Annotated in this window: 37 protein-coding genes and 1 riboswitch (1 of these 38 running past the window's edge); of the genes, 9 read left to right on the top strand and 28 right to left on the bottom strand. The window is 38.4% G+C overall.

Annotation, left to right across the window (positions count from 1 at the left end):
- Nucleotides 1-186 precede the first annotated feature (186 nt).
- The 7 genes from ACRD7B_RS09630 (at nucleotide 187) to ACRD7B_RS09600 (ending at nucleotide 7,373) form a co-directional block, all read left to right on the top strand.
- A complete protein-coding gene (locus ACRD7B_RS09630) occupies nucleotides 187-783 on the top strand; it encodes a TetR/AcrR family transcriptional regulator (RefSeq protein ID WP_430824325.1) in 597 nt (198 codons plus the stop codon).
- A 61-nt stretch (nucleotides 784-844) separates the two neighbouring features.
- Nucleotides 845-1,414 carry a hypothetical protein gene (locus ACRD7B_RS09625; protein WP_430824324.1) on the top strand — a complete coding sequence of 190 codons (570 nt, stop codon included), beginning with the start codon at nucleotides 845-847 and terminating at the stop codon, nucleotides 1,412-1,414.
- Between the two features lie 60 nt (nucleotides 1,415-1,474).
- Nucleotides 1,475-2,896 (top strand): DUF1254 domain-containing protein, encoded by a 1,422-nt coding sequence (locus tag ACRD7B_RS09620; RefSeq protein ID WP_430824322.1) that lies wholly within the window; start codon nucleotides 1,475-1,477, stop codon nucleotides 2,894-2,896.
- 22 nt (nucleotides 2,897-2,918) lie between these two features.
- The gene (locus ACRD7B_RS09615; protein ID WP_430824321.1) at nucleotides 2,919-3,707 is read left to right on the top strand and encodes a sulfatase-like hydrolase/transferase; all 789 of its coding nucleotides are present in this window, start codon (nucleotides 2,919-2,921) and stop codon (nucleotides 3,705-3,707) included.
- Between the two features lie 38 nt (nucleotides 3,708-3,745).
- Nucleotides 3,746-5,317, top strand: a complete 1,572-nt coding sequence (locus tag ACRD7B_RS09610) for a sulfatase-like hydrolase/transferase (RefSeq protein ID WP_430824326.1) — start codon at nucleotides 3,746-3,748, stop codon at nucleotides 5,315-5,317.
- Between the two features lie 133 nt (nucleotides 5,318-5,450).
- Nucleotides 5,451-6,497 (top strand): DUF1214 domain-containing protein, encoded by a 1,047-nt coding sequence (locus ACRD7B_RS09605; RefSeq protein ID WP_430824320.1) that lies wholly within the window; start codon nucleotides 5,451-5,453, stop codon nucleotides 6,495-6,497.
- Nucleotides 6,498-6,560: 63 nt separating this feature from the next.
- Complete coding sequence (locus ACRD7B_RS09600) at nucleotides 6,561-7,373, top strand: hypothetical protein (protein ID WP_430824319.1); 813 nt, start codon at nucleotides 6,561-6,563, stop codon at nucleotides 7,371-7,373.
- 171 nt (nucleotides 7,374-7,544) lie between these two features.
- Here the strand turns inward: ACRD7B_RS09600 and ACRD7B_RS09595 are convergent, their stop codons facing one another.
- The 12 genes from ACRD7B_RS09595 to ACRD7B_RS09540 form a co-directional block, all read right to left on the bottom strand.
- Nucleotides 7,545-8,345 (bottom strand): CPBP family intramembrane glutamic endopeptidase, encoded by an 801-nt coding sequence (locus tag ACRD7B_RS09595; protein WP_430824317.1) that lies wholly within the window; start codon nucleotides 8,343-8,345, stop codon nucleotides 7,545-7,547.
- Nucleotides 8,346-8,508: 163 nt separating this feature from the next.
- On the bottom strand, nucleotides 8,509-9,315 hold the full coding sequence (locus ACRD7B_RS09590) for a LytR/AlgR family response regulator transcription factor (RefSeq protein WP_430824316.1): 807 nt from the start codon (nucleotides 9,313-9,315) through the stop codon (nucleotides 8,509-8,511).
- Nucleotides 9,316-9,749: 434 nt separating this feature from the next.
- On the bottom strand, nucleotides 9,750-11,222 hold the full coding sequence (locus ACRD7B_RS09585) for a glycoside hydrolase family 30 protein (RefSeq protein ID WP_430824314.1): 1,473 nt from the start codon (nucleotides 11,220-11,222) through the stop codon (nucleotides 9,750-9,752).
- Between the two features lie 191 nt (nucleotides 11,223-11,413).
- The gene (locus tag ACRD7B_RS09580) at nucleotides 11,414-12,868 is read right to left on the bottom strand and encodes a glycoside hydrolase family 30 protein (protein ID WP_430824313.1); all 1,455 of its coding nucleotides are present in this window, start codon (nucleotides 12,866-12,868) and stop codon (nucleotides 11,414-11,416) included.
- Between the two features lie 68 nt (nucleotides 12,869-12,936).
- The gene (locus tag ACRD7B_RS09575; RefSeq protein ID WP_430824312.1) at nucleotides 12,937-14,667 is read right to left on the bottom strand and encodes a SusE domain-containing protein; all 1,731 of its coding nucleotides are present in this window, start codon (nucleotides 14,665-14,667) and stop codon (nucleotides 12,937-12,939) included.
- A 29-nt stretch (nucleotides 14,668-14,696) separates the two neighbouring features.
- Nucleotides 14,697-16,193: a RagB/SusD family nutrient uptake outer membrane protein gene (locus ACRD7B_RS09570; protein WP_430824311.1), complete on the bottom strand. Its 1,497-nt coding sequence runs from the start codon at nucleotides 16,191-16,193 to the stop codon at nucleotides 14,697-14,699.
- A gap of 18 nt (nucleotides 16,194-16,211) precedes the next feature.
- Nucleotides 16,212-19,151: a SusC/RagA family TonB-linked outer membrane protein gene (locus ACRD7B_RS09565; RefSeq protein ID WP_430824310.1), complete on the bottom strand. Its 2,940-nt coding sequence runs from the start codon at nucleotides 19,149-19,151 to the stop codon at nucleotides 16,212-16,214.
- A 26-nt stretch (nucleotides 19,152-19,177) separates the two neighbouring features.
- Entirely contained in the window at nucleotides 19,178-19,852 is a 675-nt protein-coding gene (locus ACRD7B_RS09560; RefSeq protein WP_430824309.1) for a T9SS type A sorting domain-containing protein, read from the bottom strand.
- 277 nt (nucleotides 19,853-20,129) lie between these two features.
- The gene (gene susR, locus ACRD7B_RS09555; protein ID WP_430824308.1) at nucleotides 20,130-21,782 is read right to left on the bottom strand and encodes a SusR family glycan utilization regulator; all 1,653 of its coding nucleotides are present in this window, start codon (nucleotides 21,780-21,782) and stop codon (nucleotides 20,130-20,132) included.
- Nucleotides 21,783-21,854: 72 nt separating this feature from the next.
- On the bottom strand, nucleotides 21,855-22,307 hold the full coding sequence (locus ACRD7B_RS09550; RefSeq protein ID WP_430824307.1) for a GNAT family N-acetyltransferase: 453 nt from the start codon (nucleotides 22,305-22,307) through the stop codon (nucleotides 21,855-21,857).
- Nucleotides 22,308-22,309: 2 nt separating this feature from the next.
- On the bottom strand, nucleotides 22,310-23,071 hold the full coding sequence (locus ACRD7B_RS09545) for a DUF481 domain-containing protein (RefSeq protein WP_430824306.1): 762 nt from the start codon (nucleotides 23,069-23,071) through the stop codon (nucleotides 22,310-22,312).
- Nucleotides 23,072-23,320: 249 nt separating this feature from the next.
- Nucleotides 23,321-24,151, bottom strand: coding sequence for a hypothetical protein (locus ACRD7B_RS09540; protein WP_430824305.1), 831 nt, complete (start codon nucleotides 24,149-24,151; stop codon nucleotides 23,321-23,323).
- Nucleotides 24,152-24,388: 237 nt separating this feature from the next.
- On the opposite strand from ACRD7B_RS09540, the gene ACRD7B_RS09535 reads away from it, so the two are divergent.
- Nucleotides 24,389-24,919: a PH domain-containing protein gene (locus ACRD7B_RS09535; protein WP_430824304.1), complete on the top strand. Its 531-nt coding sequence runs from the start codon at nucleotides 24,389-24,391 to the stop codon at nucleotides 24,917-24,919.
- The gene (locus ACRD7B_RS09530; protein WP_430824303.1) at nucleotides 24,912-26,402 is read left to right on the top strand and encodes a PH domain-containing protein; all 1,491 of its coding nucleotides are present in this window, start codon (nucleotides 24,912-24,914) and stop codon (nucleotides 26,400-26,402) included. The genes ACRD7B_RS09535 and ACRD7B_RS09530 overlap by 8 nt, the downstream gene beginning before the upstream one ends.
- Nucleotides 26,403-26,651: 249 nt before the next feature.
- Here the strand turns inward: ACRD7B_RS09530 and cbiD are convergent, their stop codons facing one another.
- The 16 genes from cbiD to rpsA all read right to left on the bottom strand — a co-directional run.
- The gene (gene cbiD, locus ACRD7B_RS09525) at nucleotides 26,652-28,478 is read right to left on the bottom strand and encodes a cobalt-precorrin-5B (C(1))-methyltransferase CbiD (RefSeq protein ID WP_430824302.1); all 1,827 of its coding nucleotides are present in this window, start codon (nucleotides 28,476-28,478) and stop codon (nucleotides 26,652-26,654) included.
- Nucleotides 28,479-28,857: 379 nt separating this feature from the next.
- Entirely contained in the window at nucleotides 28,858-30,627 is a 1,770-nt protein-coding gene (cobM, locus tag ACRD7B_RS09520) for a precorrin-4 C(11)-methyltransferase (RefSeq protein ID WP_430824301.1), read from the bottom strand.
- Between the two features lie 3 nt (nucleotides 30,628-30,630).
- Nucleotides 30,631-31,812, bottom strand: coding sequence for a precorrin-6y C5,15-methyltransferase (decarboxylating) subunit CbiE (gene cbiE / locus ACRD7B_RS09515; RefSeq protein ID WP_430824300.1), 1,182 nt, complete (start codon nucleotides 31,810-31,812; stop codon nucleotides 30,631-30,633).
- 261 nt (nucleotides 31,813-32,073) lie between these two features.
- The gene (gene cobJ, locus ACRD7B_RS09510) at nucleotides 32,074-33,477 is read right to left on the bottom strand and encodes a precorrin-3B C(17)-methyltransferase (protein ID WP_430824299.1); all 1,404 of its coding nucleotides are present in this window, start codon (nucleotides 33,475-33,477) and stop codon (nucleotides 32,074-32,076) included.
- The gene (locus ACRD7B_RS09505; protein ID WP_430824298.1) at nucleotides 33,467-34,162 is read right to left on the bottom strand and encodes a precorrin-2 C(20)-methyltransferase; all 696 of its coding nucleotides are present in this window, start codon (nucleotides 34,160-34,162) and stop codon (nucleotides 33,467-33,469) included. The genes cobJ and ACRD7B_RS09505 overlap by 11 nt, the downstream gene beginning before the upstream one ends.
- A complete protein-coding gene (locus tag ACRD7B_RS09500; RefSeq protein WP_430824297.1) occupies nucleotides 34,141-35,472 on the bottom strand; it encodes a cobyrinic acid a,c-diamide synthase CobB in 1,332 nt (443 codons plus the stop codon). The genes ACRD7B_RS09505 and ACRD7B_RS09500 overlap by 22 nt, the downstream gene beginning before the upstream one ends.
- 292 nt (nucleotides 35,473-35,764) lie before the next feature.
- A complete protein-coding gene (locus ACRD7B_RS09495; RefSeq protein ID WP_430824296.1) occupies nucleotides 35,765-36,559 on the bottom strand; it encodes a nitrilase-related carbon-nitrogen hydrolase in 795 nt (264 codons plus the stop codon).
- A complete protein-coding gene (locus ACRD7B_RS09490; RefSeq protein ID WP_430824295.1) occupies nucleotides 36,560-37,615 on the bottom strand; it encodes an ABC transporter ATP-binding protein in 1,056 nt (351 codons plus the stop codon).
- Entirely contained in the window at nucleotides 37,616-38,683 is a 1,068-nt protein-coding gene (locus ACRD7B_RS09485; protein ID WP_430824294.1) for a FecCD family ABC transporter permease, read from the bottom strand.
- Nucleotides 38,676-39,803: an ABC transporter substrate-binding protein gene (locus ACRD7B_RS09480; RefSeq protein ID WP_430824293.1), complete on the bottom strand. Its 1,128-nt coding sequence runs from the start codon at nucleotides 39,801-39,803 to the stop codon at nucleotides 38,676-38,678. Before ACRD7B_RS09480 ends, ACRD7B_RS09485 begins: the two co-directional genes overlap by 8 nt.
- Nucleotides 39,800-41,251: a PepSY domain-containing protein gene (locus tag ACRD7B_RS09475; protein WP_430824292.1), complete on the bottom strand. Its 1,452-nt coding sequence runs from the start codon at nucleotides 41,249-41,251 to the stop codon at nucleotides 39,800-39,802. Before ACRD7B_RS09475 ends, ACRD7B_RS09480 begins: the two co-directional genes overlap by 4 nt.
- A gap of 19 nt (nucleotides 41,252-41,270) precedes the next feature.
- Entirely contained in the window at nucleotides 41,271-43,448 is a 2,178-nt protein-coding gene (locus ACRD7B_RS09470) for a TonB-dependent receptor (protein ID WP_430824291.1), read from the bottom strand.
- Nucleotides 43,449-43,525: 77 nt separating this feature from the next.
- Nucleotides 43,526-44,464: a sirohydrochlorin cobaltochelatase gene (locus ACRD7B_RS09465; protein ID WP_430824290.1), complete on the bottom strand. Its 939-nt coding sequence runs from the start codon at nucleotides 44,462-44,464 to the stop codon at nucleotides 43,526-43,528.
- Nucleotides 44,465-44,726: 262 nt separating this feature from the next.
- Nucleotides 44,727-44,919: riboswitch (cobalamin riboswitch) on the bottom strand.
- An 88-nt stretch (nucleotides 44,920-45,007) separates the two neighbouring features.
- On the bottom strand, nucleotides 45,008-45,925 hold the full coding sequence (locus ACRD7B_RS09460) for a ribonuclease Z (RefSeq protein ID WP_430824289.1): 918 nt from the start codon (nucleotides 45,923-45,925) through the stop codon (nucleotides 45,008-45,010).
- Between the two features lie 6 nt (nucleotides 45,926-45,931).
- Nucleotides 45,932-46,285: an STAS domain-containing protein gene (locus tag ACRD7B_RS09455; protein WP_430824288.1), complete on the bottom strand. Its 354-nt coding sequence runs from the start codon at nucleotides 46,283-46,285 to the stop codon at nucleotides 45,932-45,934.
- 15 nt (nucleotides 46,286-46,300) lie between these two features.
- Nucleotides 46,301-47,773: the 3' portion of a 30S ribosomal protein S1 gene (gene rpsA / locus ACRD7B_RS09450; RefSeq protein ID WP_430824287.1), read on the bottom strand. 405 nt of this gene lie beyond the right edge of the window; only the last 1,473 of its 1,878 coding nucleotides appear in the window; its start codon lies beyond the right edge, outside the window; it ends in the stop codon at nucleotides 46,301-46,303.

Genomic DNA, 47,773 nt, shown 5'->3' with positions numbered 1-47,773 from the left:
ACCATTCAGCCTTACTAAAAGAGCTTTTGAAAATTGGTTTTGAGAAAAAAGAAAAAAGTCTACTTTTAACATGTCCTAAAAAAGGGAAGTCGACAGTATCTTTCCTTTTGAGCGCATTATCATATTTATGTTTGAATGAGCTGTTTTATAGCTTTTATTTAAATATTAAACTGTTAACTTTACAATGTGTGTACACCCGAAACATATTCGATCTGGCTCGAAGCGGCTTATTGTTTATTTGCAGAAAAAGGACCAGAAAACTTCTCCATAAAAGAAGTTGCAAAAAAGTGTGGACTTCCGCGTACTAATTTTTATTACTATTTCGATAGTAAAGATGATTTATTGGATAAAATAATTGATCTGCATTTTCAAAGTACCGCCGAAATTTTTAATGTTGAGTTAAGTAAAAGCTTGAATGTTTTTATTCCAGACTTATACGAACAGATTTATGCGTTTAAATTAGGAATACAATTTGCTAAAAACTTATTTAAGCACCGTGATATTTCAAGATACAACGAAGCGCATATAAAGGGAGTAGCGCTTTCGGCTGATTTAATAATACCAAAATTTAAGGCGTATTTTAATATAAACTTACCGGATGATCAGGTGAAGCAGTTGTGGTTTACTTTAACCGACACCTGGTATTCGAGGTTAAGTTTTAACAATTACTCCGTTGACTACCTATGTGAACTATGCCATGAAATAATGGCTAGTATTTTACCATTAATTGAGTTGGCTAATAAAAAGGACAATAAACTTCGGTTTGTCGACACCCCTGTCTAAATAAAAAACGTTTCGTTTCTTCATCTTTGTTTATAAGGAAGAAGTCGAAATAAAACAAACGATGGTAAAAAAAAGACTGTTACTAGTTGTACTAAATTCTCTCATCTGCATCGTTGTATCTGCACAGAAATTCATTCCCCCCGCTGAAGGAAATGCTGTAGTATATATTGTGCGTACGTCCAGTTTTGGTTCGGCGCTAAACTTTAGGGTTTTCCATAACGAAAACTTTGTGGGTATTTTTAAGGGGAAAGGGTATATACGCTACGAATTGCCAGCTGGTGAACAGTTATTATGGTTTGTTTCAGAAAAGAAGAAGTTTTTAGCCTGCGAGCTAAAATCCGGAGGAACGTATATAATTTCATCGACACACTCACTGGGTGTGGTAAAAAATAATGTGGTAATAAACCCAATTTCTTCCGATAATTCGCAGTTTGAGAGCTGTAAAAATGTAATACTTAAAGGTAAAGAAATAACCACATCTGATAAGAAGAAAGCTTCTATTGAGAGTTCATTATCGAATAGTAATTTTATTGACACCACTCTTAAGCAATATCATGAAGAGCCAAAATTCGAAAAAAGGACGAAAGAAATCACTCCTGAAATGGCTATTCCATTAATTAAACTACAATAGAACTAATTATTGAGCTTATATATAGTATACATATTAAAAGAACACTAAAATACCAAATTCATGAAAATCAACTTAATTCTTACAGCCGTTATAGTAACAACATTATTCAGCTGTACACAAAAAACAAAAAACCTTACACCCGAAGAAGCCAAAGAAATTACTAAAGAAGCTTATGTGTATGGCTTCCCTCTGGTAGTAAATTACAAAACAATGTACAATTATACATTGAATGAAAAATCGCCTGAGTACAAAGCCGCATTCAACGAAAAAAGTTGTGAGGCACGTGTGTTTACCCCTGAAGATAAGGCTATAGTCACACCAAATTCGGACACCCCTTACTGCATGTTTTGGCTTGATATAAGAAATGAGCCCATCGTATTATCAGTTCCTGAAATGGAAGAAGGTCGATACTACAGTTTTCAATTGATTGATTTATACACCCATAATTTTGGCTATTTAGGAACATTATCAACGGGTAATAAAGCAGGGAAATTCTTAATAGCCCAAGAAGGTTGGAAAGGCGAAAGGCCAGACGGAATAACAGATATACTTTATAGTGAAACAGATTTGTTTTTTGTAGTAGTACGCACGCAATTAATAGATGCAAAAGACCTTCCAAATGTACAAGCAATTCAAGATGAATATCAAATTCAAGGATTAAGTAGTTTTTTGGGTGAAGAGCCTGTAAAATCAGAGAAAATAGAGAATTACATAGCATGGAGTGATGGCGATGAGTTTACGGCTGCATCTCTTAATTATATGAATTTTATGCTAAACCTAACCAATCCGGTTGCATCTGAAGTTAAATTGAGAAATAAATTTGCTAAGCTGGGTATTGGTACCGAAAAAGGATTTGATATTAACAGTTTTGATGAAGAAACTCAAAAGGCCATTGAAGAAGGTGTTAAGGAAGGCTTCAAAGAGATTACAGATTATACTACCAAAATAGCAGCAGATCCTTTAACAAGTACCAAAATTTTTGGAACCCGTGATTTTCTCACCAAAAGTGCAAAGGAGAATTACGATTCTGATAATTTTTATGCTATGCGTGCGGTGGCTGCTCTAAACGGTCTTTATGGAAATTCGGCACAAGAAGCAACTTATCCCACCTATTTAATGGAGGCACCGGGTATTCCTTACGATGCTTCGAAATACAATTACACATTAACATTTAAAAAAGATGAATTACCACCTGTAAAAGCATTTTGGTCGTTCAGTATGTACGATGGCATAACACAATTGTTTATTCACAATGAATTAGACCGATATTTATTGACATCAAATATGTTGGAAGACTTTGTTTATAATGATGATGGTTCCTTAACATTTTACATACAGAAAGATGCTCCGAAGGCTGCATTAAAGTCCAATTGGTTACCAGCTCCCGATGGTCCATTTTACTGTACAATGAGGCTTTATGGGCCTAAAGAAGAAGCTGTAAATGGCGAGTGGGTAAATCCACCATTGCTTAAGGTGCAATAGCTGAATCTAATAAATTATTATTATGAAAAAACAAACAAATATTTTAATAGCCTTCACAGTAATCATTGGGCTATTACTTAGTTCTTGTACTCAGGAACCGGCATCTAAGGATGCAAAGGAAATGGCTAAAAATGGGGAAGTCTTACCATTTCCAGAACCAACTTCGGCAAGTACCGCTGGAAAAACATTGGCAGATTCAAAACACCAGTGGCGTGTAGCAGAAAATCATTTACCTGCAGATGCTCCAAACATTGTCATTTTTATGACTGATGATGCTGGTTTTTCAAATCCTGAAGTATTTGGAGGACCTGTACATATGCCAACCATGGAGCGCCTGGCTAAATCCGGTATCAGCTACAACGCATTCCACACTACGGCTATGTGTTCTCCTACAAGAGCTTCTTTATTAACAGGACGAAACCATCACCGTGTGGGTGCCGGCCAGATCGCTGAGCTTGCTTCCGACTGGGATGGTTATGTAGGTAAGATACCAAAGTCCACAGCAACCTTTGCAACGGTGCTTAATGACTACGGATACAATTCTGCAGCATTTGGTAAGTGGCACAATACACCTGCTACAGACATTACAAAGCTCGGACCCTTCGACCGTTATCCAACAGGACTAGGGTTTGATCACTTTTATGGATTTTTGGCAGGAGAAACATCACAGTATGAACCTGCATTATTTGAAAACACCACCCCTATAGAAGTATCCCATAACCCCAAGTATCATTTAACTGAGGATTTGGCTCAAAAAGCTATTGAGTGGATTAGAACCAGTAAAACCCTTAACCCTGACAAACTTTCTTAGTCTACTTCACCCCAGGTGCAGTACATGGGCCTTTCCATATTTTCAAAGAGTGGGCAGACAAGTATGACGGAAAATTTGATGAAGGCTGGGAAGTACTCAGAACCATGACCATTAAAAAACAAAAAGAACTGGGATGGATACCTCAGGATGCTGTTCTAAATCCACTGGCAGAAAGCATGCAGAAATGGGATGATATCCCTAAGTCTCAGCAAGAGTTTCAGATACGATTGATGGAAATATATGCAGGATTCCTTGAACATACGGATGTGCAATATGGAAAGATTGTTGATGAGGTAGAACGACAAGGATTACTCGACAATACCCTGATCATCTATATTAACTCCGATAATGGTCCTTCGGCAGAAGGCATGGACGGAACTATCTCTGAACTTAGGGCACATAATGCAATGCCATCGAGTACGCAACAGCAAATTAACGTACTCAATAAAGACTATGGTGGGTTGGATGCCTTGGGTGGACCTAAGCTTGACGCTATGTATCACCACGGATGGGCTTATTCAGGAGCGGCACCATTTCAGGGTACCAAGTTGGTCGCTGCACATCTAGGTGGAACACGAACTCCTATGGTTATATCATGGCCTGCAAAGATAAAACATGACGGGAAAATCCGTTCACAGTTCCACCATGTAAATGACATAGCAGCTACGCTTTATGACATTCTTGAGATTACACCTCCTAATGTTGTAAATGGCGTAGAACAGCAGCCACTAGATGGCGTATCTATGGCATATACATTTAATGAACCGGAGGCAAAAACTACTAAGAAGACACAATACTTTGAAATAATGGGTAGCCGTGGAATCTATCATGATGGTTGGATGGCAGGGACTCCTGGTCCTCGTGCACCATGGTCAACTGACTTGTCTAGAGTCATGAACTGGGAACCAGAAAAAGAAAAGTGGGAACTTTATAATCTAAACAATGACTATTCTCAATCTAAAGATCTCGCTAAAGAGAATCCTAAAAAACTGGCTGAACTAAAAGTATTGTTTGATGAAGAAGCGACAGATAATCTCGTATACCCTATAGGGGCTTCACTATATACGATGTTTTTTAGTCCTTCAGAACTACCTGCTACAACACTTCAAGAGTGGACATTTTATGAAGGTCAAACTAGGATTCATGAATCCATGGCACCAAAGTTTTCAAGTGGACGATCTACACTGGCTGTGATTGATGCCGGCATACCTAAAGATGCAGAAGGTGTACTTTTTGTACTTGGTGGTATCTCGTCAGGGTTCACAGTGTTCATGGATAAAGGATTCTTAAAAGTTGAATACAATTCTATGACACTAAATCGTTATAAGGTTTCATCTGCATCAGCTATTCCTACGGGAAAAGTGAAAATAGAAGTAGAGACAAAGTATGACAGCAAGGAGCGTATGGCTCCAGCTACACTTACTTTAAAAGTGAATGGAAAAGAAGTTGGACGCGGACGCATAGAACAGTCAGTTCCTGGTGGTCATGGGATTGAAACATTTGATATAGGTATGGACTTAGGTTCGCCAGTATCATTGGATTACTTCGATAGAGCACCATTTAAGTTCAACGGAAAAATCAACAGTATTAATATCAAATATATTGAATAGAGATATTTAAGAATATTACAGCTCAGTTAATTATTAACTGGGCTAACAAATGATTCAGGAATGGTGCGAATTGGGATTGGTATCATTTCTGAATCAAACTATTAACTATAAAAAAAGCAAAAGCTAGATTATTATGAAAAAAATTACAATTTTTCTAATTGCCTTATTCTTAGGAGTAACTCAATTACAGGCGCAAGAAGCTACAAGCCCAAAATCATCTACCGATGAACTTGTTATTGTAAACGTCGATAATTTTACGCGTGCCGAAACAGCCTTTCAGTTCGATCGAGTGCTCACATTGGTTGAGGGTGGCGAAGTCAATAAATTCATACACCTGCGAGAGCCAACGCCCTTAGATCAACAAAATGTTATTCGAATGAATCGAGACACCTACTACAGTGCAGCTATTGTGGATATCACTGAGGGAGCAACGCTGACTATTCCTGAAACAGAGGGCCGCTATGTGTCTGCTATGATCATCAATGAAGAGCACTTTAATAATAAGGTATATCACAAACCTGGCACCTATAAACTAACAATGGAAGAGTTCGGTACTCCTTATGTGAGTGTTAACTTACGCATCTTGGTTGATGATTTAGATCCAAAGGATATAAAAAAGGTGTGGGCTATTCAGGATGGGATCACCATAGAAGCAAAATCTTCTAAACCTTATACGCACCCGAATTACGATAAGGTAAGTTATGAAGCTACCTATAAGCCATTGATTGAACTGAGCAGAGGTATGCCAGAAACAAGCAGGATGTTCGGAAAAGAAGAAGATGTTGATAAAGTGCGCCATTTGCTTGGCACAGCATTCGGGTGGGGTGGTTTACCTGAACGTGAGGCATTTTATCTTACCATTGAACCGAATCTGCCTGTAGGCGCTTATGAACTCACCGTTAAGGATGTTCCGGTTGACGCATTTTGGTCAATAAGCTCATACAACAGGGATGGCTATTTTCAGGAAAATGAATATAAGGCCTATAGCGTCAATAACATTACAGGTACCCCCAACAAGGATGGTTCCTTTACCATCCATTTCGGTGGTGATCCCAACAGTTCAAATTATCTGCATATAACGGAAGGATGGAACTATACGGTTCGCTTGTATCAGCCCCGCGAGGAAATTATAGAAGGAGAATGGATTTTTCCTAGTGTAAAACCTGTGAAAAAGAAATAAATCCACTTTATGTGCCTTCCACTGTTTAATTAGTAAAACAATAAAAAATTTAAACATAGAACTATGAAATACTTAAAAAATTTATTGTTATTAATAGCAATTTCTTTTCTCGGAGTTTTCTCTGTAAATGCGCAGCAATCCAACGAAGAATTATCAGCCGCTGCAGCTAACCCTTTGGCCGACTTAATGAGCTTTCCGTTTCAGAACAATCTGAATATGAACTACGGCGAGCATAATCGAAATATGAATATTTTAAATATTCAGCCGGTGATTCCTTTTGCGGGCGGAAAGTTTATTACTCGTACCATTATGCCCATTGTGCGCATTCCCGATTTTGCCAACGAAAGTGGAAAACTAAGCTCCGGCTTAAGTGACATTGTATTTTCGGCTTTTTATGCGCCCGAAAGTAAGGGTGTCATGTGGGGTTTTGGTCCCGTATTCGAACTCCCCACCGGAGGTAGCATGCGAGGCACACAAAAATGGAGCGTTGGCCCCTCCTTTGTTGCTTTGCAACAAACCGAAGTATGGACCTTTGGTGCTTTAATTAACAATGCCTGGTCTTTTGCCGGAAAATCGGACGCCGCTGATGTGAACCACATGCTTGTAAACGTTTTTGTGGTTAGGCAATTGGGCGGCGGCTGGTATGTTAATTCCGCACCCATTATTACGGCCGACTGGGAAGCCAAAGTTGACGACCGCTGGATTATGCCCATAGGTGCAGGCGGTGGAAAGCTGGTGATGTTGGGAGGAAAACTACCATTGAATTTACAAACCCAGTTGTATTACAATGTGGTAAGACCGGATTTTGGCCCTGAATGGCAATGGCGCTTTCAGGCCCAGATACTGCTGCCAAAGAGTATTTTCGGTAAAAAGTAAAGATGTTATAAAATTGTAAATGTCGTTAGGTAATCACAGATTGAAAAAAATATTAATCCGTGATTATCTAATGGCATTAAGTCGTGTCATCTGCGGTTTATAAAAAAATATCGGGGTGTATATCTTTAAGGTTAATACCCATTCAAAATTATCAATACGGCTTCATATAATTTAAGACGTATGTGACTTCCATATCAACTTTCCTTTGAGTGCACTCCCTTTTTTGTATAGCCTATACAGCGTTACAAAGACAGCTAATAGTATGGTGAAAACCCGAAAGGTATTGGCGACAGTATTTCCGGCGGCATCATTGGTGTTGAGGGCAAATACATTCCAGCAAAGGTTCATTAATGTATGCATGGTAATAGGCAACCACAGGTTCCATTTGTATTCGAAATAGATCCAGGCAAAGAACATACTTCCCAAACTGGTTACTATCATCACCATGGCGCTGTGCATGATGCTTTCTCCTTGGTAAAGGTGACCGGCTCCAAAAATAAGAGAGACAATGAGTACAATAGGGAAAAAACCTAAGCGCGTATACCGAAATAATAAACCGATAAAGAAAGCCCGATAAACCAATTCTTCGCTAAAACCAGGATAGGCTGCATGCGTAATTAGGGTTGTGATTTTAATATCGTTTTGTAGGCCAACCTGCCAGACATAACCAATAAACATGGGTAAGGTAAAAGCTAAACCAAGTAGCATGCCTTTACCAATGTTTCGTGATAAACCCAAAGCTGAAAATACCGATACCTTGCTTTTAATTATGAAGCGTAAAACCAGATATGTGAATAAAAAACAGAGTGTAATCTGAATTAGATTACCCGTTGTATAATGGATAAAGCTGTAGTTTTCTTCTACCCATGCGTATTGTTTAAAAGGAGCAAGTACATGAGGTGTAATTTTGCCAATTAACACAAGTGTATATCCTAATATTGCAATGCTTGTAATTTTTATAAACTCTTTCATGAAGCCTTGTTTTTAATACTGATTAAAACTATTTGATTGTTCTTTTCAGCAAAGAAAGGATGGCTCCAGCGATGAAAAAAATAAGTGTGATCACCTGCAAGAAGATGTGATGAATTGCGTGTGTACCGTACCAATTACAAGTGCGAGGGACGAATTACAAGTGCTATTTTGTACATAATTGGCGCACTTCGGATATGGCATTTCGTGATAAGGGTATTTCTACCTTGGCAACACTTAATAGAAGAAAATAGTTGGATTGTTGCGTATATACTTTTTCCAGATATCGAACATTAACAATGTAGGAGCGATGAACTTTCATGAAATGATGCTCAGGCAATTGTTGCTGAATATTACTCAAAGAATTTCGAAGCATTATACGTTTCAACTCATCACCTTCAAGTTGATATACTTCTGTATAATTACCATTGGCCATCACATACACTAAAGTAGAGGGTGTCAATTTCACGTCCTCATCACTTTTGTTATTACTTGAAAGAACTAGTTGTACTTCCTCTTTTTTTTCTTTGTTGATGGTCCGTTGAATGTTTCGGTTTTTTAGTTGGTAGCGCAAAACAATAATGATAGCAATGGGAATAATGGAGATACTTCCACCTAATATTAAAAAACCAAAGTAAGTGAACCAATTAATCTGCGAACCAATAAACCAATGATGATAGAAAAAGCTAGCGGTTAAACTGAGTAAAACTGTTGTAACTAGTAATACCGCTTCAAATACCCATGACCATATGCCAATCAATACCAAACGAGGCCGAATTAAGTGATCAAACAAAAGGTAAATGATCACATAGCTGCATGTTATGATGGCACCATAGCCGGCTAAAAACAGATTTTTATTGGGGTGTCGGAAATCATCGGTGCCAAAGGGCTGAAAAACGATTAATACGTAAGCTACAAATAAGCCAATGCCAATAGCTGTGAATAGTATTTGTAAGGTTTTGTTAGAAGCCACGATATGGGATTTGGTTTCGTTTAAACAAAACTATTAATTAAAATTTAAATGCTCTCAAAAACAAATTAGTATTCTATTAAAATAGTGTTTAATGTCTTATACCAATTGTACTCCAAAATGATTGATAAATCATTTTGTTAATTATAATAGCCTGTCCCGATTTTTTTCGGGAGTTAATGCCCTTACAAAAGCACAGTTTGATTTTTTATCAATCGTTTTGGTTTGTAAAAGGTATTATGCATCTATACCTTTTTCGATAGCGTGATCCCGATAGAATTCGGTTTATTGGCAGTGCGCAATAATATTATGGTAGAGTATTCTGAACTTGAATTAATTTTTACAGAGATGTTACTTTTAAAGGAACCGTTCCCTGGTTTGTGCTGGACGAAAAAGGCCACCATAAGGCAGCCTTTAATTGGAATATCTACACGCTTCTAGTATATCAAAGTCTGTATGGCTCTTGCAGGAATCGTTACAGTTGTTTCTTCAGTATCAACAATCAACTTGTAGCTAATTGCTTCCTCTCCATCGTTCATTACTACCGTTACCATGCGGCCATCTGAATTTAAAAAGGAGGTAGAAATAAGATGACTGCGACTGCAGGTAGTGCTAATGCGTTTAGCTCCTTGGCGAATATATTTTGAGAAATGCCCGATGTAATAATACGATGGTGTAAAAATCAATTCATTGTTACGAGTATCGGCATGGACGGGCGAAAAGCAGAAGTTACCCACATGGTTGGGGCCACCGATATGATCGAGTAAAATGTTCCAATCGGTCCATCCAACGGTTCCACAATTAAAATCGTTGATCATCGATCGGCCATAACGTTCGGCATTGGCCCAACGTTGATAGCCGTCCTGGCTGAAACTCTCAATACAGCCTTCGGTAAATAATAATTCTTTTTCAGGGAATGATTCTTTTACATTACGCAGGTTGTCCCACATCGATTCACCACCAGCCCATCGCTCGTACCAATGGAATCCAATGCCCCAAGCATATTTAGCCGCTTCCGGATCGCCGAAGATGGTGTTGGCGCGGTGAGAGATTAAATCTCTATTATGATCCCACACCACAATGTTTTTATCTCCTAATCCTTCTTTCTCTAAGGTTGGACCAAGGTAGTTTTTAAGGAAATCACGTTCTTCTTCAGCCGTATAAACACACGATTCCCAAGTTTGTACAGCCATTGGTTCATTCTGAATGGTCAGACCCCATATAGGCATCCCCTCAGCCTCGTATGCTTTAATGAATTTGGCATAATAATTGGCCCACGATTGGTAATACTCGGGTAATAACTTTCCACCTTGTAACATGTGCTCTTTGCCTTTCATGAAAGCAGGAGGGCTCCAAGGGCTTACATAAAACACCAATGAATCACTCGCCTTTGCCATGGCTTTTTTTATCATCGGAATGCGAAATTGCTGATCGTGTTCAATGGAAAAGGTTTTTAGTTCTTTATCTCCTTCTTCTATATAAGTATAACTGCCACTGGCGAAATCACAACTATGAATGGTTGTGCGTAATAAGGTGTAATCGATACCATCAGCACCGAAATAAGCATTCAATAATTCTTCTTGTTTATCAGCAGTTAGTTGGCTAAACACTTCGGCTGAAGCATCTGTTATGGCTCCTCCAATTCCCAAAAAGGTTTGAAATTGCTTTTGGGGATTAACAAAGACTGCAACTTCACTTTCTAACGGTTGAGAGCTTGGCGAAAAAATAGCCTTCGATTCAAGTGATAATTTAAGGTTTGAATCCTTTTGAGTGGTGTAGACACTCACTGTTTTTTCCTGAGCATTAAAAGTGGCCTCTGCAATTATCTCTTTATTTGATTCTTTGGGCTGGGTGGTGCAGGCCAACATTATTATAGAAAGGGCACCAAGCGCTATTTGTCTAAGTTTCATGATGTCTAATTATTAAGTTTCAAATGGTATAGTTAATGTAAATCATTCTTTAATAATGTTATAAAGCAGATAGAGTGAGGTTTATATGAGTCAAGGTGAGTTTATTTCTCAATTCCATCCCTTAAAATACGATCAAATGATTGGTTCCATCGTACAGAATAATCATTTGATCGTAGGGTAATACCTTAGGTTTATCTTTTCCAGATATATGTGCCAACGGCACCTGCGTTTAAAGAGGTTTTAACTACTTGTTCATCTAAGTTCAAATTAAACGATTGTTTTTTGTCACTTTTATTTAATACGATGGTAATGATGCTACCATCGGTACTTTCAAATGCCACATTTGATAGATCGCCTAAATTATTACTTTCGATGCGAAAGGAATTGGGGCGAACGTACTTTGAAGCATGAGCAATAATGTAGTAAGCTGGATTGCGTACTACAGTGTTTCCATCAATGGTTAAAGCTCCCAAGCATTCGGTACAACCGCCATCGGTATGTGGCTGCAAATTAGAATCAGCAGCCAAATTCCATTCAAGCACTGTTTTGCACCAATTACGCGTGGCTCCAATAATTAGGTTCTCAATATGCCATTTTAAATCGTTGGAAAAATTGCCAGGGGCACCTATCCATTGCTCGGTGAAATAGAGATTTTTATCACTATGAGCCATATGTACTTTGCTCAAATCATTAATGCTCCCGCCATATAAATGAAAGGCTGAGCCATCAATGTATTTACGAGCTTCTTGATCGTTGAGTATTTCAATGGGATAATCTGTTCGATCAGCATTGTGATCGTAAATGATAATTTTACATGCTATGTTTTCCGATTCAAAAGCTGGCCCAAGGCTGTGTTTAATAAAATTGGCTTGATCAGCCGCTTCCATATACATGCTGGGATTATTGCCCGGATGTAAAGGCTCATTCTGAATGGTTATGGCATCAATGGTAATACCTTCATTAGCCATAGCCTGAATGTATTTTACAAAGTATAAGGCATAGGCATCATAGTAGTCTGGTTTAAGACTGCCTCCTTTTGATGCTCCATTGGTTTTCATCCATGTTGGAGCTGACCAGGGAGAAGCCATGATTTTAAGATCCGGATTAATGGCAAGAATCTCTTTTAATACTGGTATCAGATAACGTTTGTCAGGTGCTAATGTAAAATGCTGCATTTCAACATCTGTTTCGCCCGCCGGTAAATCGTTGTACGAAAAGACTGCTTCATCCAAATCGGAAGCTCCCAAACTTAATCGTAGGTAGCTAATACCTATGGCATCTCCTTCTGTCCCGAATAACTCATTGAGTAAGTTTTTCCTTTGCGAGGTCGACATTTTGGATAAATGGAGTGCACTTCCCCCCGTTAACGAAAAACCAAAACCATCCATGCTTTGGTATTTGGTGGCTGGATTAACGGTGATGGTTAGTAAATCCGTGTCATCGGATTCGGGCAAACCACCCTCTTGAAAGCTGAACTTGGCAGACTCATCTGCATTACTGATGTAATAGGCGATATCTATATTAGGTTCTGGTTTGGGAGGTGGAGGAGCTACCTCTTTGCTGGTGTCTTTGCATCTCCATCCCATGGTACTAAAAGTAAGTAACACCGTTAAACCAACAACAATTCTGTTTCGTATGATATTCATAATGTAATGTTTAAAACAGGTGTCAGAATCATGATTTCCGACACCTGAAATCCCAAATTCCCGATCAACTATTCAAACTTGTATGTTCCTGTTGCAAAATCATTACTTAGCGTAATGCTAGCAGTATAATTACCGTCATTACTCATGTTTCTGATGTTGCTGCCACCTTTATTGATTAAAGTACCAGATAAGGCAGATGCATCTTCAGCTCCCATCTCAATGTCCCAAGGGGAGATGAACTTCATGTCATAGTTGGCTTTTAAATCAGCATTTACAGTATAGGAGTAGGGGTGAACATAGCTCATCAGAAACTCATCTTTGTCGTCCCATCCACCATTAATATCATCCCAATGGAATAGTTTAATGTTGTAATAACTCCATTTTAGGTTCGCTTCTGCAAAGTTGAGTTCTATTTTATAAGCCTGATCATATTCAGCCTGGAATGAAGAGGCTTCTTCGCTAAGTAATACATTGGCTGATACATTATCTGCTCCAACACCATCTGTGCCTAACATGGTATTTATGCTAAATGCTCTGCCACTTCCATCTGAAGATGCGTTTAGAGCGTATTCAACGCCAGCCTTAAGTGCTAAATTAATGCTTGAGCTAAAGGTGTCACCATCTTTGCTGAATTCATGCATCATACTACCATCAGCCAAAAGGAAGAGTTGATCAGGCGCTTCGATTGGATCAGGCTCATCTGGTGCCGATGGGTCTGCTTCGATGGAATAAGAGAATCCTTTGGCAGAAAGATCGAGGGTCAGTATTTTTAAACCTTTGCCTTCGCCAGGTATATCTTCTAATTGCACACCTTGGGCGTCAGCATCATTCTCGGCAACAATCTCATTGGTGCCAACTACTCGCTTCATGATGTTTTCCCATGTTCCGTTGGCTCTAAAGATAAATCCTCCATCAGGCAAAAAGTCAATGCTGGCCTTCCACACACCTAAACCTTGATACTCCAGGAATTGATCACTACCCCATCCGGTTGAGAAAGCACCGCCTATTGCACCAAACTGATTGATTTTAAATAAGGAATAGGTATTGGCATCCAAATCAATGGTAATGCGATATACACCTTCTTCCTCAACAGATAAAGCCGATCCATTTTTAAGTAATGCTCCATCAGCACCTCCATATTGGTGAGCTGGCATAGCTTGCTCACTATAAAATCTGTAAGGCTTATTTGCCAATAGGCTTGTGTATATTTCATGTTTGTTTGATGGTGTTTGATCCACTCCATTTAAGCGTTTTAATGCTATAGCAGCCGATAAATCACTTCCTGTCTCTGTAGCTTCTCCACTAATAAATAACTGCTCAGGAATGATTTCACTGTCAAAACGCTTAAGCGAAATTTTGGCAGATTGATAAGTGACTTTACTTAAGGACTTGGCTTTTACCGTCCAGTTTAATTCATTGGTACTTGAAGCATCATATCCAGCCAAAGATAAGGCTTCATCAATGGCGTGATGACTTATTGATGCCTTTAAAGATTTGCCAGCATTATCGGCTTGAACTTCTATGATGGGCGAAGTCATGTCTTTAGCATCAAGTGAATCAATCAAAACGGAATAATATACGCCGTATCCAGCTGACGATTCTGCTGCATCCCAGGTGAAGTCTAGCTTTGTATTTGGTAAAGTCTCATTCAATACAATTGCAGATCCTGCTTCTGGACTTTCGGTTTGTGCAGAAGAAAGCGTCCATTGGCCTTCTGGTTCCAGATTGCTTTGCTCAGTGCATGCACCCAACAAAAGGAGCATGAGAACTGAGAAAAAGCTTAATATATTTAGTTTCATAATTCTTACTTTTTTAGATGAAATGTGATTTAGTTCGAAGGGTTAGGATCGAGTGCTGAGTTACGATCTAATTCTTGTTGTGGGATAGGAAGTAGTATCTTATCCTCAGTCATATTATAGTTCACGGCCTGATTGGTGCGTAAATCTATTTCCCGCAAGTCATTCATTACCGATACAACCTTGTTGTGACGAACCAAATCGTCCCAACGCTGGGCTTCCTGAGCTAACTCCAAACGACGTTCCTTAAGAATAGTATTGCGTAATACCTCTTTCGAGCTTTTCTGATCATTAGTTAATGGATCCAGATTAACACGTCCTCTTATTCGATTCACTTCTGTTACGGCTAATTGTAATTGATCCATTTCGTTCAAAGCCTCAGCCTTAAGTAAAACGATATCACCTAAGCGGAAGATGTATTGACGATCAGTACTTCCCCAACCCATGGCATTTTTCCACTTATAACCAAAAGCTACATTGTTAGGATTTGGATTGGCATCACTTGGCTCAACTATACCCCAGTATTCATCAATCCATGATACTTGTTCGAAAAGTACTGTACTGTTCTTGCGAATATCATCACCTTGTTCGTCATAAGCATTTACCAGATCGTTTGACGGAGTAACAAACTTGCGCCATGTATCGCCACTGATTGAAGGGGGTAATAACATTTGAGGTCCCCAGTTGCCTTCATCTCCACCTAAATATTGTATTTCTAAAATGGATTCGGCATTGTTGTAATGATTACCATCAAATAAATGCGTATAGTCAATTAGAGTGTAATTCGCTTCACTTGCTTCCACCTTAGCAATGTATTCAAGGGCCTTGCTGAAATCGGGGGATGGCTGCTGCATGTAAGCTTTCGCCGCCAATGCGTTGGCCGCACCAGATGTAGCGCGCGCTTTATTTATTGATTCATCACTTCCATAAGTATCAGGTAAAAATTCTGCTGCTTTGCTGGCATCAGTGATGATTTGAGCAAACACATTCTGGATTGTTGAGCGAGGAATGTTCACATCTTCTGGAGCTGCTGACTTGGAAGCTTCAAGTACTAATGGTACACCACCAAACAAGTTGACCAAGTTATAATAATGGTAAGCTCTTAGGAATAAAGCTTCGCCTTTAATCTGTGCCTTACGTGTATCCGTTAAAATAGGATCACTGACTGCATCTACTTTCTCAAGAACGACGTTTGCCTTTAAAATGGCGTTGTATAAATTTGACCAGCTTTGATAAACCTTGTCGTTGGTAGCCGTTACCTTTAGTAAGTCCATTTCGAAAATTGATGGATTATCTCCACCGGCATAATGATTGTCGGAGCGGATGTCCTGAAACATGATGTTGTTCCATACATAAGCATCTGACTGAAAAGATTCGTATACGCCGGTTAATGCCGCTTCTATCTGGCTAGCTGTAGTATATGCTGTAGCAGTTGTTTCTTCCGAAATTGGTTTAAGGTCAAGGAAGTCGTTGCACGACCATGCGCTTAAAACCATTAAACCACCAATAATATATTTTCTGAGTTTCATACTATTCAAACTTTTTAATTAGAAGGTTACATTTAAACCAAAAATGATGTTTCGGGTTTGTGGATACGTTCCATAATCGATGCCTTTGTATACATTTGAACCTCCATAGGCATTAACCTCAGGATCGAAGCCCGAATAATTAGTGAAGGTGAATAAGTTTTCGCCTGTGGCATATACTTTAATTCCGCCTATTTTTACTTTTGAAAGTAATTTATGCGGTAAGTCATAACTTAAGGTTAGCGTTTTTATGCGCATGTATGAGGCATCTTCAATAAAGCGGGTCGAAATGCGAGAATTATCTGTGTTTCCCCAGCTTGCGCGAGGAATATCGCTTTGGTCACCTGAATTTCTCCAACGTTGGTTAACACTTAATAATTGGTTTTTTGGATCAGTCATGCCTTCTGAATCGATACGGGTGGCATTTAGCATATCATTGCCATACGACCCCTCAAGAAATACGATAAGCTCCAGTCCTTTATATGCCACTACATTGTTAAAGCCAAAAAAGAAATCTGGATTGGCATTCCCAATGACTTGTCGGTCTTCAGGAGATGGTGTGAAAGTACTCTCCCCGTTCTGATCGATGTAATAGGCATCTCCAGTATCGGCATCAACGCCACCCCAAACATAGCCATAAAGTGTTCCTAAAGGCTGTCCTTCTTCCAATAGGATTGCTTCACCACGTCCGGATATATTACCAATTGGTAAGCTTTCAACGACAAGGTCAGTCACCTCATTACGGTTAAATGAGATATTAAAGGTTGAACTCCATGTTACGGCTTTATCGATATTTACAGTGTTCAAACTAAATTCTAAACCTTTGTTTTCAAGTGTTCCTATGTTTTGTAAAGCGTTATCATAACCTGTGCTATGAGGAAGTGGTGCATCTAATAATAAATCGCGTGTGTTGCGCATGTAAGCATCAGCCACAAAACGAACACGACCATTAAACATGCTTAAATCAAGACCAATATTGGTTTGCTCTGACTCTTCCCACTTCAAGGTATTGTTATCCATTGCTGAGGGATAGGTGCCTGGTTGTGTTTGTCCACCAATAGGATAGTTGGCGCCCAGTCCAACACGACCGAAATAAGCATAATTGGCGATCTGGTCGTTTCCAACAATACCCCATCCAGCACGGATTTTAAGATCATTTAAAAACTCAAAGCCATCCATGAATGACTCTTGCGATAAACGCCATCCACCAGAAACAGAAGGGAAATAACCCCAACGTTGATCAGGGCCAAACACACTTGAACCATCAACCCGGAAGTTGGCAGTAATTAAGTATTTATCGTCGAAAGCATAATTTACTCGGCTAATAAACGAAGAGTTTGATTTCTCAGCTTTGGTATTATTTGCACTAATAATTTTAGAACCTCCATTGGTTGTTTTCACGCCATCGCCAGAAAAGTTCTCCTTGGTGATGCCATTGTTCTCCCAAAGAAATTTCTGTGATACAGCACCAGCTAGAGCTTCTATGGCATGTGAACCCGTCTTTTTGTTGTAGTTAAGGGTGTTCTCAAACATCCAATAACTTGACTTATCTGTTGTGTTAGTTCCGATGCCTTGCTTGGCTCGTCCGTAACTAGTGCGGAATGGATCCAAAAAATAATCGTACATACCATGATTATAATCAACTCCAAGATTAGTCTTAAAACTAAAATCTTTTAGGAACGATACTTTTGCATACATGTTACCCAAAAAGCGCTGACTGTTATACTCACGATCTGAGCCATCAGTGCTGGCAACTGGGTTTTCCCAGTTTTGGAAGGGGTTACTTGTAAAAGTTCCATCTTCGTTATAGATACCAATTACCGAAGGCGTATTAATCACTCCTGTTAAAACGCCACCTTGATTAACCGCATTGTTGTCATTAACATCAATATCGGTGTACTTGGTATAGGCAATACGTGTTCCAACACTAAGCCAGTCATTTACTTCCTGATCGAGGTTGATCTTGAAATTAGATCGATCCATCTGAGCGCTGCGCACAGCTCCAATCTGCTGCACCCATCCACCTGAAATGTAGTAGTTGGTTCTGTCGCTTTTACCAGATATAGATATCTGATAATTTTGCGACATGCCCCGCTGAAAGATTTCATTCTGCCAATCCGTGTTTTTATTATAACGATTCCAATCCGTGTTTTGGCCCATTTCGGTCATTAAATCACGGTATTGTTCACCATTTAAAACTTGAAGTGTATTCCAGACTTCAGAAAAACCGGTATAGGCATCTAAGCGAACCTGGGTATTATCTGTTGTACCTTGTTTTGTAGTAATCAATACAACTCCATTGGCACCTTGAGCACCATAGATCGCAGCCGATGAGGCATCTTTTAGTACAGTAAATGTTTCAACATCTGATGGATTGATTGAACGAGTGTCGCTGGTTGGAACGCCATCTACAACATATAAAGGTTCACTTCCTGCGGTAATTGAGTTGGTGCCACGGACTCGAATACTTAATCCTTGCGATGGTTTTCCTGAGCTTGAAACTACTCGAACACCAGCCGCACGTCCTTGTATTAACGATCCTAATTGTGTATTTGGACGTGATTCTAATTCGTCGGAACCTACAAGTGCCACTGATCCGGTTATGTCTTTCTTCTTTTGGGTACCGTAGCCAACCACTATAACCTCATCTAAGCCCAATGTTTCATCGAGCATTGAAAGGTTGATGGTACTTTGGCCCGCAATGATTACTTCTTGCGTTTGCATTCCAATAAAACTAAATACAAGGATATCTGAAGATGTAAAATCTCCCTTTAGGACGTAACTACCGTCCATTCCTGTAATTGTACCTAAAGTGGTACCTTTCACTACAACAGACACTCCTGGAATAGGCTTGTTGTCTGTGTCAACTATGTTTCCTTTAAGCTGATTGCTTTGAGCAAATGCTTGATAAGAACACATTACTCCCAAAATGAGGAGAAAAATGATTTTGGATAATTTCATAATATGGTTCTATTAATTAAATGATTTTATTGTGTCAAAACTTTAAGTGAATAACCATCAATATTTAAGATGTAAATTCCTTTACTTTTCACCTGTATTGAAATACTTGAGCCAGTGGCTTCTTGATCTGTCATCAACTGTCCCGAAATATTGTAAACTTTTATCCTGGCTGAAGGATTTACATTTTGTATGCTAATGGTATTATCCTGACTAATGACCTTGATATTTTTGAAGTAGTCATTGTTAATATTAGTAGGTGTTAATGGGAGTTCAAGTGTTGTTTGTCCTGAGATGCTGCCATCTGCTCCAACAGAGAAAAATATATCATTTTCGGTGGCATAATTATAAAGGTTATTGATTGAATTCCACCCCAGTGTTTTCATATGTGGATTCCATTTATAATCGCCAGCTGCCACACTAAAAGTAGCTTGCCATGTCCAAGTGCCATTGGCTTTTATCAACTCACCATTTGGGCTGTGAGTTTCACCACTGTACATGGCGTACCACCAATCACCATTATCATAAATTTTATTGTCATCCAGATCGGCAGCATAAACAAATACATTTGTTTCATTATTATCATCCACTTTATTGGTTAATGCACCATCTTCATTATCGATGACTTTTAGAGTTACTTGAAATTGTGCAATTACATTAAGGCTTAAAAAGCATACAAGGATAAATAGATAAAATTTTTTCATGTCGTTTTGATTTAGTTTCTGACTTGGCCTTTGGATAGAGACAATAGCCATATTGTTTTCAGAAGTAAATCAAAAGGAATATTAACACATTAGTAAATGTGGGTAGCTATAAAGTGGATAAAGTAGTGTTTAAGTTTTATTCAAAGTGTTGGAGAATAGGTGTTAAGTAGATTTTGGAATAGTGTAAAAAGTGGATGTAATAGTTAGCGTTTTTTAACAATTAGGATAAAAGTGGAGATGTGTAATTGAATTCTACGTCGCTAAATAGTGTTAATTCTTACCTGATTTTAGTGCCAATTTTCATCACAGCGTCTTCAAATTCATCGCGCGAAATAGAAGCATTATTTTTAACTCGAACCCGATAGTTATAAATGGTATTTACTGAATAGCGAAGTAAGTGAGCAATTTTTGAACTATCGTTTATGCCAAGCCTAATTAAAGCAAATATTCGTAGCTCTGTTGATAAAGCCTCTTCCTTTTTGCTTTCAAGTTTTCCATCTTCGACCAATAGTTCATTTATCTTTTCAACAAAGTTTGGGAAAATATGGAGGAAGATATTATCAAAGTTATTATAGAAATCAGCAATTTCATTGTCGATTAGTTTCTTTGATTTAGTTGAAGCATGTAGCTCCTCTATTTTTCGAGCAACAATATTTTTATTAACCATCTTTCTAAAATCATCCAATTTGTCAATGTAATCGGAACAAATGGCCAAGAAACTGCCTATGTAATGCTCTTTAACATGATCTGATTCAACCAGATCAATATTAACTTCTTTTAGTTTCGTATTAGTAGTATGAAGATTGGTGTTGAGTTCTCTTAGCTGATCATTGGCATTGATTAATTCTGTTTTTGCCTCCTTTAAGGATTTAATTTGATTGTATATAGCGAGAATAGCTAGCAATAATACTGCACTTAAAACACTTATTATAATGAGAAATTTTCTCAATTCGGCTTTTTGTCTGTCACTCTTAAGTTGATAAGTCTCTGTTATTAATGGTAGGATCGCAGATATTTGAACAAAGCGAAGTTTTGAATTGTAAAAGGCAGCATCCTCAAAGGAAAACATGATGTATTTATAAGCATCATCAATTTTATCTTCTTCGTAGAGTAACATTGCTAATTTAGTAAGCGAGGCATTGTCTTTAACTGCCGCTTTGATGTCGGAAATAGCCGAAAGTATCAGGAATTTCTTTTCTAAATCAGTGTTGTTCTCAAGTTCGTAAAGGATAGCGCGTTCAAAAGTAATGGTTGAATAGATCCGTGTGCCCATTTGGGTTAAGGCCATGCGTTGCGTGTTTATGCGTTTACAATCAATCAACATTCGAGAATCTCGGAACTTCTTTTCCTGTAGAGAAAGATAGGGTTCACTTTTTTTATCTAATATGTTTAATAGCGAATCTGAATAGTTTCTGTACAATTGTTGATAAGAATCTCTGCTGCTTTTGGAAGGTGTAAATAGCGCGAGTTCAGAAAATACTTTAACATAGATACCCCAATATTCTTGTTTTAAGGGTACGCTTAGATTGTTCGAATTTACCGTCTTAACTACGTCTAATGATTCTAAATACCTTCCTGAAAAAGCAAGAAGGTTGGCTAAATGTATATTGGTTTCGTGTTTAAAACTAAAATCATTGTACTTTCTAGCAAGCTCGAGGTTGAGATCAATGTAATGAATTGCTGAATCAAAGTTATAAGGGATGTATTCTTCTAGAATTTTATTATTGAGGAAGAAAAGACGTTCTGGATTTGAATCTGTTTCTTCCCTTAAGGCTTTTAAACTCTTAATCTTACTTTCTTTTTGAGTTTCGTATTGTTCTCGATCTGATATGGTTTGTTCCAATTGAACAAATAAAGAATCTAACTCATTGCTTGCTAGAGCCCCTGCGTTTGCCAATAGATGTAATATGATTCCAATACAAATGCGCATATTAATAACTTGAAGATTATAAAAGTGAGAATCTAAATATAAATGTTTTTTTTGAGAGTGATTGATTTGGAACTATGTTAGATGCTTTTCAAAACAACGACTGTTTTCTACATCAGCATATTGGCCATAGTTGGGAATAATATGATAGCCATTTTTCTGATAGAGGGCAATGGCTTCGGGTTGCTTTAACCCGGTTTCAAGTAGGCAACTATTATAGCCTAGTTCTTTAGCCCAGATTTCAAGTTCTTTCAGAACAAGCGAAGCAAGGCCTTTTCCTCTCTGAGCAGGTAAGGTGTACATGCGTTTGACTTCCATGCTGTTCTTCGAAAAATGTTTGATGGCACCACAGGCAACAGCCTTTTCATCTTCAAGAACGATAACTACATTTTTAATCTGATCTACCTTATTATATTGCGCGTAAAAGGCATGGTCTTCTCCATCGCGAATAGCAAGATCGCTGTCCAGTTCTTTAACAAGCTTTATAAAATCCTTATTGTCAGCGTCGGTTCTTACTATTTCAAACATGTTTAAAACTTTAAGGTAAAGGAATTATTCACCGTGTAAAACAGCGGATCAACATCAGGTGGTACCAAATTATCGTAATCAAAGCGCACGAATAAATCAAAGGCAAATTTCTTGGTGATCTTAAAATTCAAACGTGTCTCACTCCATATTCTAAAATCGGCAGGGTCGGAGTAATCGGGTTCGTAGTAGGTGGTATGTCCCAATTTGGCATTTGGTGACATCTGCCAATCCATGGAAAACATCGAACTAAATTTTACCAGACTTTTACGACGCTGATATGTGTCGTTCTCAAACAGTTCATTTAAATATATGGTATAGGCCACAAGAAATAAGTTGAACTTCTCGCGGTCGGCAATATTAAAACGTGGCCCACCTCCCAAGATATGACGGTGTTGTAGTTTTTTAACGCGGTTATAACTGTATTGGTAAAAGGCTTCGGCAATGATAATTTTATCGGGTACCCAATAGTTATACTTAAACATCAGACCGCCATTATTCACATTGTTTTCGTCATTTACACGGCTGTAGCCAATATCGGATGAAAAAAGGTAAGTATTGTCATTGTCGTTATACTGCAACTTAAAGCGCGATGAGAGTTGAAGAAGATCTGTGTTCGTATGAACAAAATTGAGCCCTAGGTTTATATCCCCCTGAAAACCTTTATTTGGGTTTTTAGTTCGTCGCTTATCAATACTAACAATTTGGGCCGAACTGGTGATGACCCAAAGCAAAAGTATTAGTATGCTTAAAAACTGCTTTATCATGTACTGAAAATTTTAACAAAAATAAGATTTCAGCTTGGTTTAGGAAATACTAAAGTAGTCATTCCCTATTCTCCGATAGAAGAAAATTAATCACAGGGGAGCGGAGTTGTGGAGGAAAAATGATGAATTAAACATGTTGTAATTTAAACTCCATCATTCATTCCTCTACTTCAGGAGAGGCTAGGTGAGGTAAGAAATTAGAGGATAAACGAGACTAAGAGCAAAGTCAATAAGTGAGCTTATAAAATCCTATTCATAAATTTTTGGATTACCTTGCCAATCAAGTTTTACGCATACTTTTATATTCTCACCATCTACTGAAATAAGTTTAGCATCCTTGGCAAGTCTACCATTTTCATAATCCAATTCCAGTGTTTTATTCGTTGATTCAAACAAGGTTTCGTTAACTATCTTATCATTCTCAAAACGTTTAATTGCACTTTTATTTTCAGCAAGGTCGTATTGAATACTGGCGCCTTCTTTTACTAGTATGTATTCCGATTCGCCAACTGATTTATTCTTGTAAAAAATAGAGTCGCTAACATTTCCGTTTTTGTGATATTGAACCAATAGCGTTTTAGATTGGTCGTACATTGTATGATAAACAAACTTAGGTGTATTGTTTTTTGAATAAGAGATGCTTTTGTAGGAGAGACAATCTTCATAAACTGTTGAATGGGCATATTTCTTTTTCTGAGCCATTTTAAAGACTTCCTTATCGCCACTTTGGGCAATGCTTTTCATCTCTAGTAACTCTTCGCTTATAACTCGTCCTTTTCGGTCAAAAGTAAAGCGTTTAAAAAGTTTAAATCCGTCAATATAAACAGTACTATCGGCTAATTGACCATTCTTTCTCCACTGCTTCATTTCAATGGGTGAACCATCCTTAATAATTAAACGCCACGCGATTTGATCATTTGTAAAGTGTTTTTGGCAAGTACCATCATAGTTTGAACTGCTCTCTAAATTAATTGCCAATAACGAGGTATCATCCACCTTAAAACAATCTTCGTATTGTGAAAATGCTAATGTGTAATTAACAAAAAGCAGGGTGCATAATATTGTTATTCTCGTTTTCATACTACTGGTAATTAATTCTCTAAATAGTTGCAAATCTTAATCAGTTTAACGGGATGATTATAACAATGTGCGCTTATTTACATCAACGGCTATCTTCGTTTGATTAAAAAAACATAAAACCATAAGTCGATAGTTTTTAATGATAAAATGAAGAAAATAATAGATTAAGGTATGGCGATGTGTAGGTATTAATTTACATTTGACTTGAAAAGTACTGAAGCAAAAACGCCATACCGTATGATAGAGAAACTGGAATTTGAAAATAAAGAGATCGACATACAAGAATTACCTAAAATTGAAGATCTTCAATTTAATAAGGTAGAAAAGAAATTCCTGCTGGTGTTATTGTTGAGAATAGTGATGTTTGCCCTTGTTTTCAATGGCATTGGCTTATTCTTTTATTTTTCCGGAAAGATGGGTTTCCCGTCTGAAGGTATTCTTTATACTCTATTGGGTATAAATATTCTTGTTATTCTTCGCCTATTAATGACCATTATGGCATTTAAAATAAGAGCCTATGCCCTGCGTGAAAGAGACATATCTTATCAGCGAGGATTAATCACGTTCAAACAAACCACAGTATCGGTAAATCGGATACAACATGTGGAACTGACCCAGTCCGTACTCATGAAACTCTTTAATTTATCTAGTATTAAAATATACACGGCTGGCGGCAATCAATCTGACATTAGCATTGCAGGCATTAAGAAAGAAAAAGCTGAAGAGATTAAAAGTTTATTAAGTAAAAAAATAGGTCAGCATGAATAAGATAGACCTCACTACTCCCATGCGACAATCGCCTAAAGGTTTATTGCTAATTTTAGTGATGAGCCTTCAAAAGATGATTCGTGCCTTTTGGCCCATGTTAATAATTTACTTTTGGAAGAATGAGCAATTTGTAGAATACCAATTGGAGATATTTGCTGGCATCGGCATACTTGTCGTGCTGCTTGTTGCACATGCTATTTTATACTATTTAAATTTCAAATTCCATGTTGAAAAAGACAGCTTCATACTACGTAAAGGCTATTTACGAAAACAGGAATTAAATATTCCCTTTGAGCGTATTCAATCGGTCAACTACAAAGCAAATGTACTGCAACGCCTATTGAAAGTGGTGAGCCTGGAAATTGATACGGCCGGTTCGGTAAAAAAGGAATTGAAGATAATGGCGCTTGAGATGGATTTTGCCGAGGCCTTAAAAAATGCATTAAATAATACCGCTTCTTCTGAAGAAACCAAGGAACTTACTGAAGATGCACCAATAAAAAAGGAGTCTTCCAAAAAGCTCATAAAATTACAATTAGGTGAACTGATTAAGATTGGTTTATTGCAAAATCACCTGCAAATGGCTTTGATAATACTTGCCTTTGGGTGGCAGTTCTACAACGAATTGGCCGATACATTCAAGGAAGAAGTAAGCCAGGTTTCAGGTCAGGTAAATGAGCAAGTACTGCAATCGAGCTTACTTGTAATCATCTTTATGTGTCTTTTATTTTTAGCGATAAGTGTAGTGGCTTCAGTCATAAAAATTATCGTGAAATTTTTCGAGTTTGAATTCACGAAGACAGAAGCATCATTTCAAATGCAGGCCGGTTTATTAAATCGGAAAAACTTGATCATTCCATTCAAAAAGATTCAAGAGCTTTCGTGGGGAACCAATCCGTTAAAAAAAGCTTTTTCATTATTCTCAATAAAAATTAAACAAGCCAATAGCCAGTTCGACAAAAATAAGTCAATAATGGAGATACCTGGTTGTGAAAAGCACACCTTAAATCAATTACAAGAAGTGATTTTTAGTGAAGATGAATTCTTGATTGATAGGCAATACAAAATATCCAGAAAATTCTTCTGGCGTATCTTATTAGCAATGGGATGCCTACCTGTTCTTATTAGCTTACCGCTTTATATTTTCAATGTGGTGCATTTTACAATACCTGTTGTCTGGTTTGCTTTTAGCATATGCGCATCGTGGCTAGCAGTAGAGAAGAGATCCTTCCGAATGAGTGAGAATCAACTCATCATATCAAAGGGCATGTTTGGTCAGGATTGGAAACAATTAGAATTATACAAGATTCAAGTGGTTGATTTCAGACAATCGATCTTTCAAAAACGTTCAGGACTGGCTAGTATACAAATTTATACAGCCTCAGGAAGCACCACCATACCTTTCATTGCTGAAAATCTGGCTAAAGAGCTTCATAAATATCTGGTCTATAAAATACAAGCGACGGAGAAAAGTTGGATGTAAGATTATAAAATACGCACGATGAAGGTATCGTCTTTGTCGTGCACAAGTTTTATTCAAATTCACCCAAGAACGTAAATACTTAAAATCAATCCACTAACAAATAGCAAACCGTAATATCGAATGGAAAGACCAAATACATTTATTATTTCTGGATCAGGATTCCAGTGTATGTAATTTAAAATCATACTCCAATATTAATCTAATTATTCCAAATCTTCACACGCAATTAACTCAAGTTTAGAATTAAACTTAAATCACTATTTCACTATCACCCATCAATAAAAACACTTTCAAAAAATGTCCTTCGGGGATAAGCTGTAAACAAGTAGAATAGCACTTTTGAGCAATGCGTTCATAAAAGCTTGTATTCGTTTCAAGAGGTAAGATATCAAGAATGGCATTGGCAAGCTTTAGCCTTTTTATCAATTCAATACTCTCGAGAGGCACATCACAGTGCTTGGCAATATGAACAAGAAAGTCAGGATTAAAGACGACATTTTTACTATGGGTATCTAAATGTCCCTCGGCTAGTTTTACACCCTTACCAAACATGACGGCCAGATTGATGAATTTTATATCCGCTTCAACGGTCAGCTTGATGGTTTCGCCAATTAAATTGCCATAATGCACAAAGGCTTGTGATGGGAGATTTGTAAAATGTTTGGCCACTTTATTTTTACTTCGTTTACCAGAAGACATCACTACCTCATTGCATTTTAACTCTTTTACAACAGCTACCTGCTGTTTGATACTGGCCACAAAAGCCTCATTGGAATAAGGCATAACGCGTCCTGAAGTACCCAATATGGAAATACCATCAACCACGCCCACCCTTGGGTTAAAGGTTTGTTTGGCCAATTCTTTTCCCTCGGGCACAAAGGGCGTAACTATAAAATTCGGCTCTACATCATATTCATCGGCCTGCTCTTGTAACATATCGGTTATCATCCGTCGCGGGACGGGATTTATGGCAGGTTCACCAACTTCAACCTGCAAGCCAGGTAAAGTAACACGTCCTATGCCTTTGCCTTGCTTAAATACTATGCCCGAATACGGATTTAATTCAATGCTACAACCAATCTCTTTTGCATGGGTCACATCCGGATCGTCACCTGAATCTTTAATAACTATACAAGAGGCTTCTCCTTCTTCTTTGTTAATAGGAAATACTGGATAGGTAGCTGTTTTACCACTTGGTGTATCTACCTCAACCCATTCTGGAAACTGACCTTCCATCAAAGCAAGCAAACAAGCTTTAGCCGCCGCTGTTACACAAGTGCCTGTGGTAAAACCACTACGTAGATTACTATTATCCTTAAAGAGCTCCTTTTTAAATCTATAAAAGAGTTGAAGAAAGGACTTGGGATTGTTCACACAGTTCTTGAATTCGGGAAAGTAAGGTTTCTTGACTACCCACAAAGGCAAATTTAATTCTTTCGCCACTCCCATTTTTAAAGGGAAATAACCTGACTCGCCACTCTCCTTGCTCAAGATCACTTGGGCTGATGTTTGTTTAACCAACTCTATTAATTCATTCTTCTCAGGTACTGGTTGGCGTGGTATAAGGTATTGTGGAGCAATACCCGTTTCCATAGCAATCTTGCTGCTCAACTCTGAATTTAGAATTCGAAAGTAGCACTTACGTTCATGCCATACATCTTGAAGCTTACTAATGGTTTGAACACCTGTTAAAGCAAGAATATTCGTATATTTACTAGTCAGAAGAGCTTGACTTAGTTCTTCATAGTCGTCAAACAACCGCAAACTTTCATTGGGTTCTAATTGAGGAAATTGGCGCTCATACCTGATGGTGTTTATGTCGAGGTCTTGTGCGACACCTATTATGGTTTGATGCAGAACTTCGGCAAATGGATGAGCAGCATCTATGATTAGTCGAATGCCTTTGGCTTCACAAAAGGCTTTCATGGTATCAGAGTTTAAGGCACCATGAATCCGATTACCCTTAACCGATTTATGGACATCTGTTTTGGTAGAGTAATAGTAGGCTTGATCGATAATATCGAACAGACTTGCTACTTTTTTTCCTTCTGTAGTACCACCAAAGATTAGAATCATAATTGAATGCTTTTTAAACGACCTCTTCCCCTCTTTCAAAAGTTTTATCTGCTTAAATGCAACAGATTATCCTTTATACATTACTTTATCGACCACGAATTTAGCTTCGCTGATTTTCAATTCACCAATTTTCACGAATTAGAAATTACGCTGTAATCGCTCTTTTATCGCTCTAATATCTTTGCTTTAATTGTTTAAGCTGTGAATTCTAATCAACATTTTTTTCATGACCCCTTATACGTATAATCAATACAGCTTTTCGCTTACCCCTACATCCCTTAAAGGGGATAAACTCACGCCATTCCCTTTAGGGAATTAAAGGGTCAAATTTAAGGAGCAGCTCTCTCTTACAAATTACTATTAAAGAGCTGCTCCTGTATCATTTAGCATCACGAAATGCATGCGCAAATTTACGGTCATACAACTTCGATACGCCTGATCGATTATCAATGGCCTTACCAACCACAATCATAGTGGTCATAGTTAAGTTGTTTTCCTTTACCGTATGAGCCAAATCTTTTAATTCACACCTAAATATCTTTTCATCCTTCCATGTCAGTTTATAGCATGCAGCTACCGGTGTATCAGCAGGATAATGCTCTAATAAATCGGCTTGCAACTTATCAACCAAAGTGGCGCTTAAGTACAAACACATGGTGCTTTGCGACTTGGCCAACTTGTGAATCTGTTCTCTTTCAGGCATTGGTGTACGTCCTTCGCCACGGGTAAGAATAATGGTTTGGACTTCTTCAGGGATTGTAAATTGGGACTTCAAAGCTGCCGCTGCTGCCTGAAAGGAGGATATACCTGGGGTAATTGTGTAGTTCCAGCCATATTCATCCATCACAGCCATCTGTTCCTGAATAGCCCCATAAATACATGGGTCGCCCGTATGCAAGCGAACTACCAATAATCCACGATCATAATAAGATTTCATTGTAGCAATCTGTATTTGTAAATCCATACCAGCCGAACTTTTCACCACACAACCTGGCTTGGCATAGTAGGTCAATTCTTTAGGCACCAAACTTCCGGCGTACAATATCATATCAGCCATTTGCAGGAGTTTCTTACCACGTACCGAAACCAATTCAGGATCGCCCGGCCCTGCTCCCACAAACTCGACCTTGCCTTTGCGTTCGTTAGTTTTATTAATGCATACAGCAAATGTAAAATACTTATCCTTGGCCAATACCTTTTGCTTTTCAAGCAATAGTGCATTACCCGATAAGTGCATAGCAACTGCTTCAGAAACACTATAGCTACCGGTCACATCTTTTACCTTATCCGATGGATTAGCTACTTCGTATCCATCTAGTATCTTGCCTTCAAAACAGTGAAAGGGTAGACTTTTCTCCTCGCTAAATTGCAAAAAGGCAAGTTCATTTCTCTTAATATCAGCCGAGCCGAATGATGTCAAAGAGGCCATTGATAAATTAAATTCGTCAAAGCGCCTTTTTAAAGTTTCCTTAAACAATACTGGATCTAAACCAGCCTGACATCCCACACCCATGTGTAAAACCTTTGGACGGTAATAAATAACTTTCTCACCAAAATCGTGAATAAAAGGACTTACCGCTAAAATCACTTCATACTTTTCCTTCTCTATATCCTTTACATCGTAAAACACAGAAACATGCTCTGGCACTGAACTCTCTAGCTGAAAGGTGCCTTTATCACGTACTTCAAGCAAGAGAGCTGTTTTCTTAGCATTTACAAAAGCGGCCATAAGCTGGGTTAATTGCCCTGAGCATTCCAATTTCCAATCATACATTTTAGGCAAACAATCCAAGGCCCACAACCCGGACGTATCACTCACTGTGGTAACAATTGGAATGGCTCCAATGGTACGAGCTATATCCTGACACAGGGCATTAGCACCACCCACATGACCTGATACAACTGCCTGAACATATTGTCCATTGGCGTCTATATTAATGACTGCGGGATCTGTTTTTTTGTCCTGCAAGAAAGGTGCAATTTCGCGTACACAAATTCCTAAAGCACCAATAAAAATTAGCGATGCATTCTTCTCCCAAAGTTCCTTGTAGTTTTTAGGTGAGCGAAAACACCCTGCCTGAAATCCAGATTTAATGATTTGTTTGGCTAGCGTTTCCGCTTTATCTGAATGAACTATTATTGATATCATGATTTATTTTTTTGCAACTAAAACTGTAATGGGATTATGGGCATCAACTGCAATTTGTGTTTGATGTATAAGGTCAAAAGCATTCGATTCGCACCAGTTGATAAAACCAAATTTACTTTTCTCACTTACTGAATTAAAGGCCAGAATACCATCTTTTTGCAAATACTGCTTTACATCGTCGAGCACTGCATCTAACTGACCGCCATAGCCACCAATAAAAACGGCATCACACATGTTTAATTTGCTCTTATCCACTTTTAAATAATCACCTGAATAAAGGTCTATTCCTGGGGATTGAAACTTCTGAGCATTGCATTTAATAATTCCTTTGCTTTCTTCACGTATTTCAAAAGCACTGACTTTCAAGTGCGGATGTTGTAATTTTGCTTCAATGGAAATACTTCCTGTACAAGCTCCCACATCCCATAAATGCGTTTTTCTTTCAAGCTGCATCAATGCCAAAGTGCTTAGGCGAATAGGCATTTTGGTAATCATTCTAGGACGACCATTCAAAGGTTCGAAATCAGTTTCAGGAATTCCCTTTTGTGGGATATGCTTGTTTGTTTTTTCGAGATAAAAACAATTGGGGTGCTTAAAATCCAGCTTTATGGCATCATCTAAGGATAACTTTAAAATTCGTTCCTTATCTCCACCCAGATGTTCTCCATAGTACATTTGATAATTGTTGTAACCGTAATCCAGCATACGGCGAACAATGGTTTGTGGTGTGTTCTTTCGATCGGTTAATATGCCCATCTTCTCCACACCCTCTATCAAGGCTTTATCAAACTTAGCGAATGAACGGCCAGTTAAAGTAATGGTTTGGAATTCGCCATAAGGTAAAGCAAAACGGTGCGCCAATATTTGTAAAGCATTAAAGCTGGAGTGTACCTTTATTTCAAAATCAGGTAATTCGCGTTTAATGGTGTTAGCGATACCAAAAAACAAAGGATCACCCGAGGCAAATACCACACTCGTTCCTTTTGCCCTTTTCAATTGATCAATTAATGAACTAATCGGCACAACAATATTGAACCAACCATGACCAAGGGGTAATAATCCCTTAATTAATTCATAATGACGCTTACCACCCGCAAAGAAAGATGCATTATTTATCAATTCCTTAACTTCATCGCTAAAGTTAGGTTGGTGATCGTTTATACCGATTATGGTTATTTTATTCATTCAATAACTTTAAAATATGTTCCTTTTAATATTCAAACCTCTACGAGGTATACCACCCAACAAAATCATTTTCTACAATCGCTCATCCTCTACGAGGAATTCTTATTCTACATAGCTATATTTTTGCCTAATCACTGCGCCTTCCGAATTACATTATTCGCCGTAGGCGATAAAGTTTTGAAGTGTCAAATTTACCTTGTTCGTAATTCCGCGGAGCGGATTAATAAAAAATCATGGAGGCATTAGCTTACCAATTGCAAGTTATACTCCTTCACCCGGATGCATTTGTTGCGCTTCGTTCCAACTTAAGATGGCATTAATGATGGTGGCTGCCACATTACTTCCACCCTTGCGACCGCTAACGATAACAGAAGGGATCTTAGGACAACCATGTTTCAACTGCCATTTACTCTCCTTCACATTAACAAAACCAACTGGTGCAGCAATTACTCCCGCCGGATTAGCCGTTTTATTTCTAATTAACTTCACTAATTCGATTAAAGCCGTTGGCGCATTTCCAAAGGCATAAATAGCGTTAGGATACTCCTCTACAGCCAAGCGAATACCAGCTTGAGTGCGTGTAATATTATGCTTTTCGGCCAAGGCCTTAGTACGCTCATCATCCAGATAACACTTAATGGTCAAACCTAATTTCTCGGCGATAGCTCGGCGAATACCTCTTGTCACCATCGACACATCGGTAATGATGGCTGGTGGTTTATCAGAGTACAATCTCTTATGTAAGTTGGGCACAACATCGTTGGAACATTCCAATACTTTCTGTATACTCAAATCGGCAGTGGTATGAATGCAATGTAAGGATACCCAAGTATGTTCCAGCGAAAAACCATCCGTATCAATCTCTTTTAAGATAGTACGGAAACTCTCATTCATTATTTGTCGTCCTACCTTGTCATTTGATTCCTCCTTCTTGGCATAATAACCTCGTGGCGTTATCATATGCCCATTGAATTCGCGTGTTTGCGTATTGCCAATAATTACAACCGTAAACATATCCACCATATCAGCCTCTAGTTGATCCAATGTTAAAACCTTCATTTCCTCATCGGAACGCCCAACATTACGCAACAGTCCAACCGGAGTATTGGCTGGTCGACTCTGTAGAAAAACTTCCTTTAAACGCATCAATTGCCAAAAGCGTCCTTTGCTAACTGGATTGTAAACCGCCGTAACAAAATCTGCCACTGCGGCTGCATGAATGCGTTTTTCGATTCGCTCCCAAGGCGTTAATAAATCAGACATAGAGATGGAACAGAAATCATGACCAAGCGGTGCTCCAAGCTTAGCAGCAGCCGCAAACATAGCACTGATACCCGGTACAACTTCGATCTCGATGGAACTGTCGACTTCTTCCTTCATCTCCCACAAGAGTGGAGCCATTCCGTAAACACCTGAATCGCCACTGCTAATCACAGCCACGTTCTTACCTTCTTCGGCCTCTTGAAAAGCCCTACGAGCACGCTCGCGTTCCTTTTTCATGCCAGTGTGTATAACTGGCTTTCCAGCAATTAAACGCCGTATATAATTTATGTAAGGACCATAGCCGACTATCACATCGGCCAATTCAATGGCTCTACTAGCTTGTGGAGTCAGGTATTCTTCACTTCCGGGGCCTATGCCCACACTGTATATTTTAGTTTGCATAAAAGATCATTAATGAAAAATAGGGTATTTGTCGGTTTAATAGGTCTTCGGCTTTGGTAGTTGAAAACTGCTCAGAAGTTCCTGCCTTTTCAATGTAGAAAAAAGGACGATTGCACTGTTCTAAGTAATTATGCCAATCCTTCAGTACACTCATTTTCATAACTACCAAGGTGGAATTAGTTTCTAGAGCTGTATTAATGTCATCATAACTTTGGGGACGAGCCATTACTTTAAGCGAAGTATTGCCTTCAACAATAGGCTGATACCCCTCGGATCCGGCTGCTATGAAGGCTGGTACACCGGGAATCAATTCAGAAGTTAAGCCCGCAGCTTGCGCCAGCTTAAAAATATAGCCGAAGGTGCTATAGAAAAGCAAGTCGCCTTCCGATACAACAACCACTCGTTTACCATTATTCAATTCTTCTACTATTTGGGCAAAAGCTTTGGCATAAAATACATTTCTATCCTTACCCGTCATTGGGATTAGCAAGGGTTTAGTTGGCACTTTCAATTGCAGACTCTGCAATATTTCCCCAGAATAGGATTTAGCACCACCCTTATTAATTTCGCTTGCTGGGTAAAAGATTAAATCTGCATTTTCCAGTGCTCTCAATCCCTTCAATGTAATTAATTCGGGATCGCCAGGCCCTAACCCTACCCCAATTAATATTCCTTGTTTTGGCATAATCCCAGTTGTTTTAAAAAGTTTATCATGTGTTCTGTTTCTCCTAAATAAAGGTGCATGTATGATGCCCAACAATTATTCCTTCGATAGATAGCCATATCACTACTTCTGCCCCTAGCTGTTTTTACATCCAAAACTTGGGGCAAATCATTCTTTTGTTGTATTTCAGAATAGTGAAATTCATGGCCTTTTAATTCGATTGATCCATCCTTAATAAGGCGATAGCCCAAATGCAATTTCATGGTTTCAAACGACGTATCGAAATCAAATACACCAGCCATCCGATACTTTCTTCTATCCTTAGTAATTAGTTGATTTCCCAAATACATCATGCCTCCACACTCGGCTATCACCGCCTTGTTAGCATCGATATGTGCATGAATACTTTGGTGCATCGTTTTATTATTAGCCAATTGCCCGGCAAACAACTCAGGATATCCTCCTGGAAGCCACAATAAGTCACTCTTTGGAATGGCTTTATCATTTAAAGGACTAAATTCTATTACATTTCCCAGACGATCCAAAGCATCTCGATTGGCTCGATATGAAAAGTTAAAAGCCTCATCATTGGCCAGTGCAATAGTCAATTGGTCAAAGCTACAAGTAGGTTCCTGTTTATCAACCGGATGAAGTTCTGAGTGAGTCAATTGAAGTAAGCGTTCGATATTTACATGTTGCTCCAACAGTTCCGCCGCTGTTTCTACAATGGTCAAATTCTTGTTTTCGCCAGGGAGATGCAAACCTAAATGTCGTGACTCAATAGCTAAGCGTTCATCGCGTGGCATATAACCAAGCACTTCAACACCCGCATCAATGGCAGCTTCCTTCAAAAACTCGAAGTGGCCTTCGCCAGCTACCTTGTTAAAGATGACACCAGCTATTTTAACTTCTTTATTAAAATGTTTGAAGCCATACAAAAGCGGAGCAATTGAATATGCCACACTTGAAGCATCTACAACTAAAATTACTGGTACATCCAGCATGCAAGCCAATGCTGCCGAACTTCCTTCATCTTTTTTAGCCCCATCAAACAAGCCCATTACTCCTTCAATAATCGATACCTCCGATTTTGAGGCATGTTCTTGATAGAGATCCTCAACATGCTCCTTGTTCGACATCCATAAGTCGAGGTTATAAGAAGCTTGCCCAGCCACTTTGGTATGATGCATGGGGTCGATGTAGTCAGGTCCACTCTTGAAGGGCTGCACTTTCAATCCCCGTTTTACCAAAGCTTGAATAAGACCGAGGGTAACCATGGTTTTACCAGAGTTACTTTTTGGGGCGGCTATTAGAAATGATGAATGCTTCATGTTTTTTAGTATTATTTACTAAACTCAAATTATTTTATTAAAAACTTCGCTCAAGCCGCGCGGCTTTTCATTTCTTGTCTTAATACAAGAAACGAAACAAAGAAAATCAAGACTACATGTGTTCAGAATTCAATCCTTTAGCAATTCCTAAGTGCGGCCGAGTGATCTTCGAAGCAAGTTCTCAGCTTCTCGGTCTTACTAAGGACTTACTTCATTCTTGAAATCATCACACCTGAGGTCATACCCATTGGATAACAATAATATATCATTTAATCGCTTTTACATTTTAGAACTATATCTCCAACTCTGCATTTCTATAAGCTGGAAAATCACTCATTTGACTATTTTTAATTTTTGATATGCTATTCAATTCAATGTTAGCTATGCAATAGTTCGCTTCCTCACCAAAGGATTGAGCCAAAACCTCACCCCTTGGCGAAATAATTAGTGCTGCACCCGAATACCTTTTCCCACTTGGTGTTAAACCTGTTTGATTGCAAGCCATTACATAACACGCATTATCATAGGCTCGTGCCCTTAAATACATGCTAAAACGTTCAAGCTTCTTTTCTGGGGATTCGCGAGGTGATGCAAAGGCATAACACAGTAAATTAGCACCATTATGCTGGTAGCTCATTGATAATTCCGGATAATGGCTTTCGAGACATAGGTGCATGCCCATCTTAAATTCACTCACTTTTGCTAATTTCAGGTTGGTGCCTGCCTCAAAGGTTTCTTTCTCATGAACCGACAAGTGCGTTTTAGCATGTTGAGATATTAGCTTTCCTTTCTTAAAAGTAAGCTGACCTATGCCCCAGCCAGAATTTAATGGTACGGGCAAGCCCACCGAAAAAACAAGGCTTGTATTGCTAGACAATTGATGCAGTTGATCAAGTATTAAAGAGTGCTCATCTATATATGTAGCAAGCTGCTTTTTGCTATTTAAATAACCCGAAACACATAGTTCGGGGAATAAAGCATATTCAACACCCTCGCGTTGTAAGCCCATAAGTATTGCTCCTATCCCCTTAATATTTTGATAGGTATTAAGCGGCTCCGACCATGCATTTACAGCTGCTACCTTCATTTAATTACTTGTTATTTCATTTACCTCAAACTTTACAGAAGAGGTTTGACTTAATTGTTGTATAACTCTTTTAACTGTTTCTTCAATCGAAGCAAAGTCCTCTGATACATCTTCACCATTCATCAATACATAAGGACGAGTTGAATTATTCATAATATTGATCCAAACCGCTTCATTCTGCTTACCTTGAATCAACTTAATGCCTTTACGGGCAAATGCACGTCGTAGCAACACATATTCAAAGCCATGCCCATGAACTGGCAACAAGCTCTCGTGATTATAAAGCACCTTAAACATGCCTGTTTTATTATCAAACTCAACTCCACCTTTATTGAACATACTCTGAAAAGCATTTATAAGGGTTAAATCCTCCGGACTACCAGCCACAATCTGATCGTGATGCAACAGCCATAAACGATCGGACATTTGTAAGGCCAAATCCAAATCATGAGTTGACATGAGAATAGACTTACCTTTTTCCGAAGCCAGTTTGCGTAGCAATTGCATTATCTCAACGCGCGCAGGCAAATCCAAAAATGCAGTTGGTTCATCCAATAAAATTAAAGGCGTATCCTGAGCCAGTGCTTTTGCAATGGTTGCCTTTTGACGCTCTCCATCACTCAAAGCCGCCAAAGGTGAATACTTTTTATGCTGAATTCCACAGGCAAATATGGCTTCATCTACAATTTGCTTATCCTTAGCTGATAGGCGACCCAAAAATCCTGTAAACGGACTTCGACCATAGGCTACCAATTCGAAAACGGTAGCATTGGGAGTAGAAATTTTCTCTGTCAAAACAATGGCTATTTCTTTGGCCATTTCACGCTCCGTCATCCGTGTAATATCACGACCATTAAATTGCAAACTCCCATTCAAGGGTTTGAGAAAGCCACAAATGGTTTTCATCAAGGTGCTTTTGCCTTTTCCATTGGCGCCTAGCAAACAAGTCATTTCACCCTTCATCAATGAAGCGCACAAATCACTGGCGACCTCTTTGCGGTGCCCGGCCTGGGTATAACCAATGTTTAGATTTTCTAGTTCAAGTATCTTTCCCATTTAGCTATCTCCCAATTGTTCTTTTCTACGATTCCAAATCACCGATATTACCACAGGTGCACCCACAAATGCAGTGACCGAGTTAATAGGTAAGGCTGTATCTATTCCTGGTAAACGGGCAATTAAATTACAAAAGAGTGCTGTGGCTGCTCCCAAAATGCCAGCATTTAAAATGAGTACGAAATGATTAGATGTTCGTGAGATTATTTTTGCCAGATGTGGTACTGCCATACCGATAAAAACAATTGGTCCGCAAAAGGCTGTAACCAATGCCGTAAGCAAACCCGACATCATAATTATTATCATTCGCGAACGCTTAATCCGTAAGCCCAGATTCTTGGCATAATTATCTCCCAATGACAATAAATTAAGCCATTTAGAAAGAAATAAACATCCCAGTGATGGTATTATAATTAGCATCAAAAACAACTGAGCACGCTCAAGAGGTAAACGAGAGAAACTACCCAATCCCCATATTACATAGGTATGTACATCTTCTTCGAGGCTATAGTATTTCATTATTCCAACGAGCGAATTACTTAGATAGCCTATCATTACACCCATGATCAACACAGACAAGGTTCCGCCTACTTTTTGTGACACCAATAGAATAATGAGTAATATACCTAAGGATCCAGCCAATGCGGCAAATAATAATGAAACATCGCCAAATAAACCAAGCTGACTAAAGGATATGCCAAATAACTGACCTGCCACAAGAATTACAAAAGCCACACCTAAACTAGCTCCTGAAGAAATACCCAACACAGATGGACCCGCCAAGGGGTTTCGAAATAGAGTTTGCATAAGTAATCCAGCTATACCCAAGGCCATTCCAGCACCTAAAGCCACCATGGCTTGTGGCAGTCGCGATTGTAACATGATGTTGTGCCAAACCACATTATCCGTATCGCCACCTGTCAATAACTGCCAAACAGCTTCAAGAGGAATGGAAACAGAACCAAACATCAAATTAAAAACAAATAGTACACTCACCAATAATATGGCGAGCATACTAAATGTACCACTCATTCGAATAGGTAGGTTATCTGGTTTATTTTCATTCATTTATTCGTTTCCAGTAAGTTGGTTGGTAATTGGGTAATAAGTCGGGATGAAAATGTGATATGTAATCTGCCAACAAAACATTAGGCTTAATGCACGACTCCTCCCGGTAAGGCACTTCTCGCAAATTACATGTTAAAACATTACCCGTTTCAAAGGCCTTAAAAACAGTATAGCGATGATCTTCAGCAGCCAAAGCTTTTTTATTAAAACCCGAAGGCGAACTGGTTAATAATCGCCAATAATCAGCATCATGCGCAATATTGTACAGGCTTTCATAGTCCATTGGGATAGCCCCAACTCTATCATCTTTTATGACATAATCGGCACCAGCATCTCTAAAGTAATGGGCAAAAAAACTATTACCTCCTGCCACATACCAAGCGCCTCCTTTCATTTTTCCACTAAACACACTTGGTCGATACGCTACATCTTTGGTCAATTGCCTTAATTGATTGTAATCGTTTCTTATATAATTATATATTGAATCAGCCTTTTGGTTATGACCTGTAAAAAGTGCCATTGCCTTTATCCACTCAGCTCTGCCCAAGGGTGAATTTTCGGCATAAGCTGCAATCGGTACCAGTGGAATATTAAGATTTCGCAAAGCATCGTAGCCTCCTGTTTTAAATGGTGATACAAAAATAACGTCAGGTTGCAGAGCAATGATTTTTTCGATATCAAAAACACCTTCCTTACCAACCTGAAGAACTTTACCTTCTTCTATTTCTGTTTTGATATTGGTATTGAATAAATGCCGACTGCTGTTAATACCAACCACATTATCCAAGGCATCCAATTCTATTAGGTATGCTAACTGAGTTGAACTTAAACAAATAATACGCTGGCAAGGCACCTTAATTTCGTTGGTAGTCAAGGGTTCATTGTGACTTTGAGGAAGCAAAACGAAATGAGCTAACTCATTTAAGGAGTCCTTAAGGTTATAAATGGTCAAAGCCGATTTATTTCCGCAGGTATCAATGGAAAAGCCCTTCGCATCTAACAATTGAACTGGCGCTCCATCTTTCAGTCTACTGGTTTGATTTTGATTTGCTGTGCAAGCTCCTAGCAAGCAACAAAAGGCAAGACAAAAACATAACAATATTAATTTATACCCACTCATTTAATAACTCTTTTAAACCATTTAACACCAAGAACTACGCTACTAATACTTAGAAACAAACCACCTAACAAGGCCAATATCAGGAGACTAATCCGAAGCTTATTTTGCGATTTCAAAACAGGAAAATCAAACTTATGCAAGGCTTTAGCTAACCATCGTCTACTGCGTTTATTATTATCCAGATAATACACTGCTTTACCTGAATTAGGATTTACAAACAAGCAAGTATTATAAAGATTGTTTAACTCTATTTTAAATGCTGGAATTGGACGATGAAACATACCTTGTGCTTCGTAGTAGTAATCATAGTCATTTTGAACACTAAGGCTAATTTCTGAACCAAACAAAGATTTAGCATAATTCATCACCTCATCTTTTCCAAGCTGAATTGGCTCAAGTAGCTCTTTATCGTTGAATCTGTATACAATAGGATTTTTATAATCCTGATAATATACTTCAACCACATTTGTATTCATGTACGATGCCCAGGCAATCTTACGCACTCCATCTTGATTACGAAGTTGGTTCCAAATGATATGAGGTGCAATTCTAGGGGCTGATTTAATTCCTTTATTCCACTCACGAAGAGGAGATTTTGGAGTATTCTCAACCATCCAATCGGGAACACCTGTAGTATAGAAAATACCACTCAATATAAAGGTGCTCATAACAATACCAAAAACAAAACCACTGATATGATGCCACTTGTACCACCACTTTTTATAAACAGTAATGCCGCTTATAACTTGCTTATCATTTCTTTTTAATCGATAAATGCCAAACCACAATCCACTAATGCATGCAATCAAACTAAGGATACCTAACCAAACCACCACCTGTTTGCGCAATTGAGCTTTAGTATGTAATTGTTTAAAATAAATCCAATGTGGGATAGCACCAATTCGTCCCATCCACCTACTAATTTGATCGGTCTTTTGAACAACCAGTCCACTCACCGAGGATACATAAACCACAGTTCTAGCTTCATCGTTCATGTAGCATTTATAAAACGGCAATAAGGGCTCGTAATATCGCCAAGGAATCCACGAGTCCAATTCTACCATTGAATCCACTTTTTGAACCGAACTATTGGCGAAGCTCTCTGCCATTTTTATGGCATCATTCCTATTAAATACTGAAATAGCTTCCAGCGTTTGGGCATTATAAACCTTCTGTGCCTTTTTACCTTTGTAAACGCGATACACCATTGTGTTGGGATACTTTTCCAATTCAACCTTCCCTGTTATGGCGGCAGGTAAAGGTTGAATTTTGGAAAAATCAGCAGACCTGATATAATCAAGGTGTTCAAATCGTTGTTGCCGTGAGGCATGCGGAAAACCAACATATATAAGCACAATACCCGAAACACACCACATTACAAATAAAAGGCTCAGAAATGAACCTGTTATTTTGTGAATTTGTAACAGTATCTTCCTAAAAAGGCTCATATGCTTGGCTACCATCTTATTATAAGGTGAAATAAATATTTAAACCAGCAAAAAAGGTACGGCCAGGCGTAATGGTGCCATAGTAAGTACCAAATGGTGCATCATCTACGTAATCAAAAACATTGTCAATACCAGCAGTTGCACTTAGATTAAAACTCCCAAAGGATGCAAATTTATGAACCGTAGTTAGTTTCCACAGATTATATCCTTTTGCGCTATTATTGTATGCATTGTACTTTTCATCCTGAATTCGCCCCAACACTTGAACATTCAATTGATAGTTGTTCCAATCATGAAAATAGCCTGCTCTCACATTGGCATAGTTGTGGGCCACATATGATAAGCGCTCTCCTGTTGTTTCATTACGCGCATCTACATAGCTGTAACCACCACCCAGAGTGAAATTATGAGGTAAGCGAATGTCAAACATAAAGTCAACACCTTTAGTCCTAGCCTGCTCTACATTGTAATGTTGCTTAGTGCGCTTTATTCCATTGGCTGCATCAGCCGCACTGGTTTCAATTTCCTCATAGGCAATTAATCCATCCACATCGTTTTGGTAAGCACTAATACTTGTTGATAACCAGTTTTTGTTGAAATCAACACCAGCACTATAATAGTTGGATGTTTGCGGATCAAGGTTTGTATTGCCCAAATATAAGCTACCCCTCTTCTCATAACGGTAATACAACTCCTTCATGGTAGGTGCCTTGAAACCTCTTGAGTACGTAGCGCGCAAATTAAATGCATTCAACTTATAAAGAGCTGAAAGTTTTGGTGTAACTACCATACCAAATTGATTGTGCTTGACAACACGAAGGCCGGCAGTAAGCATTAAATGGCTGAATATAGTCATTTCATCCTGCGCATAAAGCGAAAAAGTATTGGCGGTAGCCTTGCCATTTACCACTCTTCCTTCGGAGCGGTAAATCTCTTCTACATACTCGCTACCCAAAGATAGTACATGCTTATCGTTAAATTTCTTAACCCATTTAAGATTATAATCCTTACGCTGTTGATCATTGTTTAAACTCAGCTCACCAGTTGTATAATCCTTATAATCCTGATTGTACTTATAATAGTAGGTAAAGCGATCAGAGGTATAATCAAAACTAAGTGTTGATGTGGGCGAAAAGATATAGTTTGCTCCGAGGCTATAATTAAAATCCTCAAAGAAATAGCCATAGTTTTTCACCTCAACCGGTACCGAAATATCATTGTTGTAATGCGCTACATTGCCATATAAACTAAGACTTTTTGTGAGCTTGTATTCCAACAACTGACTTATATTTTTATTGATGTAAGCATTTTGAGTCATGGCTTTAGTTTCAACAAGATCATCACCGTCAATTTCGTAAGCGCTATTTTGCCACCCATCGCTTTGCTTTAGCGAGAATAGAGTTCGACCACTCAATTTACCAGCTGTAAAATCAATGTTGTTATTCTGCTGAAGCGTATTAAATGAACCATATTGGGTTTGATTACCAACTTCAAATTTACGATTCGACTTCTTGGTGATGATATTGATTACACCAGCAATGGCATCCGAGCCATAAAGCGATGAGGATGCTCCCTTTACCACTTCAATACGTTCAATCATGGCTGGGTTAATACGACTTAAATCATTCATTCCACCCACATCGCCATACATACGCTTGCCATCAAGCAATATCACAATAAAATCGTTACCTAAACCATTCAACATCATATTCGAACCCATGGTATTTGGGCTAAAATCAAAGGATGGACTAACAGCTCCCATTAAGGTTCCAAAATCAGGAGCTGCCGTATTTTCAATCATTTTCTTCGTTAATAGTTCGGTTGGCACAGGCGCAGTTTTTAAGTGATGTGGTGTACCTGTTCCTGTTACCACTACTTCTCCTAAATTTCCTTTTGATTGTTCCAATCGAAGAACCAGATCTGTTTTATCAGTAGTGGCATCTATGGCCATTCTAAGCCTTTTATATCCTGAATAGGAAACACACAACTGATACTGGTTAAGTGCAATGTTTTTTAAAATGAATTCTCCATTTTTATTTGTAGCTGTTCCGTAGGTTGTACCATTAATATAAACGTTGGCTCCTATTAAAGCTTGATTGTTTTCATCAAGTACTTTACCTGAAATAATAACCTCTTGTTGTGCCGATGCTGTCCAAACAATTAACATCGCCAAAATAGACATGCAAAACTTCTGCATAATACAAATATCTTTAAAATGGCAACTACATTTAAATAATGTAAATACCTCTTATTGCTTTTTTACTAATCCAATTGTTACTTTCTTACCTCTTCAAGATGACTCATCCAAATGGCATTGATTTCGGAATAATCACCCAAACCATTCATATTGGCATTTACGGTATAACCTTTAGCCTCCAGTTGCTCTCTCCAGCTTTGTTCGGCAGGATCGGTTTCGCCAGTATCAGCGTTTAAATCGTTACAGGCATGATCGCCTGCTACCGACATCAATGGAGTAATACAAAGCGTTGTGGCTTTAGTAGTACATTGATCTAATCTTGAAATAATACTTCCTATGGCTAATGAGCCATCTTCAAATCCAATGCCTTCAACAGTACCTACATAAAAGTCGCTATTGATTTTCTGTAGCTCGTCATGTAGCTTGGTATATTTGGCGTCTGCTTCATGAGGCGTACCGTGGCCCATAAATAGTACAGGACCTTGTTTAATTTCTTCACTAAATTTATTAGCCAGTACATGTGCCACTTCCTTAATATCCTTTTCAGAAGTCAACAAAGGTGTTCCTATCACAATATCAACATCTTGATATCTATTTTCAACTAATTTAGTGGCCTCCAACAACTCATCATACTCCTCACCTGGAATGATGTGAAGTGACTGCACATAAATTTTTCGATAGCCCTCTTTTATCAATTGCTCCAAAGTTTCAGCTGGTGTGTAAATACGAATCTCTTTACCATTCAAGCTGCCCTGTCCCCTTCCTTCGCGCAACTTTTTTATGATGAAATTGGATGTGTAAGCCCAGCGAATTTCTTGATTTGGGAAATGCTCATGAGCACATTTATTAATAGTCTTAAATGTTGCTTGCGGATTTTCGTACGAGGAGCCAAAGGTGGCAAGTACAATGGCTTCTTTTGTTTGTACTTGTTTCTTTTCTTTTTCTGAGAAAGAACAGGAAGTACAGAATAATGAACTTATACTTATGAATAGTAGTGCTTGCTTAAATAAATTCATCTTAAAATAATTTGGGATAGATTAAAAATGTGATTTGAGAAATACGAGGACTTGGGCATTTTTATACCGGGAGGTACAAAGGCCTTTCTTACAATTGATAAGGTGCATTCCAATCTACTTTTTACAGCAAATATATTTAGCTGCAAAATGCGAACAGAAACACACCATTGCAATACTGCAACAATACAAAACCGTGTCATTAAAATATGTATTCAAATAAAATACTGCGTGTTGTAAAATCTTAACCCGAAATTGTTTACGCCACAATAGTTTTCGTTTTGCAGGTCTTCTGACTTACTCCTGTTTAATGCACCTTCCCGTTATAAATAACAGTGGTTTGTAGTATTAAACATTTTTGTGGAGCTTACAGCTGCGGGTACAGTTTCGGATTTGCACCGAATTCCCTTTATTGACAAGTGCGATACTCGTCAAACACAAAACTGCCGCGAATGTATAATTAATTATTTAATTATATAAACAAAAGTGTAATTTTAATTAAATCCACACTAAATAATCAGATATATAACTCTAGGTTGTGCTTATTTAATAAACTTCAAAAACAGCATTATCCTTAACCAGTAAACTGTTCTCGAATACGCCCTTAGCCTCCTTAAGTAGTGGCTGTAGATCGCGATAACGGCTTGAGAAATGACCTAGCAGTAATTGCTTAACTCCCGCATCTCGCGCAATGGTAGCAGCTTGTTTGGCGGTGGTATGCATCGATGACTTAGCGAGCGCTTTCAAATCGTGCATAAAAGTGGCTTCGTGGTAGAGTAAATCAACCCCTTGAATGTGAGAAATTAACTTCCGATAATACTTTGTATCAGAACAATACGCATAACTTCGTGGTTTGGGAGCAGGAATAATGAGTTCTTCTTCAGGCACCACTCTACCCTGATCATCAGTAAAAGGTTCACCATTTTTTATGGCTACTATTTCTCGAACCTGAAGATCGTACTTAAAAATAGCTGGCTTACGTATGTTAGCTTCTTTAGGCTGTTCGGTAAACTTAAAGCCACAGGTTGGTATGCGATGCGATAAAGGAAAAGATTCAACCTTTACTTTTTTATCTTCATAGATGAGCACCTTCTCATCATATGTCAAATCACTGAATTCGATAACATACGGCAAATCAGCACAAAAATAATCGAGCTGCGGTTGTAAGATGCCCTTTAAATCGGAATGTGCATGGATGTGTAATTTAGCAGTACGGCCCAGTAATCCAAAAGTAGAGATCAATCCCATTAAACCAAATACATGATCTCCATGAAGATGAGATAAGAAAATATGGTGAATCTTGGAGAAGTTTACTTTATTCCTTCGCAATTGCATCTGCGTTCCTTCACCACAATCAATCAAAAAAAAGCGCTCAGACACATTAAGTATCTGAGCGCTTGGATATCTATCTGATGTTGGTAATGCTGAATTACTTCCGAGTATGGTTACCGAAAAGTTATTCATCAATATCTACGATTCAATTGCTTTACGAATCATTTCAATACCATCATCAAGTGCAGGTGCAATGTTTAAAACAGAATCGAGCTGCGAAACCGAGATCAAACGTTCTACGGCTGGCTGAAGGCCTGCTAACACAAATGCACCATCGGCATTTTTACACAATCGGTTGGCAACAAGAATTGCACTTAAACCCGATGAATCACAATAATTACATTTACCCAGATCAAGTAAAATATTCTTTTCACCATTACCAGATAAGAGTACCAGTTCTGATTTTAAAGTTGGAGCCACATGTGTATCCAACTTTTCTTTCAGCACCTGAACTACAGTAAATTCATCTAACTTATCAATCTTGAAGTCCATTCCTATTATTTTAACTTATTTTTTATCTTCTTTTGGTGATTTCTCGCTAGCTTCTAACTGATCTTTCAGTGCAGCTAAATCAGAAATATCTCCTAAAGTAGTTTTTTCTAAGTTATCATTCAACTTCTTCACGCCTTTTTTCGTTGTTTTGGCTTGAGCTTTCTTAGCTGCTACCTCTTCACCCTTCTTACCATCTTCGAATACACGAGAGTGAGAAAGAATGATACGCTTAGCTGCTTTATTGAACTCAATCACTTTGAAATCAAGCTTTTCGTCAACTTTAGAAGCTGATCCATCTTCTTTCACTAAATGACGAGGAGTAGCAAATCCTTCAACACCATACTGCAATGCAATTACAGCACCTTTGTCGAAGATGTCAACGATAGTACCTTCGTGAACTGAATCAACTGTAAAGATAGTTTCGAATACATCCCATGGATTCTCTTCCAATTGCTTGTGACCTAAGCTTAAACGACGGTTTTCTTTGTCGATTTCAAGTACAACCACTTCAACTTGCTCTGCAATAGCAGTAAATTCAGCTGGGTGCTTGATTTTCTTAGTCCAAGAAAGATCAGAGATGTGGATTAATCCGTCAATACCTTCTTCAATCTCAACAAATACACCGAAGTTAGTGAAGTTACGCACGGTTGCACTGTGCTTGCTTCCAACAGCATATTTCTCTTCGATTTTCTCCCATGGATCAGCTTTTAATTGCTTAATACCAAGAGACATCTTACGCTCGTCGCGATCCAATGTTAATACCATAGCCTCTACCTCGTCGCCTACTTTCAAGAAATCTTGAGCGCTACGTAAGTGTTGTGACCATGACATTTCAGAAACGTGGATAAGACCTTCAACACCAGCAGCGATTTCAACAAACGCGCCGTAGTCAGCCATAACAACCACTTTTCCTTTAACAACATCACCAACTTTCATCTCAGTATCTAACGAATCCCAAGGATGAGCTGTTAATTGTTTTAATCCAAGTGCAATTCTCTTCTTCTCATCATCAAAGTCAAGAATTACTACATTTAATTTCTGATCCAACTGAACGATTTCTTCTGGATGCGAAACGCGTCCCCAAGAAAGGTCAGTAATGTGAATCAATCCATCAACACCACCAAGGTCAATGAAGACACCGTATGATGTAATATTTTTAACTGTTCCCTCAAGAACCTGACCTTTTTCAAGCTTAGAAATAATATCTTTCTTCTGCTGCTCAAGTTCAGCTTCAATAAGAGCTTTATGAGATACAACTACGTTTTTGAATTCTGGGTTAATTTTAACCACTTTGAATTCCATAGTTTTACCTACATACATATCGTAATCGCGAATAGGCTTCACATCAATTTGAGATCCTGGCAAGAAAGCCTCGATTCCAAATACGTCAACGATCATACCACCTTTAGTACGACATTTGATGTAACCTTTGATAACTTCATCGTTATCCAACGCTTCATTAACTCTATCCCATGAGCGAAGAGCTCT

The organism is Carboxylicivirga fragile (assembly GCF_050589805.1).
Lineage (GTDB): Bacteria > Bacteroidota > Bacteroidia > Bacteroidales > Marinilabiliaceae > Carboxylicivirga > Carboxylicivirga fragile.
The sequence above is the reverse complement of the archived record's forward strand: the minus strand, read 5'-3'. Positions and strand labels throughout refer to the sequence as shown.

Excerpts from the sequence above, each read along its gene's own strand:
- ACRD7B_RS09625 (WP_430824324.1), top strand. The coding sequence starts at position 845 with ATGGTAAAAAAAAGACTGTTACTAGTTGTACTAAATTCTCTCATCTGC.
- ACRD7B_RS09620 (WP_430824322.1), top strand. The coding sequence starts at position 1,475 with ATGAAAATCAACTTAATTCTTACAGCCGTTATAGTAACAACATTATTC.
- ACRD7B_RS09615 (WP_430824321.1), top strand. The coding sequence starts at position 2,919 with ATGAAAAAACAAACAAATATTTTAATAGCCTTCACAGTAATCATTGGG.
- ACRD7B_RS09605 (WP_430824320.1), top strand. The coding sequence starts at position 5,451 with ATGAAAAAAATTACAATTTTTCTAATTGCCTTATTCTTAGGAGTAACT.
- ACRD7B_RS09600 (WP_430824319.1), top strand. The coding sequence starts at position 6,561 with ATGAAATACTTAAAAAATTTATTGTTATTAATAGCAATTTCTTTTCTC.
- ACRD7B_RS09595 (WP_430824317.1), bottom strand. The coding sequence starts at position 8,345 with ATGAAAGAGTTTATAAAAATTACAAGCATTGCAATATTAGGATATACA.
- ACRD7B_RS09585 (WP_430824314.1), bottom strand. The coding sequence starts at position 11,222 with ATGAAACTTAGACAAATAGCGCTTGGTGCCCTTTCTATAATAATGTTG.
- ACRD7B_RS09580 (WP_430824313.1), bottom strand. The coding sequence starts at position 12,868 with ATGAATATCATACGAAACAGAATTGTTGTTGGTTTAACGGTGTTACTT.
- ACRD7B_RS09575 (WP_430824312.1), bottom strand. The coding sequence starts at position 14,667 with ATGAAACTAAATATATTAAGCTTTTTCTCAGTTCTCATGCTCCTTTTG.
- ACRD7B_RS09570 (WP_430824311.1), bottom strand. The coding sequence starts at position 16,193 with ATGAAACTCAGAAAATATATTATTGGTGGTTTAATGGTTTTAAGCGCA.
- ACRD7B_RS09565 (WP_430824310.1), bottom strand. The coding sequence starts at position 19,151 with ATGAAATTATCCAAAATCATTTTTCTCCTCATTTTGGGAGTAATGTGT.
- ACRD7B_RS09560 (WP_430824309.1), bottom strand. The coding sequence starts at position 19,852 with ATGAAAAAATTTTATCTATTTATCCTTGTATGCTTTTTAAGCCTTAAT.
- susR (WP_430824308.1), bottom strand. The coding sequence starts at position 21,782 with ATGCGCATTTGTATTGGAATCATATTACATCTATTGGCAAACGCAGGG.
- ACRD7B_RS09550 (WP_430824307.1), bottom strand. The coding sequence starts at position 22,307 with ATGTTTGAAATAGTAAGAACCGACGCTGACAATAAGGATTTTATAAAG.
- ACRD7B_RS09545 (WP_430824306.1), bottom strand. The coding sequence starts at position 23,071 with ATGATAAAGCAGTTTTTAAGCATACTAATACTTTTGCTTTGGGTCATC.
- ACRD7B_RS09540 (WP_430824305.1), bottom strand. The coding sequence starts at position 24,151 with ATGAAAACGAGAATAACAATATTATGCACCCTGCTTTTTGTTAATTAC.
- ACRD7B_RS09535 (WP_430824304.1), top strand. The coding sequence starts at position 24,389 with ATGATAGAGAAACTGGAATTTGAAAATAAAGAGATCGACATACAAGAA.
- ACRD7B_RS09530 (WP_430824303.1), top strand. The coding sequence starts at position 24,912 with ATGAATAAGATAGACCTCACTACTCCCATGCGACAATCGCCTAAAGGT.
- cbiD (WP_430824302.1), bottom strand. The coding sequence starts at position 28,478 with ATGATTCTAATCTTTGGTGGTACTACAGAAGGAAAAAAAGTAGCAAGT.
- cobM (WP_430824301.1), bottom strand. The coding sequence starts at position 30,627 with ATGATATCAATAATAGTTCATTCAGATAAAGCGGAAACGCTAGCCAAA.
- cbiE (WP_430824300.1), bottom strand. The coding sequence starts at position 31,812 with ATGAATAAAATAACCATAATCGGTATAAACGATCACCAACCTAACTTT.
- cobJ (WP_430824299.1), bottom strand. The coding sequence starts at position 33,477 with ATGCAAACTAAAATATACAGTGTGGGCATAGGCCCCGGAAGTGAAGAA.
- ACRD7B_RS09505 (WP_430824298.1), bottom strand. The coding sequence starts at position 34,162 with ATGCCAAAACAAGGAATATTAATTGGGGTAGGGTTAGGGCCTGGCGAT.
- ACRD7B_RS09500 (WP_430824297.1), bottom strand. The coding sequence starts at position 35,472 with ATGAAGCATTCATCATTTCTAATAGCCGCCCCAAAAAGTAACTCTGGT.
- ACRD7B_RS09495 (WP_430824296.1), bottom strand. The coding sequence starts at position 36,559 with ATGAAGGTAGCAGCTGTAAATGCATGGTCGGAGCCGCTTAATACCTAT.
- ACRD7B_RS09490 (WP_430824295.1), bottom strand. The coding sequence starts at position 37,615 with ATGGGAAAGATACTTGAACTAGAAAATCTAAACATTGGTTATACCCAG.
- ACRD7B_RS09485 (WP_430824294.1), bottom strand. The coding sequence starts at position 38,683 with ATGAATGAAAATAAACCAGATAACCTACCTATTCGAATGAGTGGTACA.
- ACRD7B_RS09480 (WP_430824293.1), bottom strand. The coding sequence starts at position 39,803 with ATGAGTGGGTATAAATTAATATTGTTATGTTTTTGTCTTGCCTTTTGT.
- ACRD7B_RS09475 (WP_430824292.1), bottom strand. The coding sequence starts at position 41,251 with ATGAGCCTTTTTAGGAAGATACTGTTACAAATTCACAAAATAACAGGT.
- ACRD7B_RS09470 (WP_430824291.1), bottom strand. The coding sequence starts at position 43,448 with ATGCAGAAGTTTTGCATGTCTATTTTGGCGATGTTAATTGTTTGGACA.
- ACRD7B_RS09465 (WP_430824290.1), bottom strand. The coding sequence starts at position 44,464 with ATGAATTTATTTAAGCAAGCACTACTATTCATAAGTATAAGTTCATTA.
- ACRD7B_RS09460 (WP_430824289.1), bottom strand. The coding sequence starts at position 45,925 with ATGAATAACTTTTCGGTAACCATACTCGGAAGTAATTCAGCATTACCA.
- ACRD7B_RS09455 (WP_430824288.1), bottom strand. The coding sequence starts at position 46,285 with ATGGACTTCAAGATTGATAAGTTAGATGAATTTACTGTAGTTCAGGTG.